The organism is Enterobacter sp. CC120223-11, from assembly GCF_900215375.1.
In the GTDB taxonomy this organism is placed as follows: domain Bacteria; phylum Pseudomonadota; class Gammaproteobacteria; order Enterobacterales; family Enterobacteriaceae; genus Scandinavium.
Genome location: NZ_OBEF01000017.1, coordinates 1 through 56,650, shown reverse-complemented (window position 1 = coordinate 56,650; position 56,650 = coordinate 1). Strand labels below are relative to the sequence as shown.

The window sequence follows — 56,650 nt, the reverse complement described above, 5'->3', positions numbered from 1 at the left end:
AGGCCGCTTTTTTCTGCGTGGCATCCGGTTCGCTGCTGGCTGGCTGAGAAGTTGCGGCGGAGGAGGTCACGCCAGGAATCGTTACCGCCTGAAGCGGGGAGCAAAACAGCGTTGCAATCAGCAACAGGATCCACGGCACAGGCGCCTCCCTTTCAAATCATCAACAAAATGATAAGTATAGCGGGTGGGGCGGGGGTGCTGGATTTTGGGAGGATTCTCTCCCCCGGAGCGGGGGAGAGTGAAGGGCATTACGACACGTGTTGCAGGAACTCGCGCAGGCGCTGGCTTGGCGGGTTGGCAATCAGCGTTTGCGGGTTACCGTCTTCTGCAATGCGGCCTTTGTCGATGAAGATCATACGCGAGGCCACTTTCTCAGCGAAGCCGATTTCGTGGGTCACGATGACCATGGTCATGCCTTCCTCGGCCAGATCCTGCATCACCTTCAGCACTTCATGACGCAGCTCCGGGTCCAGCGCGGAGGTTGGCTCATCGAACAGCATCATTTTTGGCTTCACCGCGAGCGCTCGGGCAATGGCCACGCGCTGCTGCTGGCCGCCTGAAAGTTCAGACGGATAGTGGTGAGCGCGCTCTGCGAGGCCCACTTTTGCCAGCAGGCTTTTTGCCAGCGTTTCAGCTTCTTCTTTTGAGGCACCGCGCACGCGCTGCGGACCAAACATCACGTTCTCCAGCGCCGTCAGGTGCGGGAACAGATAAAACTGCTGGAAGACCATGCCCGCTTCCTGACGAATCAGGCGCTCATCGACTTTCGGATCGTTGACCTTCAGACCATCGACGATCAGATCGCCGCTGGTGATCTCTTCTAGCTTGTTGATGCAGCGCAGCAGGGTGGATTTACCGGAGCCGGATGGCCCGATGATGACCACCACCTCGCCCTGTTTGACGTGCAAATCAATGTTGTGCAGCACCTGGGTCTGACCGAAGTGCTTGGAAACGTTTTTAAATTCAATCACAGGATTTTCATCCTTCTTTCAAGAATGCGAAGCACGATGTTCAGTACCTGGGTGATGATCAGGTAGATGATACCGACGGCGGTCCAGATTTCCAGCGCGCGGAAGTTACCGGCAATGATTTCCTGACCACTGCGGGTCAGCTCAGCGGCACCTATGACGATAAACAGCGAGGTGTCCTTGATGCTGATAATCAGCTGGTTGCCGAGTGCCGGGAGCATACGGCGTATCGCCAGCGGCATAATCACGTGGCGAATGGTTTCGCGACGGGAGAGGCCGAGCGCCAGGCCCGCTTCGCTGAACCCTTTATGAATCGACAGCACGGAGCCGCGGGTGATTTCTGCGATGTAGGCACCGGAGTTAATCATGATGGTGATCACCGCCGCCGTGAAGGTGTCGATGCGAATGTCCGGGAAGGCCATCGGCAGGGCGAAGTAGATGTACATCACCTGCACAACGATTGGCGTGCCGCGGATCACTTCGATAAACACGAGGGCGATATGATTAGAAATCCAGCCGCCATAGGTGCGAGCCAGGCCCGCCAGCAGGCCGATGATGATCCCGCCTGCGAGTCCGAGAACCGAAATCCACAGAGTCATTTTGGCGCCGTCCAGCAGGATTGGAATGGCAGGCCAGATGACGCTCCAGTCAAACTGCATAATATGTTCCTGTTCGTTACCGTGGTTCAAAAACAACAGGGGCGAAAGGTCGCCCCTGAACGTATTACTGACTGCTTAGCATTATTATTTTGGTTCAGTGCCGAACCATTTTTTATAAATTTCGTTGTACTGGCCGTTTTCACGCAGGGTTTTCAGCGCGCCGTTCACTTTCTCACGCAGGTCGTCGCTGCCTTTCGGGAAGGCGATGCCGTACTGCTGCGCTTCCAGCGATTCGCCTACCGCTTTGAACTGACCGTTACCGGCGGTTTTGATGAAGTACAGAATGTTTGGCGTGTCGTGCAGGACCGCGTCAGCACGGTTGGTGCCGAGTTCCATATAGGCGTTGTCGATGTTCGGGAACTGGCGCAGGTCTTTGGTTTTGACGTTAGCTTTAGCGTAGTCAACGGAACCGGTACCGCTCTTCACCGCCAGCACTTTGCCGTCGAGATCCTTCACGGATTTGATGTCATTGTTGTTCGCTTTCACCATCACCAGCAGGCCGCTTTTGTAGTAGCCATCGGAGAAGTCGATCGCTTTTTTACGTTCGTCGGTGATGGTGATCCCGGCCAGCGCCAGGTCGATGTTTTTGGTCTGCAGTGCAGGAATGATGCCGCTGAAATCCATTGGTTTCAGGGTGTAGTTCAGCTTCAGCTCTTTGGCGATGGCCGCCCACAGATCCACGTCGAAACCGACGTACTTGTCACCCTGCTTGAATTCAAACGGAACGAATGCCGTGTCGGTGGCCACAATCAGCTGCTTTTCCGCAGCCTGGGAAGAAACGGCGAAGGCCAGCGTCAGTGCAGCCAGTGAGACTTTAAATACAGACTTCATAGCATTTCCTTTTATAACCACGGGGCAATCCCCTGCGAGAATGGTTGGCATATGAAAAAATCGTGCCAACTTTACAAGCTGTTGTTTTTCAACGAAGCGGTCGCCGTCGATTGCACAATAAAGGTGTCAGCGTGCGCGATTTGCACCGCGATGAGGCACCAAAATAGTGCATAAAAACGAGAGAGGCGGACGTGCTGATATTAAGCGCAATTTAAGGCGATAAAACAATCTTTCATTAAAGATTGTGTGACGTGATAGTTACAAATGATTTACTTTTTTGGCGGGAAGTGGGGAGTGATGCACCATAAATGTGCAAAACCCCTCGGAGAGGGGTTTTGAAATTAGGACTTATCCCGGGCTTATTCGATGTTGGATTCGATAAACCACAGGAATTTATCGAGATCGCGTGAGGCGGCGGTCAGGATATCGGCGGTGTCTTCGTCTTTAGCTTCACCAACGGCCTTACGCACGTCGTTCGCCACAATGGCATAACGGTCGGCCAGTTCTTTCAGGTGTTCCTGAACGGTGTGAATGTCCAGCGGGTAGCTTTTCAGCGGCGTTTTGTTGTTAATCACCTGAGTGGTACCCAGCGCCACGCCACCCAGCTGCACGGCACGTTCGGCCATGGTATCGAGGTGATCGGTCAGCGCCGTACGGAAGCCATCCAGCATTTCATGAACGGCAATAAAGTTGGCACCGCGCATATTCCAGTGGGCCTGTTTGGTGATAAGCGACAGGTCAATGAACTGGATCACCTGGCGATTAAGCAGCTCAATGGTCGCTTTTTTCTCGCTGTCTGATACATCGTTGCGGGTATAGAGCAGATTAGATGTTTTGGTTTTGACCAGTTTAGCGGTACTCATAATCTCATATCCTCTTGATGTCGTAGTCCAATGAATCAACGGAAACAAGTATAGCACCGGCTATTTCTGCTGGCGGAAAGTTACTGCCTATGGATTTAATAGCGTGCGTGAAGTTGAAGGTAGTTAAATATTTTTAAAACAAAGGGATAGGGTACTCATTTGTCACGTGCGGAATGGTCAGTAGGAAAGGTCTGTTTCTGTTCGGGATATTTTCACCTGTAAATCACCGAGGCGGATAATAGCAGGGGAGTAGCGCCCCGCTATTCAGGTTCACTTGTTGATATCAACGGATTCTATTTTACTGTCGCCCTTGAGGGTGAGGGTGGAACCCATGGAAGCGGCCATGATCGCCAGCAGGGCAAGCATCTGCGTGCCGCTCAGGGTTTCGCCAAGGAAGATCATCCCCGAAACCGCCGCCAGCGCCGGTTCCATGCTCATCAGCGTGCCGAAGGTGCGCGTCGGCATCCGCGTCAGGGCAATCATTTCAAGTGAATAGGGCAGCGCAGTGGACAGCACGGCAATCCCGATACCCAGCGGCAGAATCGACCACTGCCAGAGCACCTCCCCGGCCTGAAATGCGCCAATGGGCACAAACACGATGGCGGCAATCAGCGAGCCCATCGCCACCGTCGCCGGCCCGTGTTCTTCGCCTGCCCGTTGCCCCGTGATGATATACACCGCCCAACAGGCTCCTGCTCCCAGCGCCAGCGCCGCCCCGGTCATATCGACGTGGGCAATGTTCTGTCCGAGCGGCAGCAGGAACCACAGTCCGACCACCGCCAGCAGCACCCAGACGAAATCAATGGGGCGACGGGAGCCGAACAGCGCCACGGCCAGCGGGCCGGTGAATTCAAGTGCCACCGCCACGCCCAGCGGAATACGCTGAATTGATAAATAGAAGAGAAAATTCATGGCCCCGAGCGACAGGCCATAAAACAGCAGCGGCAGACGCTGCTCCCGCGTGAAACGCAGACGCCAGGGTTTGAAAACGCACACTAGGATCAGGGTGCCCAGTGCCAGACGCAGGGCGGTGACGCCGGGGGCACCCACAACAGGAAAGAGCGACTTGGCCAGCGCAGCGCCGCTCTGAATCGAACACATGGCAATCAAAATTACGAGGATCGGCAGCCATACCGGAACCTTACGTGACAACCCTGGCATCCTTTCTCCTGTCAGCTTTTGTCAAAAGAAGTAAAACAGGCAGTGTAAATGAATAACGTCTTTCTGGTTTAGACAATGTTGAAAAAAAAACCGGCCAAAGCGCCTTACAATAAAGTTCAGTCGGCGGAGAAAAATTCTGCCTGTTTAGGATTAATCTGGATGAATGCGTTAGTTAATGAGCGCAATAATGGCAAAATCTGCGAAGAAACTGTTGATATTCAACAGGGATGTTTATCAGTGGAAACGTTTAGTTACACGATTAGCCCCCTTAGACAACGTGAATCTCAAAGAGTTTCTTAACAAATTTTGGTATATTTAAAACTTACGGACTTACTTGAAGCACATTTGAGGTGGTTATGAATAAAATTGCACGTCTTTCCGCACTGGCCATTGTTCTGGCTGCGACCGCAGGTACCGCTGTAGCTGCAACTTCTACCGTTACTGGCGGCTACGCTCAGAGCGACATGCAGGGCGAAGCGAACAAAGCAGGTGGTTTCAACCTGAAATACCGTTACGAGCAGGATAACAACCCACTCGGCGTGATCGGTTCCTTCACCTACACCGAGAAAAACCGTAGCGAAGATGGCATTTATAACAAAGGTCAGTACTACGGTATCACCGCTGGTCCTGCTTACCGCATCAATGACTGGGCAAGCATCTACGGCGTAGTGGGTGTTGGCTACGGTAAATTCCAGGCTAACGACCTCCCAGGCAACAAATCCGACATGAGCGACTACGGTTTCTCTTACGGTGCAGGTCTGCAGTTCAACCCAATCGAAAACGTAGCGCTGGACTTCTCCTACGAGCAGTCTCGTATTCGTAACGTTGACGTTGGCACCTGGATCGCAGGCGTCGGTTACCGTTTCTAATCACTTCGGTGATAATAAAAATCCGCCCACGTGGCGGATTTTTTTTGTCTGAAGAAAGGGTATCGCCCGGTGGTATTTCGTTTGCGCGGGCCTGCAGGCATTGTAGGCCGGATGAGCGCAGCGCCATCCGGCAAATCAGTTAGCGGGTGCCGGTATCAAAGATGTCGGTACCCAGATGGGTGTAATCCACCTTCTGCAGCTGGAAGTTGGTGACGTAAACCGGGCCTGCTTTCTGAGTGGAAACAAAGCGGTAGCGAGGCTTAATCTCTTCAGCCTGGATCCCTGTCCACTGCGAGAAGAAGCTCAGGAAGTCGTTTGCCGACCGGCGAGCCTTAATCACCCGATGCGCTTTGTCATCACTGGAGAGCACCATAAACGGCACCTGGAAGTTCTGCTGGAACTTGTCATCATGCGCCAGATACTGCACGGACTTGCCGCGTTCCTTAAAAGCCAGTCCATGATCGGAGAAATAGACCAGTGAGAAGCTGTCCCCGGCGTTACGCAGCTGATCGTAGAGCTTGCTGAGCAGCTGGTCGGTCTGGGTCATGGTGTAGAGATAGCATGACGTCTCTTTCGAGGTCACAAAATCGGTGTATTTGCCCTGGGTGCGATCGCAGGCCTGGGGATGCGAGCCCATCAGATGCAGAACGATCAGCTGTGGCTGGGTACGCTCGGTGGAGAGCACCTGCGCGGTCATCTTCAGCAGATCGGTATCCTGGGTGTTTTTATCGGCCTCAAAGTCGCCGCTTTTCAGGAAATGCGCTTCGTCTGCGCGTTTGGCGATGCTGGCGATGGCCGTGTCGTACTCACCAATCTGCCCCTGATTGGAGAACCACCAGGTCTGGAACCCTGCGCGGTTGGCCAGGGTCACAAAGTTATTCTGATACTGTGGTTTGCCGTCTTCCACGTGGTTGAGCGTCAGACCCAGTGATTTCTGTGTAGAACCGCTGGCGGAAATATAGTCGGTAAACAATGTGCCGTTCACGCTGTTTGCAAAAGGCGTGTTAGCCCAGTGGCCGCCAAATGCACCCAGCGCATCCCGGCGCGCGCTCTCGCCAATCACCACGACATAGGTGTGATACTTCGGCTTCACCGCCACCACGTTCCAGGTATCTTTTTGGTTGGCAAACTGCGCCAGACGCGCCTGCTCATCCAGGACCTGCTGATTGCTGACGGCCACGTCATGCACGAAGCGCACGGCCGGGTAGCCAATTTTGCTCAGTCGAAATACGCCATCCCAGGCAATTTCCTGAATCGGACGCACGAACGCGACGCCAACGCAAAAAATCAGGCACAGAATATCGATTTTGCTCCACGCGCGCTTTCCTTCCGGCTTGCGGCGCACCGCTATCACGCCGAGGGCGAAAATAAAGAGGGAAATAAAATAGTTGTACCACGGGAAGATGGTCAGAATTTCCGTGGATTCTTCAGGGTTCGTCGAATGGAGCGCCAGCAGGGTATTAAAGTTAGGTGAGCCGTAGGCCTGACCAAACGGATAATAAAAGGCCGCCACCAGAGAATAGAGGCCCAGCAGGACTTTCTGCGTGCGCGGCAGCGCGCGCCACAGTACGTGCAGGACACAGGTAAAAGCGACGGTATACAGGAGGCTGAAAGGATATCCCAGCGCCAGATTCATCAGCAGCGATTGTAAAAAGTAAAATCCGGTCCATGGGTTGAGCGCCAGGCCACGCGCGGCCAGCGTTTCTTTCAGCGTTACATTCATAGGTCACAATCAAAAAGCCGCCATGTGCGTCCCCTGGCGTCAAAGGGTAAAACCTGCCTGGCAGTGCGTGAGGAATGGGGTTCATCGAGGCGCTAAAGCTGCAGGGATGCAAGAAGATAAATTTGATGAATAACGGCGTCAACACCCCATAACAAATTGTTTTGCGAGGGCGATTACAAATCCGGAAAAAAGAAGGGGGTTATTGGGCAAAACGATCAGACTAACTGTGTTGTATGACAGAAAAATGAAGCGGCGTACCGCGACGCCGCATTAGTGTGAAGGCTTGTCCTGCCGGGGTTTGCCGTTGATGATGTCGCAAAGCATGGCGATCAGCATCAGGCGGACTTTAAAGGGAGAATGGCTAAACACGCTTAAGCACCTCTTGAATTCGTTCATCAGACCCTCCTGAACTTTCTGCACCTTCACTCCCTGAAGGATGTTCGTATTACATACAGATATAGCACAGGCTATATTACTTAGCTATGGCTAAAACGTTAATTTTTTGTGCTCAGGTCACTATCCTATACAATAGAGCTCCTTAACTTGATGCATTAACGCGTCACCGCGAAGAGGAAGCACAATGAGCCGTCGCCCGGGCACCCCAGGAGTAAAAAAAGTGACGCAGTTAGTGAATGTCGAAGAGCACGTGGAAGGCTTTCGGCAGGTGCGTGAGGCGCACCGCCGCGAGCTGATTGATGATTACGTGGAGCTTATCTCCGATCTGATCCGCGAAGTGGGCGAAGCACGTCAGGTCGATATGGCGGCACGGCTGGGCGTGTCTCAGCCGACGGTAGCGAAAATGTTAAAACGACTGGCGGGCGTTGGGCTCATTCAGCAGATTCCCTGGCGCGGCGTGTTTCTGACGCCGGAAGGGGAGAAGCTGGCGCAGGAAACTCGCGAGCGCCATCAGATCGTGGAAAATTTCCTGCTGGCCATTGGCGTCAGTCAGGACACCGCCCGCCGTGATGCGGAAGGTATGGAGCACCACGTCAGCGAAGAGACGCTCGAACGCTTCCGCCAGTTTACCCTTCAGGCAGGACAGCACGCTGAATGAACCTCCCTTTTCTGCGGTCGCTCCTGCGCGACCGCTTTTTGCACCTGTTGATCCTCACCGGTATCGCGCTTTCTCTATTTGTTCCTTTTAAGCCATCAGCCTGGCCTTCAGCTATCGACTGGCACACCATCGTCACCCTGAGCGGCCTGATGCTGCTGACCAAAGGTGTGGAGCAGAGCGGCTATTTTGACGTACTGGGACGTAAAATGTCGCGCCGCTTTGCTACCGAGCGTCAGTTGGCACTGTTTATGGTGCTGGCGGCGGCGCTGCTTTCAACATTTCTGACCAACGACGTGGCGCTGTTTATCGTGGTGCCGCTGACCCTGACGCTGAAAAAATGGAGCGCCATTCCGGTTAACCGGCTGATTATTTTTGAAGCCCTGGCGGTGAATGCGGGCTCGCTGCTGACGCCAATCGGCAATCCGCAAAACATTTTGCTATGGGGGCGCTCCGGGCTCTCTTTCCTCTCATTCAGTGCCCAAATGGCGCCGCTGGCGCTGGCGATGATGCTGTCGTTGCTGCTGCTGTGCTGGGTGTGCTTCCCGGCCAAAAAGCTGCACTTCCAGAGCGGTGACCGCACGCCTGGCTGGAGCCCGAAGCTGGTCTGGTGCTGCCTCGCGTTTTATCTCATCTTTATCGTCAGCCTTGAGCTGCGCCTTGAATTGTGGGGGCTGCTGCTGCTTGCCGTCGGTTTCCTGCTGCTGGAGCGTCGGGTGGTGTTCAGCGTGGACTGGACGCTGCTGCTGGTCTTTATGGCGATGTTCGTCGACGTTCATCTCATGACGCAGCTGCCTGCGCTGCACCACGCATTAAGCGGCGTCAGTGGGCTGTCGGACGGCGGGCTCTGGCTGACGGCAATCGGGCTTTCGCAGGTGATAAGCAACGTGCCTTCGACCATTTTGCTCATTAATTACGTGCCGCCTTCCATACTGCTTGCCTGGGCGGTCAACGTGGGTGGCTTTGGCCTGCTGCCGGGCTCCCTTGCGAATCTTATTGCCCTGCGGATGGCGAACGATCGCCGCATTTGGTGGCGCTTTCACCTCTATTCTGTGCCGATGCTGCTGTGGGCGGCGCTGGTCGGATTTGGTCTGCTGATGCTTGTCAGATAATGCTCAATTGCCAGGATTTCCTGGCGAATGGCATTGTACTACCGATTTCAGCCTTCCTGAGCCGCCTGCTCGGGCCCAAGCTGTTCTTCATCATTTGCATCGTGATGTTCACCATTTGCTCCTTTCTCTGCGGCGCCCGTGATGGGCCCGACCCTCGGCGACGGTGAATTTCAGAGAATTGGGCAAGAAATGCACAGAATCGCCCCATTCGCAAACGCAGGTGTGTGGTTATAACTAATGAACACTCACCACGACATCCCTTTGAGGAGAGAGTTATGCGTTATCAGAAATTAGGCAATACCGGTTTGTTTGTCTCTGAACTTTGCCTTGGCACCATGACGTTTGGCGGCGAAGGTGGCATGTGGGGAAAAATCGGCCAGCTGCAGCAGGCCGACGCCGAGCGGCTGGTGGGCAGCGCGCTGGATGCGGGCATTAATTTTATCGACACCGCCAACGTCTATTCGGAAGGGCGCTCGGAGGAGATCACCGGCCAGGCGCTGAAAAATCTGAAGGTGCCGCGTGAAAACGTGGTCGTGGCGACGAAAGTGTTTGGCGAAACCGGCACGGCAGGCGTGAATTCACGCGGCAGTTCGCGCTATCACATCATCAACAGCGTGAAGGAGAGCCTGCGCCGCATGCAGCTCGATCATATCGATCTCTATCAGCTGCACGGTTTTGACCCTGCCACGCCAATAGAAGAAACGCTCTATGCGCTGGATAACCTTGTTCAACATGGTCACGTGCGCTACATCGGCGTATCAAACTGGTCGGCGTGGCAAATCATGAAGGCGCTGGGGATTTCCGACAGGCTTGGGCTGTCGCGCTTTGCTTCTTTGCAGGCCTACTACACCATTGCCGGGCGCGATCTCGAACGTGAACTGGTGCCGATGATGCAGAGCGAAGGCGTCGGGCTGATGGTCTGGAGTCCGCTGGCGGGCGGCTTCCTTAGCGGTAAATACGGCCGCGACGGGCAGAATGAGGCGGGCGGACGTCGGCTGGAGTTTGACTTCCCGCCGGTGGACAAAGAGCGCGGCTTCGACTGCATCGACGTGATGCGCAACATCGCCGAGAGCAAGGGTGTGTCGGTGGCGCAAATCGCCCTGGCGTGGCTGCTGCATCAGCCGGTCGTCAGCAGTGTCATCATCGGGGCGAAACGCCCGGACCAGCTGGCCGATAACATCGCGGCCACGGAGATTCGTCTGACGGAAAGTGAGCTGAAGCAGCTGGATGCCGTCAGTGCGCTGCCGCGCGAGTATCCGGGCTGGATGCTGGAGCGGCAGGGCGAATACCGTCGTAATCAGCTGAAAGGCTGAGTTGGGTTATATCAAACGGGGTGGACTAAGGTCCGCCCTTTTTTTTGCCTGGTTTTCGAAACCGCTCACAAAAACAGCACAACCTTTTTGCCTGAATTGTCATTTCGTTCTATATGACTAGTCATGAATTTTAAATGACTAGTCATATTAGCGGAGAGCAACAATGAAGAAACTGGCAAAGGATTTTTTGTGGGGTAACTCGGTATCCAGCATGCAGACCGAAGGGGCCTGGAACGAGGGCGGAAAGGGCAAGTCGGTGTATGACATCCGCGAGCCGTCCGAGTTTGCCTCTGACTGGAAGGTGGCAACCGATTCCTATCACCGCTTTGAAGAAGACTTTGACCTGATGCAGGATCTGGGCATGAACTGCTACCGCTTCCAGATAGCCTGGAGCCGCGTCTGCCCGATGGGCGACGGCGAATTCAATCAGGAAGGCATTGATTTTTATCACCGCTTTATCGACGGCTTGATTGCCCGCGGCATCGAGCCGATGATCTGCCTCTATCACTTCGATATGCCTCTGGCACTGGCCGAAGAGTACAACGGCTTCAACGACCGCCGCGTGATGGACGCCTTCGTCCGCTACGGCCAAAAGATGATCGACTGCTACGGCGACAAGGTGAAGTACTGGCTCACCTTCAACGAGCAGAACATCTTCCACATGCCGATCGCGTTCCGCATTTCAGGTTATATGCGCGGCGATGAAACCCTGCGTGAGCTGTATGAAATTCAGCATCACACCATGGTCGCTCATGTGAAACTCACCCAATACCTGCACGAAACCAAACCTGGCAAGCTGATGGGCGGGATGCTGGCTCACCAACTGATCTACCCGGCGACCTGCAAACCGCGCGATATCTTCTGCGCCCAGCAGCATGATGAATTCCTTAATCAGAACCTGCTGCGTGTATATGCAGGGCAGGGCTACAGCCCGGAAGTGATGGCGGTGGTGAAGCGTGAAGGCTTTGAAGATATTTATCGTGAAGAAGACCTGAAGCTTATCAACAGCAACAAAAATGATTATATGGCGTTCAGCTATTACGCCAGCCGCACGCTCGATACCGACCCGATCCCTGAAGGCACCGAGGTGAACTATTACCTGAAATACGGCGATAAAAATAACCCGTATCTGAAGGCCACCGAATGGAACTGGCAGATTGACCCGCTCGGTTTCCGCACCATCATCACCCAGTACTACAACAACTGGCGCATGCCGGTGTTCCCGATTGAAAACGGCATCGGCGTGATTGAAGAGTGGGACGGCAAAAACATGATTGCCGATGACTACCGCATCGCCTATCACCGCGACCATATCAACGCGATGAAAGAGGCCATTTTCGAGGATGGCGCAGAGGTGATTGGCTATCTCGGCTGGGGGCTTATCGACATTCTGAGCTCGCAGGGCGATATGCGTAAGCGCTATGGCGTGGTGTACGTCAACCGCGAAAACCACGATCTGAAAGATCTGAAACGCGTGCCGAAGAAAAGCTACGCGTGGTTAAAACAGGCGATCCGTTCGAACGGCGAAGAGATGTAAGCGCTGAGCAAACCGGGTTATCCCTGTGCGTATTCGGGCTGCTGCCCGGATACGTAACGGGAGTACGAGTGAGTCTACAAAAGGTCTGTGCAAATGTCTGATAACGTATCAACCAGTATGCAGTCTTTTACCGATCGCTTCGTGGAGTTTTCGGCGCGCATCGCCAACCAGGTTCACCTGCGTTCGCTGCGCGACGCGTTCGCCGGAGTCATGCCGATATTTATCCTGGCAGGGCTCGCGGTTCTGGTGAACAACGTGGTATTTCCGTGGGTTTTTGAAGGAGATACGCTGGCGGGATTCAAGGTGTGGGGCGATGCGATCATCAACGGAACGTTGAATATTGCCGCATTGCTGATTGCTCCGATGATCGCGTGGTCGCTGGCGCGTAACAAAAACTTTAGTAACCCGGTTTCGGCGGTGATAATCGCCCTGTGCAGCTTCATTATTATGATGCCAATGCAGGTCGAGATGGTGCCGGTAGGCGGAAAAGTGGCGGTCAGCCTGACCTCCGTCCTGACCTTCGCCAACATTGGCACAACGGGCATTTTTGCGGGCGTGATTATCGGCCTGCTGGCGACGGAGATCTTTATCCGCATCGCCCAGTTCAAACGTCTGGAGATTAACCTCGGGCCTAACGTGCCGCCCGCAGTCAGCCAGTCGTTCTCCTCGCTGCTGCCGACTATCCTCACGCTGTCGCTGTTTGCAATTTTTGCCGCGCTGCTTAAAAACCTGCTGCATACTGACCTGATCCATCTGATCATCACTCTGATCCAGCAGCCGCTGCGGTTGATCAACACCAGCCTGCCGGGCACGCTGTTTATCTACAGCTTCGGTAACTTCCTGTTTACGCTCGGCATTCACCAGGCGGTGGTGAACAGCGTGATTCTGGAACCCTTCCTGCTGATTAACACCAACGAGAACATGCTGGCCTATGCGGCCGGGCAGCCGATTCCGCATATCATCAACAACATCTTTGTACCGACGTTCGGCATGATTGGCGGTACCGGCAGTACATTTTCATTACTGATTGCCATTTTCCTGTTTTCGCGCCAGAAAGCGTCGAAGCAGGTTTCCCGTCTGGCGATCACCCCGGGTCTGTTCAACATCAACGAACCGGTGATTTTTGGCCTGCCGATTGTGTTCAACATTCCGCTGATGATCCCGTTTGTGCTGTTGCCTGCCATCGGTATTTTCTTCGCCTGGCTGTGTACGACGCTCGGGTTGATGTCGCGCTGCGTGGTGATGATCCCCTGGACGACACCGCCGGTATTAAGCGCCTGGCTGGCCACTGCAGGCGACTGGCGGGCGGTGGTGGTTCAGTTGATAATCATCGTCTTTGGTGTATTCTTCTACCTGCCTTTCCTCAAGATTGCAGAGCGAGTGGCCTTAAGAAACAATGGGATAACAGACTAATTAAGGACTGGGGCAATGGCGGCAAAATACCTTACTATCGCGCGGGAAATTAAGAAGCGCATCATTAGCCAGCGGTATCCCGCCAGTTCGCCGTTGCCCGATCAGTTTGCGCTGGCGGCGGAGTTTCAGACCAGCCGCATGACCATTCAGCAGGCAATGCGTCAGCTGATTGTCGAAGGGCTGATCTACACGCGCCAGGGACAGGGCACCTTCGTGCGTAAGAATTTTCTTCAGCTTTCGCAGTGGGACTTGCCGGGCAGTGACTATTTCGGCGCAACCAAAACCTGGGAGCACCTGGGCACGGTCAGCAGCCAGGTGGTGCGTTTCGAACTGCGCTTCCCGACGGAAAAAGAGCAGGCTTCCCTACTGATTAACGCCGATGCGCCGGTGTATGACTTTGTCCGCCTGCGTTTACTGAACGGCGAGCCGATGTCGCTGGACGCAACCGTGATGCCGGTAAACCTGGTACCAGGGCTGAATAAAGGCCATCTCGAAAGTTCGGTCTTTCAGTATGTGGAAACGCTGGGGCTGAAGATTATGGGCTCATACCGCGTGGTGCGCGCCATCAAACCCGGCGAGCTGGAGCAGCAGCATTTAGTCTGCGAGGCGGGTGACCCGGTGCTGGAAGTGGAGCAGGTGATTTACCTGGAAGATGGCACGCCTCTGGAGTATGCCCACTGTCACTATCGCTACGATCATGGCGGAATAGTGATTGTGAATAACGGTTAATGAATTTTTGCCAATAAAAAAGGCGGGTGTCGAAACCCGCCTTTTTTTGTGCTCTGGAATCAGTTCAGACGAACTGGCATCCCTGAGCGATCCTGAATGGCCTGATCAACCACGGTGGTCTGCACATCAGCCTGGCCGGTGATGGCCTGAACGGATTTGGTCAGCTTGACCGGCACGACTTCACCGTCGTTGAACTGCGCATCGGTGGTAGACAGCGGGTTGTGAACTTCGATGTAGCGGCTGCCGTCTGGTTCGGTGGTGGCTTTTACTGGCTCATCGATGAACTGGACGCGAGTACCGACCGGCACGTTCTGGAACAGGAATTTGATATCGTCGTTACGCAGACGCACACAGCCGTGGCTCACGCGCAGGCCGATACCGAAGTTCGCATTGGTACCGTGGATGGCGTAAAGACGACCGATATACAGCGCGTACAGGCCCATCGGGTTGTCCGGACCGGCTGGCACAACGGCTGGCAGTGGTTCGCCTGCAGCGATGTATTCAGCGTGCATTTTCGCGGTTGGGGTCCAGGTCGGGCCTGCTTTCTTACGCTCAACCTTGGTGGTCCAGTTGATTGGGGTATCTTTACCCAACTGGCCGATACCGATAGGCAGCACGATCACGGTGTTGGTGCCCTTCGGATAGTAATACAGACGCATTTCGGCGCTGTTAATCACGATACCTTCATGAACCGTATCAGGCAGGATCAGCTGCTGAGGAATGTTCAGCACCGTGCCGCCTTTTGGCAGATACACGTCAACACCCGGGTTGGCTTCGGTCATGTTGGACAGGCCCATCTGATACTGCGCAGCGAAATACTCGAGCGGCTGCTTGTTGTCATCAGGGATGGTGATCACCTGGTTCTGACCAATCAGACGGCTACCGTCGGTTGGCAGAGGATAGGTCACAGCAGATGCAGTTTTGCAAAAGCCCATAACGGCAAAAGCTGCCGCGAAAAGCGTAGATATTTTCATTTTCATGTTGTGCGAAGTATCGGTGCCGAGCAGGCTGTTGTTAGAGAAATGGAACCCTTAATGGGAGCGCATTATATGTGCATTCCTCGCCGCAGGGAAATCAGATGTGGACGAAATCACATTTTTTTCACCGTCTGGCCCATGCTGCCAGTGTAGTCCCTGCACGAGCAAGGCGATTTTTATTCAGAATTGTGGCAAAATAGGCCGTTTGTCACATCTTTCAGGATACTCCCGTGTTAGTAACCAGCAACGTCACCATGCAGTTCGGCAGTAAGCCGCTGTTCGAAAACATCTCCGTCAAATTTGGCGGCGGCAACCGTTACGGCCTGATTGGCGCCAACGGAAGCGGTAAATCCACCTTTATGAAAATTCTGGGGGGCGACTTAGAGCCGACCCTCGGCAACGTTTCGCTCGATCCGAACGAGCGCATCGGTAAGCTGCGTCAGGATCAGTTCGCCTTCGAAGAGTTCTCCGTGCTCGATACGGTGATCATGGGCCACGCTGAGCTGTGGGAAGTGAAGCAGGAGCGCGATCGTATTTACGCGCTGCCGGAAATGAGCGAAGAAGAGGGCTACAAAGTTGCAGACCTCGAAGTCGCTTACGGCGAAATGGATGGCTATTCAGCTGAGTCCCGCGCCGGTGAACTTCTGCTTGGCGTAGGTATTCCGCTGGAGCAGCATTACGGCCCGATGAGCGAAGTGGCTCCTGGCTGGAAGCTGCGTGTCCTGCTGGCACAGGCGCTGTTCTCTAACCCGGACATCCTGCTGCTCGATGAACCGACGAACAACCTGGACATCGACACCATTCGCTGGCTGGAGCAGACGCTCAACGAACGTAACAGCACCATGGTTATTATTTCGCACGACCGTCACTTCCTGAACATGGTTTGTACCCACATGGCGGATATGGACTACGGCGAGCTGCGCGTTTATCCAGGCAACTACGATGAGTACATGACGGCGGCCACTCAGGCCCGTGAACGCCTGCTGGCGGATAACGCCAAGAAAAAAGCGCAGATTGCTGACCTGCAGTCCTTCGTCAGCCGCTTCAGCGCTAACGCCTCTAAGTCCCGCCAGGCCACTTCTCGTGCTCGTCAGATCGATAAGATCAAGCTGGACGAAGTGAAAGCCTCCAGCCGTCAGAACCCGTTCATTCGCTTTGAGCAGGACAAGAAGCTGTTCCGTAACGCGCTGGCAGTGGAAGACCTCACCAAAGGCTTTGAAGAGGGTCCGCTGTTCAAAAACTTCAATCTGCTGCTGGAAGTCGGTGAGAAAATTGCCATCATCGGTGCCAACGGCGTGGGTAAATCCACCATGCTGAAAACTCTGGTGGGTGAAGCACAGCCGGACAGCGGTACGGTGAAATGGTCTGAAAACGCCAAAATTGGCTACTACGCTCAGGATCACGAGTATGAGTTCGAAAACGATCTCACCGTCTTTGAGTGGATGAGCCAGTGGAAGCAGGAAGGCGATGACGAGCAGGTGGTGCGCAGCTTCCTCGGCCGTCTGCTGTTCAGCCAGGACGACATCAAGAAGCCTGCCAAAGTGCTGTCCGGTGGTGAAAAAGGCCGCATGCTGTTCGGCAAGCTGATGATGGAAAAACCCAATATCCTGGTGATGGATGAACCAACCAACCACCTGGACATGGAATCCATCGAATCACTGAACATGGCGCTGGAGATGTATCAGGGCACCCTGATTTTCGTCTCTCACGACCGTGAATTTGTTTCTTCACTGGCAACCCGCGTGATTGAAATTACGCCAGAGCGCGTGATCGACTTCAGCGGTAACTACGAAGATTACCTGCGCAGCAAAGGTATTGATAACTAAATACCGCTCACCCCGGCACGCGACTGCGCGGCCGGGGTTTCCTTCCCGACGTTCGCCTTATTTTTAAACACTTCTGCAACACCTTCGTAATCCCACGATCTCCCCATTATTCCTGCACAATTCTGTGAAGAAATAGCGACTGAATTTTCAGTTGAGGAGGGGTTATGCGCGAGTTTTCGTTTTATTCCGGCGTAACAGAATCTGCTTACTATTGTTATCACGTCCGCGAGGCGGGACAGATTTATTACGTGACCATAAGCGTCATACAGGACGATAAACCTGAGCAGGTGATTGGCAGCAAAGTGCTACGCAATATTCCTCGCCAGGAGGTTATCCGCGAATGTTTCTCGCATTCCCGCCGCCGCAACGCACAGGAGAGAACCCGCCAGCGAAAAGCATGGCTGACTGCTCTGCGCAACTGGGCGATATGCAGCCTCGCGGTGCTGGCGTTTATCCGTCTGATGATGATTCAGTCCTGACAGGAGTGGGCGATGCTGATTGTACTGACGGTGCTGAACCTGGTGCTGTACTGCGTGCTGATTGGCTTTCTGATTGCGGCAGTATAAAAAATGAAACCCTGCCGTAGCAGGGTCAGAGTGGATGTCACTCACGGCGGTGGCGCGGAACAGGGACCGGGTACCCGTTGCTTGTGGTCTGGGTACTGCTGAAGGTTCCGGGCGCATAAACCTGACTAATGGTGCCGTCGTTTTCATCTGCCGCAAAACGGCTCAGCGCGGTTGTTTTGGCGGTGGTGGCTGACGGAGCGGCGACATTGGGGGAAGGCTTTTCCTGAAAGGCCAGCGCGCTGGTGGAGATTAGGGCAAGCACAACGGCAAGGGTGGTGGATCTTTTCATCGTGAGTTGTCCGCAGGTTAGGGGGCGCTTTGACATTACCCTGCGGCGAAAAAAAACGCCATGCGCGATTACACGCATGACGTATTTAGTTACAGTCCGACATTAATTTGTTTTGCCCTCCCGCACGGAAAGGGCAGAAGGCTTATTTCAGTAACCACTCACTGGCGGCTTCGCCATTGATCAGCAACTGGCGCTTCTCGCCCGCAGGCAGCGTCACCTGCAACGCTTTCCACGCCGGGCGGAAATCACCGCGCGGATTCAGCTTCAGGTTGATGGTGTTGCCAGTGCACTCCATTTCCCACTCCAGCCACAGCGCTTTGCCGTCCTTGTAGCCCCAGGTTTCACCGTCGTCTTCAAACAGCATGCCGGAGTCGATGCCCACGCCCTTCAGCGGGAACAGCTTCAGCTCGCGGTGGGTGTCGTCCTGCGGCTTCACGTGCTTAATGCGATCGCTCAGCGGCAGAGCGGCCCCGGCGCGGACCAGCATCGGCAGTTTTTCCAGCGGCGCGTCGACGGTAATCCACTGACCGCCGGAGAACCACTCGCCGGTGTAGAAATCGTACCAGCCTGTTTCATTGGCAGGCAGCCAGACAGGGCGCTGACGCTGGCCCTGTTCCACCACGCTTGCCACGAGCAGGTCGCGGCCCAGCAGGAAGTCATCGCACTCGGCGAAGGTCTGCTCGTCGTGTTCGTGGTCGAGGAAGGTCGGGCGCAGCATCGGTTCATCGTCGGCATGCGCCTGCCACAGCAGAGTGTACAGATACGGCATCAGGCGGTAGCGCAGCTCAATAGCCTCGCGAATGCATGGGGTGATCGCCGGGTACATCCACGGCTCGTTGACGGTATGGTCATCGTTCCACGAGTGGATGGTGAAACGCGGATGCATCACGCCGTTCTGCACCCAGCGCACGAACAGCTCTGCGTCCGGCTTGTCGCCTGAGAAGCCGCCGACGTCGTGACCGACGTTAAACAGGCCGGAGAGGCTCATGCCGACGCCCATACGGGTGTTGTAGCGCAGGGTGTCCCAGTTGGTGCGGTTGTCGCCGCTCCAGGTCTGCACGTAGCGCTGCATCCCGGCGCAGCCGGAGCGGGAGATCAGGTATGGGCGTTTTTCCGGGGCGAAACGCTGCTGCGCTTCCATAGAGGCGCGCATCATCAACAGCGGCATGACCGGGCGCACGTGCTTGATAGCAATCTCTTTGCCGAAGCCGAAGCAGCGCGCTTCGCCGTCCCACACTTCGTATTCGTTGTTGTCATTCCAGGTGGAATCGATACCCATTTCCAGCAGCTGCGTGGTCACACCTTCCTGCCACCAGGCGACGGTTGCCGGGTTGGTGAAATCAAGGTGAGAACCTTCGTCATCCCAGAACACCGAGCGTTCCGGCGCGTTAGTTTCGGAATCGCGCACGAACAGGCCTTTATCCGCCACTTCGTTATAGCGCGGGTGATCCTGCAACAGACACGGCTTGATGTTGGCGGCAAGCTTCAGGCCCGCGTCGTGGAACGCTTTGCTCATTACCTTCGGCTGCGGCACTTTGTCATAGTTCCAGTTGAACACGTAGCGTTTGCCGTTGATGGAGGTGTAACCAGAGGATAGCTGGAACGAATCGCAAGGGATCGCGTGCTCATCGCACAGACGGATGAAGTTCATCAGCTGATTTTGCGCGTCCGGAGCATCGGTGTAATGCATGGTCGAACCGCTGTAGCCGAGGCTCCACTTTGGCCCGAACAGCGTTTTGCCCGTCAGGTGTACGAAGGATTTGGTGATATCCAGCACGCGCTTGCCGGTGAACAGGTAGTAGTCGATGTCACCCGCCTCGGCCTGCCAGCGGCGATAGGCGGTGTGATAGTTGTCGAGTTCGTTACCCAGATCCAGCCAGCAGCTGCTGAGGTTGTCGTAGAACAGGCCGACGCTCACGTCGTCCCGGCGGGTGATGGTGAACGGAATATGCTTGTAGAGCGGGTCGGTGCTGACCGCGTTGTAGCCCATTGCATCGAGGTTGCGCATTTCATAGCGTTTGCCGGTGCGCTGCAGATCGCCTGCTTTTTCGCCGAGGCCATAGAAACGCTCGTTCTTCTGACGCTTCAGGTAGTGCGCCACGCCGTCGCCGTGTGCGTTCACCAGATAGGCGCTGGTCGGACGGTCGCCGGTCAGATACTGCCATTCGCCCGCATCATTCTTGTAGTGCCACTCCAGCCACAGCGGCTGGTGGACGGTGACTCGCAGCTGTGAGGTGCTGATGGTCAGGCTGTCCTCTTTCTTCTCCAGCGTCCATGAAGGTAAGCTAAATCCGCTCAGATCTTCGCGTGAGCGGCCTTCCCACGGCACGTCCTGGCCAGGCGCGATGCTCCAGGTTTTGTCGAGTGCCAGTTGTCCCTGGCGTTTAAGCAGCACGCGGAACAGATTCTCTTCCAGCATGTACAGGCACAGCTGGTGCTGGCCGTCGACGGTCAGCTCGACGTGGTGGGCGGATTGTTTTTCGAAGGTCCAGTGTTTAAGCGTTTTCATATCAAAACCTACTCTCAGGCGCGTTTGGCGCGACGTTCAGCAATAAATGCAATCAGGAATACGGCGCCAATCAGGTCAAAGAAGCCCATGGCGATAAACAGCGGGTTGAAGCCAATTTTGTCGGCAGTCACCCCGATAATCAGAGAGAACAGGAAGCTTGCGATCCACGCCGCAGAGCCGCGCATGCCGTTGACGGTGGCCATCTGGCCTTTGTCGAAGGATTCCACCACCAGGGCGCTCAGCATGCAGGAGATGATCTGGTGGCCGAAGCCGCCGATGGAGATCAGCGCAATCGCCACATACGGATTGTTGGTGAAGGCCATCGCCGCCAGGGCGATCATCAGGAATGCACCGCTCACGGACGAGGCCACGATGGAGTTGACGCGGGTGCAGCCGAACACGCGAACGTACAGTTTGGTCAGATAGCCGCTCGCGACGCTCCCGAGGTCTGCCGCGAGGAACGGCAGCCAGGCGAAGAGGACAATTTGCTTCAGGTCCATGCCGTACTCTTTGGCCAGGTACAGCGGCACCCAGAAGCTCATCACCGCCCAGGCAGGCTCTGCCATAAAGGCCGGAATGGCAATGCCGTAGAAGCGTTTGTTTTTGCCAATCGTACGCAGCGCGGTGAAGAACGGTAATTTCACCGGGGCCGCTTCGTTGTCCTGCTGAATAAAGGCGAGTTCTTCTTTACTCAGGTTCGGGTGCTTATCGGGGTTGTGATAGAAAATCCACCACAGCAGGACCCACAGCAGGGCGAGGACGCCGGTAAACATAAATGCACCCTGCCAGCCGAAAGAGGCGTGAGCAAAGTAGATAATCGGCGGGGCTAACATCGCACCAATGGAGAAGCCGACGCCTGCCCAACCGGCAGCAATCGGGCGTTCAGATTTCGGGAACCACTCACCGATGGTTTTGGCGTTAGCAGGGGTGGCCGCCGCTTCGGAGGCCCCCATACCGAAACGCAGCAGCGCCATAGAGAGCCAGCCGCCCGCGCCAGCATGGGCGATACAGGCCACCGCCCAGACGCAGGCGCAAATCATAAAGCCGAGCTTTAGGCCAATGACGTCAATCAGCCAGCCGCACAGAGGCTGAAAAATGGTGTAGGCCAGCTGGAAAGCGCCGACTATCCAGGAATACTGTTCGGTGGTAATGCCGAGTTCGGTTTTAAGCTCCGGGGCAAGAATGCCCAGCGAGTTACGCGTGATGTAGTTAACGGTTACGCCCAGAAGGAAAAGTACCAGCACCCACCAGCGCAGATTTTTGACCACGCGGCGCGATTTGCTGACCGTCATATCGTTGTTAATACCTTGGCTCATAGAATTCTCCACAAGACGGTTTGTAGGGGGAAAGATGACTCACTCAATTCGTGAGTTGTCACACCAGTTTTTGTATTTTCTTGAAACCTAATGGTTTTCTTTTTTAATCTTCCGGATAACTAGTATGGAAGTTGTCAGGCCAATTCAGGGTAAGGCAGAAAAATGCGTGTCGATAGTGCGATTTATGCAAGTTCTTTCATATGAAGGGGAAAATGCGCGGAGGGGTCACAGTTACCCCTTTGTGGATAGGGTAAATTAGCCATGAAAATTCTTTCATTTCCAAAATGGAGCCAGATCACAAATTGGATAAAAAGCTCAAAATCGCCGAAATTGCCGCCCGGACAGGGCTTTCCGGCAGCACCGTCTCCCGGGTGCTGGCGGGCAAAGCCAACACCAGTGAGAAGGCACGTGAGCGGGTGCTGGCCTGCGCACGCGAGCTGGGCGTAATGGAGGGCATGGCCGCCGGAAGAATGCTGCTCAACAGCCTGATCGTGTTCGCACCGCAGCGGGCGTTTGATGAGCGGTCCGACATTTTTTACTACCGCGTGGTCCAGAGCATCAACAAGGCCTTGTCGCCGCACGAGGTTCGCCTTCGCTACTGCGCGCTGGAGGAGAACGACAGCGATGCCAACCTGTTTCTGTCCCGCATGAATGAGGCCGAAACCCAGGCGGCGATCCTGCTCGGTATCGACGATCCGCACATTCACGATCTGGCGGCGGATTTCGCCAGGCCCTGCGTGCTGATCAACTGCCGTGATGAGCGGATGCGCTTACCGTCGATCGCCCCCGATCACCGCCTGATTGGTCAGGTTGCCGCGCGTTACCTGTTCGACATGGGTCATCGCGCGGTGGTGAACGTGATGTGCCTGCGTCGCTATACGATGGAGCTGCGGCTGGTGGGCATCCGCGAGGCGTGGAAGAACGGCAATCTGCGTTTTCAGGATGCCCGGGATCTGATCACCGTGCCGAGTTTCAGTGCGAAGGAAACGGAAGAGAGGGTGGGCGCGTGGCTGGATGCCCAGGGCGGGAAACCGCTGCCGACGGCGTTTCTGGTGGGCGGAGATTTTATGGCTGCGGGGACGATAAATGCGCTTCAGCAGCGTGGGCTGCGCGTGCCGCAGGACGTGTCGGTGATGAGCATTGACGGTTTCAACCTGGCCGCCATTCAGGATGTGCCGCTGACGGCTATCCACGTGCCGCGTGATGAACTGGGAACAGAAGCCGTGCAGATGCTGCAACAGCGGCTGATCCGTCCGCAAGCGCCGTGCGGCTCACTTTTGCTGCACGGTCAGCTTGCTGTCCGGGAGTCAGTCCGGCGGATACGTCCAGGCTCGAGACGCACCGCCGTTGAGCGGGAAGGACTGTACGACGATTAAACCGGCATACCCAGCGCGCGTTTACCGTGCTCGTTCAAATCGTCCAGCGTGAAGCGATCTTCCCAGGTCGCTTCATAATCTTCACGCGGGAAGTCGCCCGGTGAAGCGCCTTTCTCCAGCGCCACTTTCACTTTCTGCGCATAGGCGAGGTTTTTCTCACACATCGGCGCGGCCGGAATATACATCACGTTCCCCCAGCCCTGCTGATCGGTCACCGGTGCGACGGAGTGGATCACATCACAGTGCCACCACACGGAATCACCCGGTTCCAGCGCCGGAATTGAAGACAGCGCTTTGATCAGCAGCGGATGCCACTTTTCAGAAACCGGCAGCACGCGGCCTGGCGCCACGCCGCAAAGCTCATCTTCCGGCACGTCGTCAAGCAACGGCCGCAGCAGCACGTACGCCATCGCTTCCGGGATCGGCACCACGTGCAGCAGACCCTGGTGCGGGATCATTTCCGACAGCGCAGTCCAGCCCTGGAAGGTGCGGAACACGGAGCATTTGGTGGTGTTATCCACCGTATACTCTTCCACTTCGGTGCGGTGTGCCGCATCCCACGGATCGTACTGTGTGAAATCGCCCTTGAAGACGTTGGCGAAAACCTGCTGGTAAGCGGGTAGCAGCCAGCGCTCCAGCGCACCTGAGTCCGTATGCGCGCCAAGTCCTTTTGAGGTGGTTCCTGGTGGACGGCGGCGAATGCGGTCCGGGTAAATCACGCTGACGTCCGGGTCGAACCACTGCTTGCCTTCACTTTCGAAGCGCCACAGGCGATTGAGGAACGACTGCACGTTCGCCATCTCATGGCTCTGACGCGCCTGCATCTGCGCCTGCGACCAGTAGATAGGGTAAATTTCCGGGCGGGACGCGGTCAGCGTGCCGAAGAAGTTATCGCCCGGGCCTTTGTACACTTCATCAAAGCGGTTGCGATCGAGGTAGTCGAGCATTGAGCGATCCCAGCCCAGTGCCTGCTCACGCGAAAAATGCCCTTTGATAACCGCACAGCCCCGGCGTTTGATCGCTTCCCGCTCGGCTTCAGCGATCTTACCCTTGGCCAAATCGTCATAAGCAATCACCGGCCAGACCGGTTTTCCGGCGGCTTTCAGGGTATCGATCTCCGCCACGCGGGCTTCAATGTGGGCGGTGAGTTTGTCGAACACGCCCTGAACATCGCCAATCTGCGCACGCAGCGCTTTTTTTAACTCACGGATAGCCGCTTTATGATCGGCAGGCAGGGTTTCACTGGAACAGGTAAGCGCCATGATGGACCTCTCAATCTTTCATTCGAAAGTAATTTAACTTGCAGGTGATACTTTAAGTTAAAATTAAGTTAATGCAAGTTGAAAAACTTGATGCATTGCACAAGTCGAAAAAGAAGAGAGTGAAGACCGGAGCGTACTGCTCCGGCAGCGTTGTCAGGCGTCGAACGGCGAGGCGTTGTCCAGCACGGCCTGAATCACGTTCAATGCACCGGCATGGTTGTTGTTGTCGGTCTGGTAGCGTGCGATGGCTTTGATGCTGTCGGCCGCGTTTTCCATGGCGAAGGAGTACTTCACCAGCTTCAGCATTTCCGCGTCGTTGCCGCTGTCGCCGATGCCGACGCACTCCTGCGGCGAAAGCTGCCAGTTTTTCAGCAGGCGGCTGATGCCGTTGGCTTTGTGCAGGCCGGGGATAATCAGGTCCACAAAACCAAAGCCGCTGGTAACGGGCTTCATAATGCCGTCGAGGGAAACGTGCAGGGTATCCACCAGCTGTGGGATATCGCTGTCCGGCAGGTTCAGGGAGAACTTGAAGATCTTGTCGTTGATATTCTGGAATTCCGAAACCGGCTTCAGGCGGTGATAGTGCTTAGACATCAGCTTCACAAAGGCTTCCGGCGCTTTGTCACTGACGTAGGCGCTTTCCAGGCCGCACATCACAAAGTTGAGCTGCGGGTCTTTCAGCAGTTCGCCGATGACTACCTGAGACTCATGGCGGGTCAGCTCGCCGTGAAACAGCTCCTGACCGTGCTGATAAACCAGCGCGCCGTTTTCGGCGACGAATGAGATCTGGTCACGGATTTCAGGAAAGAAGGAGATGAGCTGCCAGTACTGGTTGCCGCTGGCGACAACAAATTCGATACCACGTTGTTTAAGTTGCTGAAACTGCGCCAAAAAGCGTTCACGGTCGTACTGCTTGGCATCATTAAGAAAAGTTCCGTCCATGTCTGTGACGATAACTTTAACGGTCATACGAAGGCTCCTGGCGTTAACTGCGTTCAGGAGCATTCTAGTGATAATGTGACGGAAACCTCAAATTTATTTCATTTGAAAGTGAAGTGAGGCTTAAATGCCGGGTGGCAACTTCGCCTTACCCGGCCTACTCTCGACCAACGTAGGCCCGGCAAGCGTAGCGCCGCCGGGCATCAGCCCCCACAAAACCTGGTTTATGAGCCTTAAAGCGTATGTTCAGTACGGGCGATAATATCGTCCTGCGCATCCGGCGACAGCGCGGTGAAGAACGCCGAATAGCCCGCCACGCGCACGACTAAATCGCGATACTGGTCCGGGTGCTTCTTCGCTTCCAGCAGCGTTTCGCGCGACACGATGTTGTACTGAATGTGCCAGCCTTTGTGCACCTCGAAGAAGGTGCGCAGCAGCACCATCAGCTTCTGGCGATCGGAGTCGTTATCCAGCGTCGCCGGGTTCAGCTTCTGGTTCAGCAGCACGCCGCCGAGAATCGCCGCCGTCGGCAGTTTGCCGACGGAACCGATCACCGCCGTTGGGCCAAGGTGGTCTGTGCCGGAAGCCGGGCTTGCACCTTCCGCCAGCGGCGTGTGTGCTTTGCGTCCGTCCGGTGTTGCCATCGTCGCAGCGCCAAACGGCACGTTCGCGGAAATGGAGGAAGTCCCTGCGTAGTAATCGCCGCCAATCGGGCCACGGCCGTGGCGCGGGTTGTGGTACTGCTTCAGTTCGTCGATGTAGGTCTGATAGGCGCGAACAAGTAGGGCATCCACGGTGTCATCATCGTTGCCGTATTTCGGCGCGCCGTTGATAAGACGCTGGCGCAGCTGTTCGTGGGTCAGCCCTTCGAAGTCGTCGGCGAGTGCGGCGGCGAGCTGCTGCTGCCCGATAGCGCCCTGTTCAAAGACCAGTTTTTTGACTGCCGCCAGGCTGTTGCCGAGGTTGGCGATGCCGACCTGCAAACCGGAAACCCAGTCGTACTTCGCGCCGCCTTGCTTGATGCTTTTCGCCCGTTCGATGCAGTCATCCACCAGTGCAGAACAGAGAATATCGTGCACGTTTTCTTCAAGCATCGTGTCGACAACGTATTCAATCTCAATGGATTTACGGGTGTAGTAGCGAATCTGCGTATCCCAGGAGGCCATCACTTCGTCGAAGTTGCCGAAGTTGCCTTCAGACAGCGCTTTGCTCTGCGGCAGGAAGATTTCCCCGCTGGTGGCATCGCGACCGCCCTCCATCGCCGCCAGCATCACACGGGCGAAGTTGATGAAGCTCATGCCGGTGCAGCGGTAGCCCCACTTGCCGCCGATGGCGGTTTCGATGCAGCCGATAGCGGCATAGTCGTATGCGTCCTGTTTTTCCACGCCGAGCTTGATGAATTCCGGGATCACAATTTCATCGTTGTTAAACGCAGGCATCCCGAAGCCGCAGCGGATCACTTGCACGCAGGCGTCGAGGAAATCGCTGCTCATGCCAGCGTGGTAGCGCACGCTCAGGTTTGGCTGGGTGGATCGCAGGCGACCGCAGGATTCGAGGATGGCGTAAGAGAGCGGGTTGACCGCGTCCATCGCTTCGTCGTTGACCAGTTTCTGACCGCCAATGGTGACGTTCTGGTACAGCGGGCTGCCGGCGGAGGCTTTGGAGTGTGAACCGGAACGGATTTTGTTCACTTCCAGTAATTTCAGCCAGCAGGAGTGCAAAAGTTCAATCGCCTGCTCGCGTTGTAGCGTGGCGTTCAGCTCCACATCGCGGCGGTAGAACGGGTAGAGATACTGGTCCATGCGGCCAAAGGAGACCGAGTGACCGTTAGACTCGATTTGCAGGATTAGCTGAATGAAGTAGCTGAGCTGCAGCGCCTGCCAGAAGGTTTTTGGCGGCTCGTGAGCGATAACGTCACAGTTTTCCGCCATCGCCAGCAGCTCGTCTCTGCGTGATTCACGGGACTCAGCGGAAGCCATTTTACGCGCCAGATCGGCAAAGCGTTTGATGTGCAGACTGACCGCTTCCAGAACGATATCAATGCCTTTCAGGAACTGTTCGCCGTGCAAATCTTCCAGTACGGTCAGGTTGATGCGCGAGCGACGTTCCGCCACTTTTTCGCGCAGGCCGTCGAGGCCTTTTTCCAGCAGCAGCGGGAAGTTCACCGCCAGGTGCGCATCGCCGGAGGTCATATTACCCTCGGCTTTGATGATGCCCGTTGCCAGCAGCGCTTTCTGCTCGTCGGTGAACATGCCGTAACAGCGATCCTGCACCGTCTGGCCGTTCCACCACGGGCAGATTTCATGCAGCACACGTTTGTTTTCTTCGCTCACTGCAAAACCCGCGCCCGGACGGTCGGCGAGATCGTCGATCTCTTTCTCAATCCAGCTGACGGTGTATTCCGGAAAAATCGGCGCGGCGCGTACTTCGCTTGCCTGGTTACCTATAATCAGCTCGTCGTGCTTAATCCAGATGGTGCGCTCCGCCAGGTGATGCGCCAGGGCCAGCGCGCGACGCACCGGAATCGGCTTGTCCATATTCTGCTGATACATTGTTGTGTAGTGACGGGCGCGCTCGGTGCAGACCGGCGGCTTGACGATGTGGATCAGCGCGTCTTTGTGCGCCTTGATGCGGTCGGTCAGTTTATCAAGAATCAGGGTAGTCATCGTATTATCCTCGTAGGGTCGCAGTCAGCCCTTTTTCCCGGGCGATTTGCTGGGCAAAATCCAGCAGTTCCGGGGCATCGAGCGGCTTGTCGGGAGCAGAGTAGGGCACGCCGAGCAGGCTGTACTTGTTCATGCCGAGCGTGTGGTACGGTAAAAAGTGGATGTCGCTGACGTGAAGTTCTTCAGCGGCGAAGTCGGTAATGGCTTTGATGGAGGCTTCATCAGCGTTGAAGCCCTGAATCAGCGGCACGCGAATGGTCATTTTCTTGCCCGCGGCGGCCAGGCGTTTCAGGTTGTCCAGCACGCGTTTTGCGGAGCCGTCGGTCCACTGCATAAACTTGTCCGGGTCGACGTGTTTCAGGTCGGCGAGGAACAGATCAATATACGGCAGCGCGGGTTCCAGATATTTCCACGGCACGTGCAGGCAGGTTTCCACCGCCGTGTGAATGCCCTGATCGTGGCTGGTTTTCAGCAGAGCGAGCGCCAGTTCCGGGTTCATAAAGGGTTCGCCGCCGGAGAGCGTCAGGCCGCCGCCGCTGCGATCGTAGAAAGGTTTGTCGCGCAGCACGGTCGTCATAATGTCGTCGACGCTTTTCACTTCGCCGCAGATGGTAAGCGCCTGAGTCGGGCAGCAGTCATTCAGAGCATTGAGGTGCGGCTGTTCGAGCTTTTCGCGGTGGATGACAAGGCCATTCAGCGTGCGTTCGATAACGTCCGGCGCGGCCTGCTGGCAGAGGTCACAGCCGTCGAGGCACAGGCGTGAATCAAACAGCAGATCCTGCGTGCGGGCACGGCTTTCCGGGTTCTGGCACCAGCGGCAGCCAAGCGAGCAGCCTTTCATAAAGACAACGGTGCGGATGCCGGGGCCATCGTGGGTGGAGTAGCGCTGAATGTTGAAGATCATAAGTCGCCTCTTTGCTTTCGTATAAAGATTAAATAACTTTCGAATGAAAGTGATTTTGACGTGAGTCAACAAAAAGCGCAGTTATGGCGTGGTAGTCTTAAAGCATGCAGAATCTCACATTTTAAGGAACCGGTATGGAACTCTATCTCGACACATCTGACGTTGCTGCGGTCAAAAAACTGGCACGTGTCTTCCCGTTGGCGGGCGTAACGACTAACCCAAGCATTGTGGCGGCAGGCAAAAAGCCACTCGAAACCCTACTGCCTGAATTGCAGGATGCGCTCGGCGGTCAGGGGCGTTTATTCGCTCAGGTTATGGCGAACACGGCTGAGGGCATGGTTCAGGACGCGCGCAAGCTGCGCAACATCATCTCCGACCTGGTGGTTAAAGTGCCTGTCACCGCGGAAGGGCTGGCGGCAATTAAAATGCTGAAGGCAGAAGGGATCCCAACGCTCGGCACCGCCGTTTACGGTGCGGCACAGGGCATGCTGGCGGCGCTGGCTGGCGCTGAGTATGTGGCACCGTATGTGAACCGCATTGATGCGCAGGGCGGCAGCGGCATTCGCAGTGTAGAAGAGCTACAGCAGCTGCTGGAGCTGCACGCGCCGGAGTCTAAAGTGCTGGCGGCGAGCTTCAAAACCCCGCGTCAGGCGCTGGATTGCCTGCTGGTGGGCTGCCAGTCCATTACGCTGCCGCTGGATGTGGCTCAGCAATTTATCGCTTCACCGGCGGTGGATGCGGCCATCGATAAGTTCGAGCAGGACTGGATGGGCGCTTTCGGGCGGACCACTCTGTAGCAGGTGCGGCCTGATACCCTCTCCCCCGGCCCCTCTCCCCGTGGGAGAGGGTTGGGGAGAGGGCATCAGGCATTCGCTGAACCGAAAACCTTACGCTCCGCAAACCTCACACCCGGCAAACTGCATCAGTTTCATCTCACGGAACTGGCAGGTCATCGCGTCATACATCACGATTTTCCCCGCCGCAGGCGTGCCGTAAGCCGTCAGCAGTTTGATGGCTTCCATTGCCTGAAGGGAGCCGAGCACGCCGACCAGAGGGGCCATCACTCCTGCTTCCACGCAGGTCAGGGCGTTTTCGCCAAACAGGCGGCTCAGGCAACGATAGCAGGGCTCGCCGGGCTGATAAGTAAAGACGCTGATTTGCCCTTCCATCCGAATGGCGGCGCCGGACACCAGCGGCGTTTTATGCGCAAAACAGCCCGCGTTGAGCTGATTGCGGATAGTCACGTTATCGGTGCAGTCGAGCACCAGATCGTGCCCGGCAATCTGCTCATGCAAAGCGGTTTCATCGAGCTGCGCGTCGATGCAGCTGAACTGCACGTATGGATTGATGCGTTCCAGCGCCTCGCGGGCTGATGCCACTTTCGGCTGGCCGATGGTTGCATCACTGTGCAGCGTCTGGCGTTGCAGGTTGGAGAGCGAGACGGTGTCGAAATCGAGCAGCGTCATCTGCCCGACGCCCGCCGCCGCCAGATATTGCGAAGCCGCGCAGCCCAGGCCGCCCAGCCCGACGACCAGCACCCGCGCCGCTTTCAGCTTCTCCTGACCGTCAAAATCGAAACCGCGCAGCACAATTTGTCGGTTGTAGCGCAGCATCTCCGCGTCGCTCAGCTCCACGCTCATTACAGCCCTCCGAACAGCGCGTTAAACGGCTCCACTTCCACCCATTCGCCCACTTCAACGTGGCCGCGGTCGCGTTCGAGCACGATGAAGCAGTTGCCCTGGCTGAAGGAGCTGAAAACGTGCGAGCCCTGATGACCGGTGGTTGCCACGGTCAAATCACCGTTCGCGTCACGCGTCAGCACGCCGCGCTGGAAGTCGAGGCGGCCAGGCGATTTTTTCAGGCGAGTGGTTGTGCGAACGCGCAGGCGAGGCGGCAGGCCTGAGTCCGGGTTGCCGCTCAGCTTAGCCAGCAGCGGATGCACCAGCTGATAGAACGTCAGCGCCGCAGAAACCGGGTTGCCTGGCAGGCCGCAGAACCAGCTGTGGCTCAGCTTGCCGAAGGCAAAAGGCTTGCCGGGTTTGATGGCGAGCTTCCAGAAGGCGATTTCGCCGAGCTCATCGAGAATGGTTTTGGTGTAGTCCGCCTCGCCGACGGAAACGCCGCCGGAGCTTATCACCACGTCGGCTTTGCTGTCGGCTTCGATAAACGCCGCACGTAGCTTGTCCTGGTCATCCGGAATAATGCCGAGATTGATCACCTCGCAGCCCAGCTGTTCCAGCATCAGGTGAACGGCCAGGCGGTTGGTGTCATAGATTTGCCCGGCAGCCAGCGGCTCACCGGGAAGCTTCAGCTCATCGCCGGTGGAGAACACCGCCACGCGCACTTTGCGCACCACCTCGACACTGGCGATGCCGAGCGAGGCCAGCACAGGCAGTTCTGCTACCGTCAGCCGTGTGCCGCGCGGGAACACGGCATGACCCGCACGAATATCTTCCCCACGCAGGCGGACGTTCTGGCCTGCTTTGACGCTGGCGGTAAAGCGCACGCCGTCGGCGGCTTGTTCGGTTTCTTCCTGCATCACCACGGCGTCACAGCCCGGTGGAACCGGCGCACCGGTCATGATGCGTACGCAGCTGCCGGCAGGCCATTCGCCTTCAAACGGCTGGCCCGCAAACGCTTTACCCGCAACAGGCAGCGCTTTGCCGTCGGCCAGGTCGGCGAGGCGCACGGCGTAACCGTCCATTGCTGAATTATCAAAGCCCGGCACGTCGAGGGGCGACACCACGTCCTGGGACGTAATGCGACCAAAGGCCTGCACCAGCGGCAACGTTTCTGTGGCATTAAGCGGGGAAATTCGGTTCAGCATCTCGGTGAGCGCCACGTCGAGCGGCATCAGTCCGGCGTTAAAATCCATTACTACACTCCTGCGACAATTCGTCTGTTGCGCCCATTATGGCAGAAAAGTGCGCCAGACTGTACGCCAGGCGCACGTGGGCCTTTACAGCACGGACGGCGCTTTCTATATTCAAAAATCATATAAATTAATCGTCAATATGATGATATTTATACTCTTAATCGAAAAAGCATTCCGTCAGCCGAAGGGAAGGGCGCAATGAGTAACGCAGTAATCGCCATTCATGGCGGGGCCGGAGCCATTTCCCGCGCCAGCCTGTCGCCAGAGCGTGAGAAGGACTATGTGGAAGCCCTCGCCGCTATCGTTGAAGTGGGCAAACAGCTTCTGGAGCAAGGGGCGAGTGCGCTTGACGTGGTCACCGAAGCCGTGCGGCTGCTGGAAGAGTGCCCTTTATTCAATGCCGGAACCGGGGCCGTTTTCACCGCCGATGAAACCCACGAACTCGATGCCTGCGTGATGGACGGTTATTCACTGCACGCCGGGTCAGTTGCTGGCGTCAAACACCTGCGCAACCCCATTCTTGCGGCCCGCCTGGTGCTGGAACAGAGCCCGCACGTTTTGCTGATTGGCGAAGGGGCTGAACGTTTTGCCGTAGATCACGGCATGGAAAGCGTCAGCAATGATTTTTTCTCCACGCCCGAGCGGCTGGCGCAACTGCGTCAGGTGCAGGCGGCAGGCAACATGCAGCTCGATCACGGCGGCGCGCCGCTCGATGAAAACACCAAAATGGGCACAGTGGGTGCGGTTGCGCTCGATCTTGCAGGGAACCTCGCCGCAGCCACTTCGACCGGCGGTATGACCAACAAACTGCCGGGGCGAGTGGGCGACAGCCCGCTGCCGGGAGCAGGCTGCTATGCCAATAACGCCAGCGTTGCGGTGTCCTGCACCGGGACGGGCGAAGTCTTTATCCGCGCGCTCGCAGCCTACGACATTTCTGCGTTGATGGAATACAGCGATTTAAGCCTGCATGACGCCTGCGAACGCGTGGTGATGGAAAAACTGCCCGCGCTCGGTGGCAGCGGCGGTTTGATTGCCGTCGATCGTGAGGGCAACGTGGCGATGCCGTTTAACAGCGAAGGCATGTATCGGGCCTGGGCCTCCGCCAGCGATACGCCAAGCGTGGGGATTTATCGCTGATGCCGCAGCCTCATCAAATCGATGCCAGCGACGTGCTGGTTGTGCGCGACCTCAACATCGCTTTTCAGCAAGAGCAGCACGTTGTTCAGGCGGTGAAACACCTCTCTTTCAGCCTCAAGCGGGGCGAAACGTTAGCGATTGTCGGCGAATCAGGCTCGGGGAAATCGGTCACTGCGCTGGCGCTGATGCGCTTGCTGGAACAGGCCGGCGGCGACGTTAAGAGTGATGCGATGCTGCTCCGGCGGCGCAATCATGACGTGATTGAGGTGACCCAACAAAGCGCCTCGCAGATGCGCCACGTGCGCGGCGCGGATATGGCGATGATTTTCCAGGAGCCGATGACGTCGCTGAACCCGGTATTTTCCGTCGGGGAGCAGATTGCCGAATCCATTCGCTTGCATCAGCGCAGCGGGCGCGAGGAGGCGCTGAAAGCCGCCAAAAAGATGCTCGATCAGGTGCGCATTCCTGACGCGGAAACCATCCTAAAACGCTACCCGCATCAGCTTTCCGGCGGCATGCGCCAGCGTGTAATGATTGCGATGGCGTTGTCCTGCCGCCCGGCGGTACTGATTGCTGATGAGCCCACCACGGCGCTGGACGTTACCATCCAGGCACAAATTCTTCAGCTGATTGACGTCCTGCAAAAAGAGATGGAAATGGGGGTGATTTTCATCACCCACGATATGGGCGTGGTGGCGGACATTGCCGATCGCGTGCTGGTGATGTATCAGGGGGAAGCGGTCGAAACCGGCAGCGTGGAGCAAATTTTCAGCGCGCCTCAGCATCCTTACACTCAGGCGCTGCTGGCGGCGGTGCCGACGCTGGGCGCGATGAGCGGCACAGATTTGCCGCGGCGTTTCCCTTTGCACAATGCGCCCGTGGTGAAAGGAGAGCAGGACACGGTCGTCCCCGGCGAGCCGATTTTACAGGTGCGCGACCTGGTCACCCGCTTCCCGCTGCGCAGCGGGCTGCTCAATCGCGTGACCCGAGAAGTGCACGCGGTAGAAAAGGTCAGTTTCGATCTCTGGCCTGGCGAAACGCTGGCGCTGGTGGGCGAATCCGGGTCGGGTAAATCCACCACCGGGCGGGCGCTGCTGCGGCTGGTCGAATCGCAAAGCGGCAGCATCATCTTTAACGGCCAGCGGATCGATACCCTGACCGACAGTCAACTCCAGCCGCTGCGGCGTGATATTCAGTTTATCTTTCAGGATCCGTTTGCCTCCCTCGATCCGCGTCAGACCGTCGGCTATTCCATCCTTGAGCCTTTGCGGGTGCACAACACTCTGTCGGACGAGGATGCCCGCCGCCGGGTGGCATGGCTGCTTGAGCGAGTGGGCCTGTTGCCGGAACACGCCTGGCGCTATCCGCATGAGTTTTCAGGTGGTCAGCGCCAGCGTATCTGCATCGCGCGGGCGCTGGCGCTGAATCCGAAAGTGGTGATTGCCGATGAGGCCGTTTCTGCGCTCGATGTTTCTATTCGGGCGCAGATCATCAATCTGCTGCTCGATTTGCAGCGTGAAATGGGCATCTCGTACCTGTTCATCTCTCATGATATGGCGGTGGTGGAACGCATCAGCCACCGCGTGGCGGTGATGTACCGCGGGCGCATTGTCGAAATGGGCCCGAGGCGCGCCCTATTTGAAAACCCGCAGCATCCCTATACCCGTAAATTGATGGCGGCCGTACCGGTTGCTGACCCGGCGCACCGCCGACCGCAGCGCGTGCTGCTGTCCGACGAGCTGCCTGGGAATATTTATCCGCGTGGCGCAGTGCAGGCCAGCGCGCAGATGGTTCAGGTGAGTCCGGGCCATTTTGTTGTCAGGGACGATACGCCCAGCGCGCTTGCGCATCCATAAACTTCAGGAGAACAACATGTCACAACAGAATTCAGGTAAATGGCTGCTGGCGCTGGGTGTTGTTTCCGCCCTGGCCGCGACGCCCGCGTGGGCGGCAAAAGACGTGGTGGTTGCGGTAGGATCGAACTTCACCACCCTTGACCCGTACGATGCCAACGACACGCTCTCTCAGGCCGTCGCTAAGTCCTTCTATCAGGGGTTGTTTGGCCTCGATAAAGACATGAAGCTGCACAACGTACTGGCGGAGGAGTACAAGGTTTCAGACGACGGGCTGGTTTATACCATTAAGCTGCGTAGCGGTGTGAAGTTCCAGGACGGAACGGATTTCAACGCTGAGGCGGTAAAAGCCAACTTCGACCGCGCCAGCAACCCGGATAACCACCTCAAGCGCTATAACCTCTATAAAAACATCGCCAGCACCGAAGCCGTCGATCCGCAGACGGTGAAAATTACCCTGAAGCAGCCGTTCTCGGCATTTATCAACATTCTTGCCCACCCGGCGACGGCGATGATCTCCCCGGCGGCACTGAAAAAATACGGCAAAGAGATTGGCTTCCACCCGGTTGGTACCGGGCCGTATCAGCTGGAAACCTGGAATCAGACCGATTTTGTGAAGGTGAAGAAATTCGCCGGATACTGGCAGCCGGGCCTGCCGAAGCTTGATACCATCACCTGGCGTCCTGTGGTGGATAACAACACCCGCGCCGCAATGCTGCAAACGGGTGAAGCGCAGTTTGCCTTCCCAATCCCCTACGAGCAGGCTCCCTTGCTTGAGAAAAACAGCAAGCTGGAACTGGTGGCAAGCCCCTCCATCATGCAGCGCTATATCAGCATGAACGTCACTCAGAAGCCGTTTGATAACCCGAAAGTGCGCGAGGCAATAAACTACGCCATCAACCGCCAGGCGCTGGTGAAAGTGGCCTTTGCGGGTTATGCCACCCCGGCAACCGGCGTGCTCCCGCCTGCGATTGCATATTCAGAATCCTACAAACCCTGGCCATACGATCCGGCCAAAGCGCGTGAACTGCTGAAAGAGGCCGGGTTCCCGAACGGCTTCAGCACCACGCTGTGGTCCTCGCATAACCACAGCACTGCGCAGAAAGTGCTTCAGTTCACTCAGCAGCAGCTGGCGCAGGTGGGCATCAAGGCGAAGGTCACCGCAATGGATGCGGGTCAGCGCGCTGCCGAAGTCGAGGCGAAAGGGCAGAAAGAGAGCGGCGTGAGGATGTTCTACACCGGCTGGTCGGCCTCGACCGGGGAAGCGGACTGGGCGCTCTCGCCGCTGTTCGCCTCACAAAACTGGCCGCCAACGCAGTTCAATACCGCCTTCTACAGCAATCCGCAGGTGGATAAAGATCTGACTGACGCGCTGAAAACCAGCGATGCGAAAGAGAAAGCGCGCCTGTATAAAGACGCCCAGGACACCATCTGGAAAGAGTCGCCGTGGGTGCCGCTGGTGGTGGAAAAACTGGTGTCGGCCCACAGCAAAAACCTGACCGGTTTTTACATTATGCCGGACACAGGTTTCAGCTTTGACGAGGCGGATCTGAAGCAGTGATTACGTTGATCTACAGCAGTCTGGCCGATCTTGTTTTTCTCCCTCGCCCCTCTGGGGAGAGGGCCGGGGTGAGGGGAACGGATGCTTAACTACGTTCTTAAACGGTTGCTCGGCCTTATCCCGACGCTGCTTATCGTTGCGGTGCTGGTGTTCCTGTTTGTTCATTTGCTGCCGGGTGACCCGGCGCGACTGATTGCCGGACCGGAAGCCGACGCCCAGGTAGTGGAGATGGTGCGCCAGCAGTTAGGGCTCGATCGGCCGCTGTACATCCAGTTCGGGCACTATATCGCCAACGTGTTGCACGGGGATTTCGGCATCTCGATGGTGTCGCGCCGTCCGGTGTCGGAGGAGATCGCCAGCCGCTTTATGCCGACGCTGTGGCTGACGCTCAGCAGCATGATCTGGGCCGTCATTTTCGGTATGGCGATGGGCGTGGCTGCCGCCGTGTGGCGAAACCGCTGGCCGGACAGGCTCGGCATGGCGCTGGCCGTCACCGGGATCTCTTTCCCGGCCTTTGCGTTGGGAATGCTGCTGATGCAAATTTTCTCTGTGCAGCTCGGCTGGCTGCCTACCGTCGGGGCCGACAGCTGGCGGCACTACATTCTGCCTTCGATAACCCTGGGGGCCGCCGTGGCAGCGGTCATGGCGCGCTTCACCCGTGCTTCTTTCGTGGACGTGCTCAACGAAGATTATATGCGTACCGCGCGGGCCAAGGGCGTCAGCGAAACTCTGGTCGTACTCAAACACGGCCTGCGCAACGCGATGATCCCGGTGGTGACGATGATGGGGCTGCAGTTTGGCTTTCTGCTCGGCGGCTCTATCGTGGTCGAAAAGGTCTTCAACTGGCCGGGGCTCGGACGCCTGCTGGTGGACTCGGTGGAAATGCGTGATTACCCGGTGATTCAGGCAGAAGTGCTGCTCTTTTCGCTGGAGTTTATTTTAATCAATCTGCTGGTGGACGTGCTGTATGCCGTCATCAACCCGGCAATCCGGTACAAGTAAATGCGATTGGTAAACTGGCGACGTCAGGCGTTGATGAACGCACTCCCCGGCATAGCGCCCGGCAAGGTGCGCACGCCGTGGCATGAGTTCTGGCGTAAGTTCCGTAAACAGCCGGTAGCGATGGCTGCGGGTGTGTTTGTGTTGTTCCTGATTGTGGTGGCGATAGTCGCGCCGTGGATAGCGCCATTCGATGCGGAAAACTATTTCGACTACGACAGGCTGAACGAAGGCCCGTCGATGCTGCACTGGTTTGGCGTCGATTCGCTCGGGCGCGACATTTTCAGTCGCGTGTTGGTCGGTGCGCAGATTTCGCTGGCGGCGGGCGTCTTTGCCGTCCTGATTGGTGCTGCGATTGGTACGGTGCTTGGCCTGCTGGCGGGCTATTACGAAGGCTGGTGGGACAGGGTCATTATGCGCATCTGCGATGTGCTTTTCGCCTTCCCAGGCATTCTGCTGGCGATTGCCGTGGTGGCGGTGATGGGCAGCGGCATGGCCAACGTGATTATCGCGGTGGCGATTTTCTCCGTTCCCGCCTTCGCCCGCCTGGTGCGCGGCAACACGCTGGTCCTGAAGCAGCAGACGTTTATCGAATCTGCACGCAGCATTGGTGCCAGCGATGCCACCATCTTGTTCCGCCATATTCTACCGGGCACGGTGTCGTCGATCGTGGTCTATTTCACCATGCGTATTGGCGTGTCGATTATCTCCGCCGCCAGCCTGTCGTTCCTCGGGCTCGGCGCACAGCCGCCGACGCCGGAGTGGGGCGCGATGCTTAACGAAGCGCGGGCGGATATGGTGATGTCGCCGCACGTCGCGTTGTTCCCGGCGCTGGCAATTTTTCTGACGGTGCTGGCGTTTAACCTGCTGGGCGACGGCCTGCGCGATGCGCTGGATCCGAAGATAAAGGGGTAGGAGAGATTTTGTAGGCCGGATAAGCGAAGCGCCATCCGGCAATATCGATAGCGCCCGGTGACGGCTAACGCCTTACCGGGCCTACAAAGGGAAGCTTAAACCCGCGTACCCCACAGGTCGTACTCATCGGCGTGCTCGACTTTCACACGCAGCACGTCGCCTGGCTTCACGCGGGTTTCTCCGTTGAGATACACCGCGCCGTCGATTTCCGGGGCGTCGGCCATGCTGCGGCCAATGGCGCCTTCTTCATCCACTTCGTCGATAATGACCATGATTTCACGGCCAATCTTCTCTTGCAGACGTTCGGCCGAAATCTGCTGCTGCAGCTGCATGAAGCGGTTCCAGCGCTCTTCCTTCACTTCTTCCGGCACCTGGCCTTCGAGTTCGTTGGCGGTGGCACCTTCAACCGGGCTGTATTTGAAGCAGCCGACGCGGTCCAGACGCGCTTCTTTCAGGAAGTCGAGAAGCATCTGGAAATCTTCTTCGGTTTCACCCGGGAAGCCGACGATAAAGGTCGAGCGCAGGGTCAGCTCCGGACAGATTTCACGCCACTGCTTAATACGTGCCAGCTGGCGGTCAACGGAGCCAGGGCGCTTCATCAGCTTGAGAATGCGTGGGCTGGCGTGCTGCAGCGGGATATCGAGGTACGGCAGGATTTTGCCTTCCGCCATCAGCGGAATAACGTCATCCACGTGCGGATACGGGTAAACGTAGTGCAGACGAACCCAGATATCGAGCTTCGCCAGCTGCTCACACAGGCCAACCATGCTGGTTTTAACCGGCTCGCCGTTGTGGAAGCCCATGCGGTGTTTGACGTCAACGCCGTAGGCGGAGGTGTCCTGGGAGATAACCAGCAGCTCTTTTACGCCCGCATCTTTCAGACGTTTTGCTTCAGAGAGCACATCGCCAATCGGACGGCTGTCGAGATCGCCACGCATAGAAGGAATAATGCAGAAGGTGCAGCGGTGGTTGCAGCCTTCGGAAATTTTTAAGTAGGCGTAGTGGCGCGGCGTCAGCTTCACGCCCTGTTCCGGCACCAGGCTCAGGAACGGGTTGTGCTGCGGTTTCGGCACATAGTGGTGCACGTGTTCCAGCACTTGTTCATAGCTGTGCGGGCCGGTGATTTCCAGCACCTTTGGGTGCACTTCGCGGATCTGATCGACCTTCGCACCCAGGCAGCCGGTGACAATCACCTTGCCGTTCTCTTTCAGGGCTTCGCCGATGGCTTCCAGAGACTCCTGCACCGCGCTGTCGATAAAACCGCAGGTGTTGACGATAACCATGTCAGCGTTGTCATAGCTTGGCACCACGTCGTAGCCTTCGGTGCGCAGTTCGGTGAGGATACGTTCAGAGTCCACCAGGTTTTTCGGGCAACCCAGAGAGACGAAGCCGATTTTCGGCTGCTGTGTCACATTGCTCATAGCTTAAAAATTGTTCGATTTTTGGAGTGGTCAGGGCGTGGATTCTACAGAGGTCGGCGGGAAATTTGTACTGAAGATTTGCAGTGAGCCAGGGTTTTCGGCTTAATGGCGCGGGTTGATCGTTAAGATTCGTTTATCAGGAGGAAAAATGAAGACGAACACCTGCACATCTTTACTTCATCGTCCGCGTTTTGCGGCGCTGCTCCTTGCCACTTCACTGGCCGCTGTGCCGCTCATTGCCAGCGCATCGGAACCCGTTTCTGCGCAAAAATTACAGCAAATTGTCGATGATACCGTTAAGCCGCTGCTCAAAGAGCAGCAGATCCCTGGCATGGCGGTGGCGGTGATTTATCGCGGCAAACCTTACTATTTCCACTACGGCCTCGCGGATGTTGACGCGAAACGTCCGGTGACCGGCAACACCGTATTTGAACTCGGGTCGGTCAGTAAAACCTTTACCGGCACCGCAGGCGCTTATGCGCTGGAAAGCGGCATCATGAAGCTCAGCGACCCGGCTGCAGAGTACAACAAAGCGCTGACCGCGCCGCAGTGGCAGAAAATCACTATGCTGGATTTGGCCACCTACACCGCGGGCGGTTTACCGCTTCAGGTGCCGGATGAGGTGACGAATCAGAGCGAACTCTGGCGCTACTATAACGGCTGGCAGCCACAGTGGACGCCTGGCACCATGCGCAATTATTCCAACGCCAGCATCGGTCTGTTTGGCGCGCTGGCGGTGAGCAAAAGCGGGCTGAGCTTTGAACAGTTCATGCAAAAGAACGTGTTTGCTCCGCTCAAGCTGAAGCACACGTATATCAGCGTGCCAGAAACGAAACGGGCGAACTACGCCTGGGGTTATCGGGACGGGAAACCTGTGCGTGTGACACCTGGCATGCTGGATGCGGAAGCCTACGGTGTGAAAACCACCATCAAAGATATGGCGAAATTTATGCAGGCAAATATCGCGCCGCAGAAGCTGCCTGCTGACGATGCCGTGCTGAAAAAGGCCATCAGTACTGCGCAAAGTGGTTACTACAAAGTGGGCGATATGTATCAGGGGCTGGGCTGGGAAATGTACCCGTGGCCGATCAACCCGCAGCAGGTAATTACCGCCAGCGGCAACGATGTGGCGCTGAAGGCAAGCCCGGCTGCGTTGCAGACTCCGGCACGCCCGGCAACCCCTGCCAGCTGGCTGCATAAAACGGGCAGCACCAACGGGTTTGGCGCCTATATTGCCTATGTGCCGCAGCAGCAGATGGGCATTGTGATGCTGGCGAACAAGAACTACCCGAACCCGGTTCGCGTCACCGCGGCCTGGCAAATTCTGAACGCGTTACAGTAAGTTCATGCGCCTCCCTTCGGGGAGGCACGTTAAAGATGGATCGTTTCAGGTTTGCGATCCTTGATGGTGTGGTGATCCTCACGTAATTCATCAGCTGCATCCTTTGTTCTTGCCCGAATTTCATCGCTGTCTGCATTGTGCCGCATCCAGTGGTCGGCGCTCTGTTCCTGATAAAACTCATGTCCGTGGACGTTCGCTAAAAGCTGTCCTGAAAAAAGCGAGCACAGCAGCAAAAAGACAGATAACCCTTTTTTGAACATTATTGCACCGGCTGGTTGTGAAGACCGGCGCACTATAGCAATGGTTTCGTTCCGTGACTATTCAGTTTTCCAAACAAAACCTCAACAGGTGTTGCATTTTTGTGCCGACATTTGGCGGGTGATAGTTAAGCTTTTGTAAAAGTTGAGGACGGGCCCGGCAGGCTGGCTAACCTTAAACGCAGTGACCGTATAAGGAGCCCGCCATGTCCCGTTTTGCGTTGAACGTTCTGCTCGCCAGCCTGCTGATCTCTCCGGCTCTGTATGCTGCGGACGTCCGTGTGGAGGTGCTGCAGCGCAAGCTGGATCACCCCTGGTCGATGGCCTTTTTGCCGGATAACAAAGGTCTGCTGATTACCCTGCGCGGTGGGCAGCTGCGACTCTGGCAGGAGGGGAAAGGGCTTTCAGACCCGCTGGTGGGGATTCCGCGGGTGTGGGCGAACGGGCAGGGTGGTTTGCTGGATGTCGTGCTGGCGCCCGATTTCGCGCAGTCCAGAAGGGTCTGGCTGAGCTATGCCGAAGTGGGCGATGACGGTAAAGCGGGCACGGCGGTGGGCTATGGTCGGCTGAGCGATGACTTAACGCGGCTTGAAGCTTTCCAGGTTGTGTTCCGACAGATGCCGAAACTTTCTACCGGCAACCACTTTGGCGGCCGTTTGGTGTTCGACGGCAAGGGCTATCTCTACATTGCCCTTGGTGAAAACAACCAGCGCTCTACGGCGCAGGATCTCGATAAACTGCAGGGCAAAGTGGTGCGCCTGACCGAAGAGGGCAAAGTGCCATCGGATAACCCGTTTGTGAACCAGCCCGGCGCGCGGGCGGAAATCTGGTCATACGGCATCCGTAATCCACAGGGCATGGCGATGAATCCCTGGAGCCATACGCTGTGGCTGAACGAGCACGGGCCACGCGGGGGGGATGAAATTAACATTCCGCAGCGCGGAAAAAATTACGGCTGGCCGCTGGCAACCCACGGCATCAACTACAGCGGTTTGCCGATCCCGGAGGCCAAAGGTGAAAAAGTGGCGGGCACTGAACCGCCGCTTTTCTTCTGGAAGCACTCTCCGGCGGTGAGCGGTATGGCGTTCTATAACGCCGATAAGTTCCCGCAGTGGCAGCACAAGCTGTTTATCGGAGCGTTAAAGGATCAGGAAGTGATCGTGCTGAACGTCGACGGTAATAAGGTGACGGAGTCGGAGCGCATTCTGGGCGACAGAAAACAGCGCATTCGCGATGTGCGAATCGGACCCGACGGTTATCTGTACGTGCTGACCGACGAGTCCGATGGGGAACTGCTGAAGGTGAGTCCGGCTGCCTGAGATCAGGTTACCGGGATCATCACTATGTTCTGATACGCCGGGCGGCGGGCGAGCTGCTGATACCAGCGCTGTAAGTTCGGATGGGGCTGCCAGGTTTTCACCGTTTCCAGCAGGTTGTAAACGAACGGGGCGACGGCAATGTCGCCGGTACCAAACTCGTCGCCCGAAAGCCAGGTGGAGTTCGCCAGCGCATCATCCAGGATGGTGAACAGCTTTTCGCACTGCGCGATAGCGGCCTCAATGGCGGCGTGGTCGCGTTTTTCCTCTGGCGTGCGCACCAGCCCCATCAGAATCACCCGATGCGCCGGAGAGAGCGTGCCGTTGGCCCAGTCCATCCACTTTTCACCCTGCGCGCGCTTCGCCGGGTTGCTTTGCCACAGGCTACCTTCGCCGTACTGCGCGGCGAGATAGCGCACGATGGTATTGGATTCCCACAGGGTGATATCCGTCTCGTCGTCATGCAGTAGCGGCACCAGCCCGTTGGGGTTTTTGGCGAGATAGTCAGCGTCGTGATTCAGGCCAAACTCCAGCCCGGCCAGGATCTGATTGTAGGAAAGACCGAGTTCTTCCAGCGTCCAGCGAACCTTTTTAACATTGGTAGAGTTGTTTCTGCCCCAAAGCGTAATCATCGTTACCCCGTTTTTCAGCGCATAAGTGAAGGCTCATGGTCGAATAAATTCAACCTTCATACAACCACGATCAAAAAAATTGTCCGGTTTTCAGCACAACGCGCCGTTCTTGCGTAAACTTTAAAAACTTTACCAACGCATTGTTTCTTTAAGATCATTTCTACGTTATTACTCACCGCCTGTTGTTACACGGCGTCGGTGACGTAACGTGTGTTTTGGAATGGATACTTGGGTGGCTTTTATGACGCGTACAGTTGTTTCTCCCCGCGGCCTGGCGGCAGGCTCTCTGCTTTTACTCCTCGTGGCACCTGCCTTACAGGCTGCCGATGCTGTTCAACAACCGGAAGCTCCGCCGGTCGATGCCAAAGCCTGGATCCTGATGGATTACAACAGCGGCAAAGTGCTGAGCGAAGGCAATGCCGACGATAAACTCGATCCGGCGAGCCTGACCAAAATCATGACCAGCTACGTGGTCGGGCAAGCAATTAAAGCCAATAAAATCAAACTGACCGACATGGTGACCATCGGCAAAGATGCATGGGCGACGGGCAACCCCGCGCTGCGCGGCTCGTCGGTGATGTTCCTGAAGCCTGGCGATCAGGTTTCCGTGGAGAACCTCAACAAAGGGGTGATTATCCAGTCAGGGAACGACGCCTGTATTGCACTGGCGGACTTTGTCGCCGGTAGCCAGGACTCCTTCATCAGCCTGATGAACAGCTATTCGCAGAAGCTCGGCCTGACCAACACCGTGTTCAAAACCGTGCACGGCCTGGACGCACCGGGTCAGTTCAGTACCGCCCGCGACATGGCATTGCTGACCAAAGCCATGATCCACGACGTGCCGGACGAATACGCCATTCATCAGGAAAAAGAGTTCACCTTCAATAACATTAAGCAGCCGAACCGCAACCGTCTGCTGTGGAATACCAGCCTCGGGGCGGACGGCGTAAAAACGGGGACCACTGCGGGTGCGGGCTACAACCTGGTATCCTCCGCTAAGCAGGGCGATATGCGCCTGATTGCGGTAGTGCTTGGCACCAAAACCGACCGCATACGCTTTAATGAGTCTGAAAAACTGCTGACCTGGGGTTTCCGCTTCTACGAAACCGTCACGCCAATCAAGCCTGACGCCACCTTCATTGAGCAGCGAGTGTGGTACGGCGACAATAGCCAGGCCAAGCTTGGCGCGGGGGAAGCGGGTTCTATCACGCTGCCGCGTGGTCAGCTGAAAAACCTGAAAGCGAGCTACACCCTGAATCAGCCGCAGCTGACTGCGCCGCTGGCGAAAGGGCAGATTGTTGGCACCATCGACTTTAAGCTCAATGATAAAACCATCGAGCAGCGGCCGCTTATCGTGATGGAAGCGGTCAATGAGGGCGGGTTCTTTAACCGGATAGTGGACTTCGTGATGATGAAATTCCACGAGTGGTTCGGGGGCTGGTTCTCTTAACCACATTACCGGGCGGCGGCTCCGCCTTACCCGGCCTACAGGCTACACGGCCTGTGAATGCAATTACTTATCAAACAGCAGCGTGATGCCGCGCTGCTTTGCCAGCGCCGTCAGCTCGTCATCCGGGCGGCGGTCGCTGGCGATAACGTCAAAGCGAGCTAATTCGCCCATCCTCGCCGGTCTTACCTTGCCAAATTTACTGTGATCAACCACCAACACGTGCTTTTGTGCGCTGGCTAACGCCCAGTGTTTTACCGGCAGCTCATCAAGATTAAAGCAGGTTACGCCGAGTGTGGCGTGAACGCCTGCGGCGGAATAAAAGGCGACATCGGGACAGAGATGGCTCAGGGTGTCTTGCGGGCTGAGCGGCTTGAAAATGGCGTTGCTGGCGTGAAACTCACCGCCGCAGAGGATGGCGCGGCACAGCGGTTTTTCCTGCAAAGCCAGGAAGATGTTCAGGGAGTAACAAACGCCGGTAAACGGCAGGTCGTCGTCGATGGCGTCAATAATCCACGGCGTGGTGGTGCCGCAGTCGAAAAACGCCATCTGATGGGCTTTGAGCAGCTTCACCGCCTGTCGGGCGGCCTGGCGCTTTTCATCCACCAGGCGGGTTTTCTGATCGCTCAGTAAATAGTGGCTGGCGCTGCGGGGTTCCAGCACGACGTAGCCGCCGAGGAGGACGACAGGCCCGCTGTGGCAGTTGAGGTCACGGCGAACGGTCATCTCAGAAACGCCGAGCAGCGCGGCGGCTTCCTTTAGGTGGAGCTTATCGCTGCGTTTAAGAGCCTGAATAAGCTGACTGATTCGCTCATCGCGCCGTGTTTCCATAGAACCCCTGTAAACCTTCATGCCCTCCGCATCAGGCGGAGAGTCCGGCGGCGATTTTACCTGTGCCGCCGGGCTTAGTCACGTATCCAGCCCTTACGGATAGGCAGAGCAAAGCAAAAACGATACGCGGCCTGCAAATGACGGTAGATGGCCTGGCCAAACATCCGCCACATGATCTGGGCAGCGAGACAGCCGCTGAGACCTGCGAGGAAGCCGCCGACCATATCCAGCGGCCAGTGGACGCCAAGATACACGCGGGACCAGGCAATGGCGCAGCCGATAGCCAGCAGGAAAACGCCGGACCACAGGCGATGCCAGAACAGGAAGGCGAGGGCAAACGTGAAAATCACCGTGCCGTGATCGCTTGGGAAGGAGTCATCGGCGGAGTGATGCAGGAAATTATAGCCGATACCGTCGACAAAGGGCCTGTCATGCGGATAAATGTGCCCAATAGTCCAGGAGAGCAGCAGGCTGACGCCAATGGCCATCGCCACCTTAATCACCAGCTGGCGCTGGGCGCAGACCTGCGTGCGTGGCCCCCACAGCCAGAGTACGACCGCCAACAGGGGAACGAGGCTTATCAGATCTTTGGCGATGAAAATCGCGAGTGAAATCATCCACTGCGGCGACGCAGGCGTGGCGTTAATCCAGTAAAACAGCGAAGTGTTCAAATTTTCCAGCATAGCGTGCGGACTCTTACAGTTTGATGACCATGCTCACCTTAAAAATCACAGCCGGTACGGTAAAGAGGGATTATCTTAATTGTCCGGGGGTTGCGATTTGTGTTCAGCCAGCGTTTATCTTTCTGCTTACAAGGCTGGCAAGTATAGGGTCCGCAACTTAAGCGAACCTTAAACGAGTAAAATTGTGCTGTAACAGGGTGTTTCACGCACTTTTCGCTACCGCCATCCGCTATCATTCATTACACTTCACGCGATTTTTTACCGTTAAGAGATTGCATGCAAAACCCTTCACTTTCAGGTAAACGCCTCGGTCGTCAGGCGTTACTTTTCCCGCTCTGTCTGGTGCTTTACGAATTCTCAACCTATATCGGCAATGACATGATCCAGCCAGGCATGTTAACAGTGGTTGAGCAGTTTAACGCCGGGATGGAGTGGGTGCCGACCTCGATGACCGCCTATCTGGCAGGAGGCATGTTCCTGCAGTGGCTGCTCGGGCCGCTGTCGGACCGTATTGGCCGTCGTCCGGTGATGCTCACCGGCGTGGTGTGGTTCATCATTACCTGTCTGGCAACGCTGCTGGCGCAGAACATCGAACAGTTCACCTTCCTGCGCTTCCTGCAGGGCATCAGCCTGTGCTTTATTGGCGCGGTGGGCTATGCGGCGATTCAGGAGTCGTTTGAGGAGGCGGTGTGTATCAAAATCACCGCGCTGATGGCGAACGTGGCGCTGATTGCCCCCCTGCTCGGGCCGCTGGTGGGTGCCGCCTGGGTGCATCTCGCGCCCTGGGAAACGATGTTCGTGCTGTTTGCGGGGCTGGCGCTGATCTCCTTCTTTGGTCTGCAAAGAGCGATGCCGGAAACCGCGACGCGACTGGGCGAAAAGCTCTCAATCAAAGAGCTCGGTAAAGACTATGGCCTGGTACTGAAAAACCTGCGCTTTGTGGCGGGTGCGCTGGCGACCGGGTTTGTCAGCCTGCCGCTGCTGGCGTGGATTGCACAATCGCCGGTGATCATCATCAGCGGCGAACAGGCCAGCACCTATGAATATGGCATGCTGCAGGTACCGATTTTTGGCGCGCTGATTGTCGGCAACCTCGTGCTGGCGAAGCTGACTTCACGCAAATCCGTGCGCTGGCTGATTATTGCCGGCGGCTGGCCGATTATGGCGGGGCTGGTTATCGCCGCGGCGGCAACCGTTGTCTCCACCCACGCCTACTTGTGGATGACTGCAGGTCTGAGCGTTTATGCCTTCGGGATTGGGATTGCTAACGCGGGCCTGGTTCGTCTGACGCTGTTTGCCAGCGACATGAGTAAAGGCACGGTGTCGGCGGCGATGGGCATGTTGCAGATGCTGATTTTCACCGTGGGTATTGAGGTGAGCAAACACGCGTACCAGTTCGGTGGAAACGGCCTGTTCAGCGGGTTTAACCTTGCCAACGGGATTCTGTGGCTGGGGCTGATTGTCTACTTCCTGAAAGATAAAACGGTCGGCAGTTCGCAGCAGTAACCTGTTTTTTTACCTGGCCTACGGGACCTGTAGGCCAGGTAAAGCGAAGCGCCACCTGGCATTCAAACGGTTAATGAAAAGGCGCTTCCCGCCTCAAAACTTTATCAATCACCTGCAAAACGCCTTCATCATTGTTATGCGGTGCGCGGTGATTCGCGGCCTCAACCGCTGCCTCGCACGCGTTCTGCATTGCAAACCCAAACCCTGCCTGGCGTAGCATCTCCAGATCGTTGCCGCTGTCGCCGAACGTCACCACTTCACTGTCCTCAATGCCCCAGCGCTGTTGCAGAATGCGCAGGCCGTTGGCCTTATGCACGCCCGGGATGATCAGGTCGATGTTGCCATGCCCGGTGGTGACGGCGGTCATCAGGTCGCCGACGCCTTCGTGCAGGGCTTTCTGCACCTCCGGCACCAGCCTGTCCGGCAGGTTCAGGCCAAATTTCAGGAAGGTATCGTCCAGATTATCGAAGCTGTCGACCAATTCGAGGCGGTGATAGTAGAGCGCCGCCATCGCTTTCAGTTCGTCGTTATAGCGCTTCAGCGTATAGGCGCTGCGTTTGCCGCAGGCGATGATTTCCACGTCCGGCAGGGTGTGGAGAAAGTCCACCACCTGACGGAAGTGCGCTAAAGGCAGCTCGCAGTTGAAGATGTCCTGGCCTGCATCCCTTACCCAACCGCCGTTTTCCGCCACGAAGGCAATCTCATCGGCAATCTCCGGAAAGAAGGAGATCAGTTGCCAGTACTGGTTGCCGCTGGCGACCACAAAGCGAATGCCCTGTTCCTTCAGCTGCTGATACTGGGCGAGAAAGCGCGTCCGGTTGTAGCGCTTTTCATCGTTGAGAAAGGTTCCATCCATATCGACGGCAATCAGTTTGATACTCATCATGCACTCTCCGTAACGGGTTCAGATTCAGGTTTGGCGACCGCGCGGGCCACCAGGGCGGCGACAATGACCAGCGACAGCACCGCCAGCATGGCGCTGCGCAGGCCGTAATGTTCGCCGAGGAAACCGAGCAGCGGCGGGCCAACGAGGAACGCCAGATAGCCAGTGGTGGCGACAACGCTGACGCGGGTGGGTGCGTCCGGGCCGGTGTCGCTGGCGGCGGAAATGGTCAGCGGGAAGCCGAGCGACGCGCCGAGTCCCCAGAGGATAACCGAGACGCCAGCGACCCAGTCGACGTCGACAAAAATAATGAGTGCGATGCCGAGTGCGCCCATAATCGCACTGGCGCGGACCACGGCCACGCGGCTGTAGCGGTCGATAAACCAGCCGCCGGTGAAACGCCCGACGGTCATGCCGAGGGTGAAGCCTGCATAAATCAGCGAGCCCGAGGTCGGGCTGAAGCCGTGACCGTCCACCATCAGCAATGGCAGCCAGTCGTTAGCGGAGCCTTCGGCAAATGCCATCGCCAGCACCACCACACCAATCAGCATCAGCTGCCCGTCGCGCCAGAACGGAACGCCTTTTTCGTGATGCTCACTGTTTTCAGCCGTGTTTTTGCCTGTGCCGTCCGGAATGGCTTTGATGGCAATGGCGATAGGCGCGATGCCGCAGAGCGCGGCCAGCAGAATATGGATGGTGGCCGACAGACCAAAGGCCGTGAGTGCCATGCCGATACCTGCGCCAACGAGCGTGCCGAAGCTGTAAAAGCCATGCATCATCGGCAGCACGGTCTTATTCATTTCACGTTCGACGGCGGCGCCTTCAACGTTAATCGCCACTTCGGCGGCACCAAAGCTTGCGCCAAACACCATCAAACCAAAGGCGAAGCAGTAAGGCGAGGCGAGCCACAGTGCGATGCTAAGCATCATCATCCCGACCAGCGCACAGGACATGGTGGTGCGGATAACCTTGCGGGTGCCAAAGCGCTTCACCAGCCAAGCCGAGCAGAGAATGCCGCTCATCGAACCAATCGACAGGCCAAACAGCACAATGCCCATTCCGGCGGTGTTCACTGACAGAATGTCACGGATGGCGGGCGTTCGCGTGGCCCAGGAGGCCATCAACAGGCCCGGTAAAAAGAAGAACATAAACAGCGCCCACATGCGCAACTGCAGGGCCCGGCGGGAAGAAAGCGACGTCATCCGTATACTGCCTGTACAAAAAGAGGGAGAGACAACACTAGCAAGGTTGTGTACATTTGTACATAAATCACATAAGGAAAAATGATGGCCCGTAGACCCAACGATCCGCAACGACGCGAAAGGATCCTGCAGGCGACGCTGGACACCATCGCGCAGCATGGTATTCAGGCCGTCACGCACCGCAAAATCGCCAGCTGCGCCGATGTGCCGCTGGGGTCAATGACGTATTACTTCAGCGGTATCGACGCGCTTCTGGAGGAAGCGTTCAGCGGCTTCACCGATGACATGCTGGTGCAGTACAAAGCATTTTTTGCCGAAGTGAACTCCCCACAGCAGGCCTGTGACGCCATCACGCAGCTGATTTTCAGCGCCCAGGTCACGACGACGCGCAACATGGAGCTGATGTATCAGCTGTATGCGTTTATCGGCTGCAAACCGGCGCTCAAAAACGTAATGCAAAACTGGATGCAGGGCAGCCAGCAGGTGCTGGAGCAGTGGTTTGATTCGGCCACGGCTCGCGCGCTGGATGCGTTTATCGAGGGGATGACGCTGCATTTTGTGACGGACCGCGCGCCGCTGGGCAAGGAGGAGATTCGAGAAATGGTCGGGAGAATTGCCCGCCTGTGAAAGCGGGTTATTTGATATAGGAATCGAGTACTTTCAGCACCACATCCAGATCGGCCTCGCGCTGAACTTCATCTTCCTGATGGACGATATGCTCCGTCAGATGGCCTTTGATCACTTCCCGCATTAACCCGTTCACCGCCCCGCGAATGGCGGCAATTTGCTGCAGCACTGCTGCGCACTCGTGCGGCTCATCGAGCATATTTTTCAGGGCGTTAACCTGACCCTGAATTTTGTTCGCGCGGGTTTTCAGCTTGTGTTTATCACGGACAGTATGGGACATGCTTGGTTCTCCACGGCGGTAAAAGTGGGGCCATAATACCATTGGCGATCTACTGGGGGGGAGTAGAATGCGTCGCATCAATGCCTGACGAGATAACACCCTATGACCGATTTCACCACCCTGTTTCAGCAGGGCAATGCCTGGTTTTTTATTCCGAGTGCAATATTGTTAGGGGCTTTACACGGCCTCGAGCCCGGCCACTCCAAGACCATGATGGCAGCATTTATCGTGGCAATTAAGGGCACGGTCCGGCAGGCCGTGATGCTGGGGCTGGCGGCGACGGTGAGCCATACGGCGATTGTCTGGATAATCGCGTTTGGGGGAATGTACATCAGTCAGCAATTTACCGCGCAGTCGGCGGAGCCCTGGCTCCAGCTGGTTTCTGCGGTCATTATTCTGGGCACCGCGTTCTGGATGTTCCAGCGTACCTGGCGCCATGAAAAAAACTGGTTGCAGGAAATGCAGTCGCAGCATCATCACGACCACGACCACGACCACGACCACGACCACGACCACGACCATCATCACGATCATACGCATGCTGAACTGGCGGGGCTGGAGCAGGGTTCACGTGAATATCAGGACGCGCATGAGCGCCATCACGCCAATGAAATCCAGCGCAAGTTTACCGATCGTGACGTTACCAACGGGCAGATCCTGCTGTTTGGGTTGACGGGGGGTCTGATCCCATGCCCTGCAGCGGTGACGGTCATGCTTATCTGTATTCAGCTGAAAGCACTGGCCCTGGGGGCGACCATGGTTATCAGTTTCAGCATTGGACTGGCATTAACGCTGGTAACTGTAGGGGCAGGGGCCGCGATAGGCGTTCGCCATGCGGCAAAACGCTGGAGCGGGTTTAACAAAATTGCCCGGCGTGCACCTTACTTTTCCAGCGTGCTGATTGCCGTGGTTGGTGTTTATATGGCTGTACATGGCCTCAGCGCCATTCTGAAATAATCTAGCCGCTGGTGGTTGCACCTGCCGTGAGGTTAACGACGGTGGCGGTCATGGAATTTGCCCGTTCTGATGCCAGGAAAGTCATCAGCCCAGCCACTTCTGCAAGCGTAGGCAGGCGTTTAAGCATTGTGCTTTGCGCCGCGCCACCTAACCACTGCTCTACGGTTATGCCCATCGCCTGCGCCTTTGGTGCAAAGATTTCGGCGGTATAAGACCCGGCTGCGACCGCATCAACAATGGCGTGAGAACGCACGCCAACCACCCGAATGTTTTTTGGTCCAAGCTCACTGGCGAGCGATTTAACAAATGCTTCAGTGCCCGCGCAGCCGACAATATGACCCAGATGATTTGGCATCACCATTGCGCCTGCGGGTGCGACGACCGTCAGAATGACACCCGCCCGCTCACCACCCATATGTGGTGTCACCGCTTTTGAAATATTGAACATCGCTGATAAGAACGGATCGAATCCTTGCCTGAATTCGGACAGGCTGAGCGCCAGAATCCCTTTACCCTGATCGTGCATAAAACCCGTGGCATTCACGACGATGTCAATTCCGCCGGTTTGTTGGGCGAGTTTTGCTGCCTGGTCGAGCGTGGATTGCTCATCAAGAGCATCAACGATGAGGGTATTTGCATTGAATCCTGCCGCGCGTACTTCGGCCACAGCATTATCGAGTCGAGCCTGTTCGCGCGCGAGAAGCCAGACCCGAGCACCTTCCCGCGCCATCGCCAGCGCGACCGAACGGCCTATTGCGCCGCTGCCTCCGAAGATTACGGCCACTTTGCCCTGAAGCATCATCACTATTCCTCACGCATTTCGCCTTTGAAAAGTATGGGTGAGAACTTGTGCGGTGCAAGCCAGGCGCAAAGCGTAATGCTGCGACATACTGAACCATTGTGATTGTTTTTTAATCAGAGGCCTGGTTATGAAGACAGAGATTAAAGGTGGGATTGATATCGCGTTGAAAGTGCCGCCGCACCAGTATCAGCAGACGATAGCGTTCTATCGCAATACGCTGGGGCTGGAAGAAATCACCGATAAGCCGCCCGCGACAGGGTTTGTTCTCGGACCCAACCGGCTGTGGATTGATGAAGCCCCGGCGCTGAGCCAGGCCGAAATCTGGCTGGAACTTTTCACTCCCAATTTTGCACAGGCAGAAAAACAGCTGGAAGAGAAGGGCGTGGTCCGGTGCGATGCCGTAGAACCCTTGCCCGAAGGCTTTAAAGGAGGCTGGATCATGAGCCCGTGCGGAATTGTGCATATGGTCAGGGAGGAGGGGGCGTGGTGAGTAATTTGTTGATCGGAATGGAGTTCGGGATTTCAGGCTACAAAAAAAACATTTGTGTAAACGGGTTAGTAAAAACAGCGACTTGTAAGATAATCAATAAGTTAGTTTAGTGGTGAGAAGTGACGATTACGGGGTATTGCCAACCGCTGTCGCCACTTTGTCGGCACTTTCGCGATTAATGGACGCCTCTATTTTTAGCTTCCATATCCATCATGAAATCTGTCATGTAGTTAGGATTGAAATCCAACCCTTTAGTTTTCCAGTAAGCCGCTCTCTGAATATCTTTAACTTTCTGATCCATCATAAAATCAGTCATATAATTAGCATCAAAGTTGTAACCTTTAGCATTCCAGTATTTAGCTCTTTGTATGTCTTTGACTTTTTGGTCCATCATAAAACTTGTAGTATAGTTTGCATCAAATTCATATCCTTGCAACTTCCAGTACTTTGCTCTTTCTATATCTTTGACTTTTTGATCCATCATAAAACTTGTTGTGTAATTTGGATCGAAGTTATACCCTTTCAACTTCCAATATTTTGCTCGTTCTATGTCTTTTTTCTTTTGTATTTCCATGAAATTTTCTCCAGAGTAATAATTGTTACTTTTAGGAGGAGAGGAATTTATAGGGTTAGAGCTATAGGAATTAGGTGTGACAGAATTTGAGTGATAAGATGGGTTGCCAAGATTTGGGTATGAATTAGAAGGATATTCTTTTGTGCCTGCTCTACCCGTATAAGGGTTTACATTGCCTCTTGTGCTCCAATTGTTATAAAAGTTATGGTCTGGTGCTGTACGGTAGTGCGGTTGTACATAAGTACCATTACTTCTAAAGTATCCATTAACGTGAACATTACCTCCTTTTGAAAAGGTACAAAAGGAGAGTAGAGCTATTGATGTAAATAAAAATAGGCTAATGATTTTTTCTTTTAACATTTTAATATGAAGCGCTGTTTTAGAAAAATATGAGGAATGTGTGATGATAGTATCATCTTTTATTCCTCATAAAACAGAGATGTAAAGAATATTTCAGTTTTAACTAGCATGCATAGTAGCTAACGGGTTGAAACGTAAGGCGGTTTCAAGGTGATCTGGGGTTAAATGAGCATAGCGCATTGTCATTTTTATATCGTGGTGTCCAAGGGTTTTTTGTAAGGCAAGGATGTTCCCACCGGACATCATAAAGTGTGCTGCGAAGGTATGCCGCAGAACGTGAGTAAGCTGCCCACGAGGAAGGATAATGGAAGTCCTGTCCATCACAGCTGAAAACTGGGAGTAGCAGTCAGTAAAGAAATTGAAGCCATCCAGGGCAATAATTTCCTCATACAGCTCTTCGCTTATCGGAATGCTGCGGTTTTTTTTGCCCTTAGTTCTGACAAACGTGATTCAGTATTTCGTGACTTGAGATCGCGTGAGGTTCACTGCTTCGCGCCAGCGTGCTCCGGTGCTCAGACAGATTTTCACAACCAGAGCGAGTGGGGGCTTTGACGCTCGCAGTCGTAGAGAAGTTCTGTGATTTGTTCATGTGTAAGCCAGGCCATTTCCTTTTCGGCAATCGTGAACTTGCGCATGCTTTCCAGTGGGTTTGGTGCTGTCCATTCTCCGAGCCGTTCCAACTCACTAAAAACGCTACTCAGATAGCTTTGCTCCAGATTGATAGTTACCGGGCTGGCACCTTTCTTCCACTTCTCACTAAAGTAGATTTCACCTGTCAGCCGCTTGTCACGTTAATGCGCGAATAATTTCGATCTGAGATCAGTAGCGAGAGGGTTTCCGAGAGCATCGATCATCAAGACCAGCTTGTCGTAAACATGTTTGCCAGCGGTCAGGGATTTGCCGTGCAGCTTGAACCAGAGTTCTACGACGTCTTTCAGAGTCCGGGGGTCTACCGATTCACCCAGCCAGGGCTTAGCCTTCGTTTCATCTATAGTGTGGCGCTCAAAAGCTAATGCTTCGCTTTTAGTGGCAAACAGCTTACGCACACGCCGTCCACTGTGCCCGGCGGGGTTGCATTCACAAATCCATTTTCCTGTGTCGAGTTTTCGTACTGCCATAAAAAAGCCCTCATGTCTGAAGGCTAAATTTAACTGTATATATATCCAGTTTTAATGTTTGTAAATCAGAAATCAAACATCACTTTTATTTGGGGATTGAATCACTCAGATGTCGTGTTTGAAAGCCTAAGCTATAAAAGTCATTGTAATAATCGGAAAGGTTGTAGATTCTCAATATTATACGATTGCATAATATCCTCAAAATTTTCACTTCACGAACCAACGGGATTATTCCGACCTCATCAGATTTGTTTCCGTGAGCGGAGTTATTGCGTTGTTTGAAGCTTATCAATTCTAAATCTCCTAAAGAAAGGTTTAGTAGTTCATAAAATCTACTTGTTAAAATTGAGTGTGGAGTTTGATTCAAACTTGATAGTTTATTTGAAAGTAATCTTCTTTCATCCTCAGATAAGCCGGTGGAATCCTCTAAGATTGTACTTAACGATTTATAAAGGGGCTTCCATAAAGCTTTGCTGATAAGTTTTTGGTTGAAGTCAGTGGCATTGTTTTCTATATATTTACGTTGGATGAATTCTAAGCTGGCTCCAAACCCAACACCCTTGAGGTGTAAAGGAGAAGCTACGGCATGCCAATATAGCCATGAAAAATGCGAAAAATCATAATCATCATAAGAAGTTACAATCTTCTGAACCATTAATCCAATTTCGTTTTCTCCAAGGAATAAATAATTTGTATCTGCAGGATGTAGCGGTGAAGGAGGAAGGCTATAAGATGAATGATAAAGATCATTTATTGCCGATTGTGTATGGATTTCGCATTCAACAGAATTATAATTCTCATCTTTTAAAACACTTGAAATATGGATTAATTTGCAACCCAATATAAATGATAATGCGTTTCTTATTTTCTTTCTCAGATCGCTGTTACACTTTTCACTATAAAGAATGAATCCAGGGTTGTATTTTTTATCAATGTTTGGACAATCCGTTCTTCCAAAAAAAACATCCAAATTATTAATCCGAATGTTACAGCAATTTGAGTTGCTCGAAAAATTATCTCGATTCTCAGTGAATGAAATGGTGTTGTTTACTGACTTAAAATCTCTAGTTGTTTTTTTCTCACTTTTTTCGTTAACACTTGAACTCCAATGATAATTCCCAATATCCAGATTTGTAATCCAGTCAATTGTGAATTTATCCTTTCCTAAATTATTTTCTGAATCATTTGATTTTTTTAGGTTATTTATTGCACACGTAATTGTAGCAACGATTTCATGCTCATTGTGTACGATATTTTTATTAATTAATGTTATGCCAGTGATTTCTAACCTGACATTTTCATCGAAAATATTTTCTAAGGTAAGAAAACCATCAGTTACGTATACCTCACCAGCTCTTCTTTCTGGTTCTTTATAAAAGTAATCATTTGAAAAATGTTGATTAACAAGTTTGTATGTTATTTTTAATTTTAAACTAAGCTTGTCGTCTCGAAATATTTCGAAAGAGTGAAAGTTGTTTGAAATACGATCACTTTCTTTTAATTGCCAATGGTTTGATTGGATATTTTCTAAGTCTTCCCATCCAAGATTCATGCGGATGATCCTTCTATTAAATTTGAGGTTCAGTGTTGATATGACTCGACCTTTCATTGATATATCATTTAAATTACTTATAAAGCTTATAAAGCTTATAAAGCTTATAAAGCTTATAAAGCTTATAAAGCTTATAAAGCTTATAAAGCTTATAAAGCTTATAAAGCTTAT

General features: G+C 55.3%; 53 protein-coding genes and 1 pseudogene (1 of these 54 cut by a window edge). 24 read left to right on the top strand and 30 right to left on the bottom strand.

Annotated features, from left to right (window positions below):
* The 6 genes from ybiO to rhtA all read right to left on the bottom strand — a co-directional run.
* Positions 1-139, bottom strand: partial view of a mechanosensitive channel protein gene (gene ybiO / locus CRO87_RS17925; RefSeq protein ID WP_097164288.1) — the start only. The gene continues 2,090 nt to the left of window position 1, outside the view; only the first 139 of its 2,229 coding nucleotides appear in the window; the start codon lies at positions 137-139; the stop codon falls past the left edge of the window.
* A 109-nt stretch (positions 140-248) separates the two neighbouring features.
* Positions 249-971 (bottom strand): glutamine ABC transporter ATP-binding protein GlnQ, encoded by a 723-nt coding sequence (gene glnQ / locus CRO87_RS17920; protein ID WP_097164287.1) that lies wholly within the window; start codon positions 969-971, stop codon positions 249-251.
* Entirely contained in the window at positions 968-1,627 is a 660-nt protein-coding gene (gene glnP / locus CRO87_RS17915; protein WP_097164286.1) for a glutamine ABC transporter permease GlnP, read from the bottom strand. Before glnP ends, glnQ begins: the two co-directional genes overlap by 4 nt.
* Before the next feature lie 84 nt (positions 1,628-1,711).
* Positions 1,712-2,458, bottom strand: coding sequence for a glutamine ABC transporter substrate-binding protein GlnH (glnH, locus tag CRO87_RS17910; protein WP_097164285.1), 747 nt, complete (start codon positions 2,456-2,458; stop codon positions 1,712-1,714).
* Positions 2,459-2,817: 359 nt separating this feature from the next.
* Positions 2,818-3,321 carry a DNA starvation/stationary phase protection protein Dps gene (gene dps, locus CRO87_RS17905; RefSeq protein WP_097164284.1) on the bottom strand — a complete coding sequence of 168 codons (504 nt, stop codon included), beginning with the start codon at positions 3,319-3,321 and terminating at the stop codon, positions 2,818-2,820.
* A 270-nt stretch (positions 3,322-3,591) separates the two neighbouring features.
* Positions 3,592-4,482, bottom strand: coding sequence for a threonine/homoserine exporter RhtA (gene rhtA, locus CRO87_RS17900; protein WP_097164283.1), 891 nt, complete (start codon positions 4,480-4,482; stop codon positions 3,592-3,594).
* Between the two features lie 75 nt (positions 4,483-4,557).
* On the opposite strand from rhtA, the gene CRO87_RS22610 reads away from it, so the two are divergent.
* Together CRO87_RS22610 and ompX are read left to right on the top strand one after the other, a co-directional pair.
* Positions 4,558-4,782, top strand: coding sequence for a hypothetical protein (locus CRO87_RS22610; protein ID WP_141398714.1), 225 nt, complete (start codon positions 4,558-4,560; stop codon positions 4,780-4,782).
* Between the two features lie 56 nt (positions 4,783-4,838).
* Complete coding sequence (gene ompX, locus CRO87_RS17895) at positions 4,839-5,351, top strand: outer membrane protein OmpX (RefSeq protein WP_097164282.1); 513 nt, start codon at positions 4,839-4,841, stop codon at positions 5,349-5,351.
* A gap of 139 nt (positions 5,352-5,490) precedes the next feature.
* Here the strand turns inward: ompX and CRO87_RS17890 are convergent, their stop codons facing one another.
* Both CRO87_RS17890 and mntS read right to left on the bottom strand, forming a co-directional pair.
* Complete coding sequence (locus tag CRO87_RS17890) at positions 5,491-7,074, bottom strand: phosphoethanolamine transferase (RefSeq protein WP_097164281.1); 1,584 nt, start codon at positions 7,072-7,074, stop codon at positions 5,491-5,493.
* Between the two features lie 270 nt (positions 7,075-7,344).
* Positions 7,345-7,470, bottom strand: a complete 126-nt coding sequence (gene mntS, locus CRO87_RS17885) for a manganase accumulation protein MntS (RefSeq protein WP_097164280.1) — start codon at positions 7,468-7,470, stop codon at positions 7,345-7,347.
* A gap of 184 nt (positions 7,471-7,654) precedes the next feature.
* Between mntS and mntR the strand changes: the two genes are divergently transcribed.
* From mntR to CRO87_RS17855, 6 genes are all read left to right on the top strand, one after another.
* Positions 7,655-8,128, top strand: a complete 474-nt coding sequence (gene mntR, locus CRO87_RS17880) for a manganese-binding transcriptional regulator MntR (protein ID WP_097164279.1) — start codon at positions 7,655-7,657, stop codon at positions 8,126-8,128.
* Positions 8,125-9,237 (top strand): anion transporter, encoded by a 1,113-nt coding sequence (locus tag CRO87_RS17875; protein WP_097164278.1) that lies wholly within the window; start codon positions 8,125-8,127, stop codon positions 9,235-9,237. The genes mntR and CRO87_RS17875 overlap by 4 nt, the downstream gene beginning before the upstream one ends.
* 275 nt (positions 9,238-9,512) lie before the next feature.
* Positions 9,513-10,550: an aldo/keto reductase gene (locus CRO87_RS17870; RefSeq protein ID WP_097164277.1), complete on the top strand. Its 1,038-nt coding sequence runs from the start codon at positions 9,513-9,515 to the stop codon at positions 10,548-10,550.
* A 163-nt stretch (positions 10,551-10,713) separates the two neighbouring features.
* Complete coding sequence (locus CRO87_RS17865; RefSeq protein WP_097164276.1) at positions 10,714-12,087, top strand: glycoside hydrolase family 1 protein; 1,374 nt, start codon at positions 10,714-10,716, stop codon at positions 12,085-12,087.
* A gap of 93 nt (positions 12,088-12,180) precedes the next feature.
* A complete protein-coding gene (locus CRO87_RS17860) occupies positions 12,181-13,500 on the top strand; it encodes a PTS sugar transporter subunit IIC (protein ID WP_097164275.1) in 1,320 nt (439 codons plus the stop codon).
* 15 nt (positions 13,501-13,515) lie between these two features.
* The gene (locus CRO87_RS17855; protein WP_097164274.1) at positions 13,516-14,229 is read left to right on the top strand and encodes a GntR family transcriptional regulator; all 714 of its coding nucleotides are present in this window, start codon (positions 13,516-13,518) and stop codon (positions 14,227-14,229) included.
* A 59-nt stretch (positions 14,230-14,288) separates the two neighbouring features.
* On the opposite strand, the gene ldtB is transcribed toward CRO87_RS17855, so the two are convergent.
* Positions 14,289-15,209 (bottom strand): L,D-transpeptidase, encoded by a 921-nt coding sequence (gene ldtB / locus CRO87_RS17850; protein ID WP_141398713.1) that lies wholly within the window; start codon positions 15,207-15,209, stop codon positions 14,289-14,291.
* 227 nt (positions 15,210-15,436) lie between these two features.
* Here ldtB and CRO87_RS17845 point away from each other — a divergent pair, with 227 nt between their 5' ends.
* Complete coding sequence (locus CRO87_RS17845) at positions 15,437-17,032, top strand: ABC-F family ATPase (protein WP_097164272.1); 1,596 nt, start codon at positions 15,437-15,439, stop codon at positions 17,030-17,032.
* A 164-nt stretch (positions 17,033-17,196) separates the two neighbouring features.
* On the top strand, positions 17,197-17,511 hold the full coding sequence (locus CRO87_RS17840) for a hypothetical protein (RefSeq protein WP_097164271.1): 315 nt from the start codon (positions 17,197-17,199) through the stop codon (positions 17,509-17,511).
* Positions 17,512-17,635: 124 nt separating this feature from the next.
* Here CRO87_RS17840 and CRO87_RS17835 read toward each other — a convergent pair whose 3' ends face one another.
* The 3 genes from CRO87_RS17835 to CRO87_RS17825 all read right to left on the bottom strand — a co-directional run bounded on the left by CRO87_RS17835 (position 17,636) and on the right by CRO87_RS17825 (position 21,712).
* Positions 17,636-17,887 carry a hypothetical protein gene (locus CRO87_RS17835; protein ID WP_097164270.1) on the bottom strand — a complete coding sequence of 84 codons (252 nt, stop codon included), beginning with the start codon at positions 17,885-17,887 and terminating at the stop codon, positions 17,636-17,638.
* Positions 17,888-18,029: 142 nt separating this feature from the next.
* Positions 18,030-20,396, bottom strand: coding sequence for a TIM-barrel domain-containing protein (locus CRO87_RS17830; RefSeq protein WP_097164269.1), 2,367 nt, complete (start codon positions 20,394-20,396; stop codon positions 18,030-18,032).
* Between the two features lie 14 nt (positions 20,397-20,410).
* Positions 20,411-21,712, bottom strand: coding sequence for an MFS transporter (locus tag CRO87_RS17825; RefSeq protein ID WP_097164268.1), 1,302 nt, complete (start codon positions 21,710-21,712; stop codon positions 20,411-20,413).
* Between the two features lie 284 nt (positions 21,713-21,996).
* Here CRO87_RS17825 and CRO87_RS17820 point away from each other — a divergent pair, with 284 nt between their 5' ends.
* Positions 21,997-23,088 carry a LacI family DNA-binding transcriptional regulator gene (locus CRO87_RS17820; protein WP_097164267.1) on the top strand — a complete coding sequence of 364 codons (1,092 nt, stop codon included), beginning with the start codon at positions 21,997-21,999 and terminating at the stop codon, positions 23,086-23,088.
* Here CRO87_RS17820 and CRO87_RS17815 read toward each other — a convergent pair.
* The 4 genes from CRO87_RS17815 to CRO87_RS17800 all read right to left on the bottom strand — a co-directional run bounded on the left by CRO87_RS17815 (position 23,085) and on the right by CRO87_RS17800 (position 28,859).
* On the bottom strand, positions 23,085-24,350 hold the full coding sequence (locus CRO87_RS17815; RefSeq protein ID WP_097164266.1) for a DUF1479 domain-containing protein: 1,266 nt from the start codon (positions 24,348-24,350) through the stop codon (positions 23,085-23,087). The two genes, CRO87_RS17820 and CRO87_RS17815, sit on opposite strands and share 4 nt — an antisense overlap.
* 153 nt (positions 24,351-24,503) lie before the next feature.
* The gene (locus CRO87_RS17810; protein WP_097164265.1) at positions 24,504-25,319 is read right to left on the bottom strand and encodes a Cof-type HAD-IIB family hydrolase; all 816 of its coding nucleotides are present in this window, start codon (positions 25,317-25,319) and stop codon (positions 24,504-24,506) included.
* A gap of 203 nt (positions 25,320-25,522) precedes the next feature.
* Complete coding sequence (locus CRO87_RS17805; protein WP_097164264.1) at positions 25,523-27,955, bottom strand: formate C-acetyltransferase/glycerol dehydratase family glycyl radical enzyme; 2,433 nt, start codon at positions 27,953-27,955, stop codon at positions 25,523-25,525.
* Positions 27,956-27,959: 4 nt separating this feature from the next.
* Positions 27,960-28,859 carry a glycyl-radical enzyme activating protein gene (locus CRO87_RS17800; protein WP_097164263.1) on the bottom strand — a complete coding sequence of 300 codons (900 nt, stop codon included), beginning with the start codon at positions 28,857-28,859 and terminating at the stop codon, positions 27,960-27,962.
* Between the two features lie 134 nt (positions 28,860-28,993).
* Between CRO87_RS17800 and fsa the strand changes: the two genes are divergently transcribed.
* Complete coding sequence (gene fsa / locus CRO87_RS17795; protein WP_097164262.1) at positions 28,994-29,656, top strand: fructose-6-phosphate aldolase; 663 nt, start codon at positions 28,994-28,996, stop codon at positions 29,654-29,656.
* A gap of 90 nt (positions 29,657-29,746) precedes the next feature.
* On the opposite strand, the gene moeB is transcribed toward fsa, so the two are convergent.
* Positions 29,747-30,499 (bottom strand): molybdopterin-synthase adenylyltransferase MoeB, encoded by a 753-nt coding sequence (gene moeB, locus CRO87_RS17790; protein ID WP_097164261.1) that lies wholly within the window; start codon positions 30,497-30,499, stop codon positions 29,747-29,749.
* Positions 30,499-31,734 (bottom strand): molybdopterin molybdotransferase MoeA, encoded by a 1,236-nt coding sequence (gene moeA, locus CRO87_RS17785; protein WP_097164260.1) that lies wholly within the window; start codon positions 31,732-31,734, stop codon positions 30,499-30,501. The genes moeB and moeA overlap by 1 nt, the downstream gene beginning before the upstream one ends.
* A 198-nt stretch (positions 31,735-31,932) precedes the next feature.
* On the opposite strand from moeA, the gene iaaA reads away from it, so the two are divergent.
* From iaaA to gsiD, 5 genes are all read left to right on the top strand, one after another.
* Positions 31,933-32,871 carry a beta-aspartyl-peptidase gene (iaaA, locus tag CRO87_RS17780; RefSeq protein ID WP_097164259.1) on the top strand — a complete coding sequence of 313 codons (939 nt, stop codon included), beginning with the start codon at positions 31,933-31,935 and terminating at the stop codon, positions 32,869-32,871.
* Positions 32,871-34,727, top strand: a complete 1,857-nt coding sequence (gene gsiA / locus CRO87_RS17775) for a glutathione ABC transporter ATP-binding protein GsiA (protein WP_097164258.1) — start codon at positions 32,871-32,873, stop codon at positions 34,725-34,727. The genes iaaA and gsiA overlap by 1 nt, the downstream gene beginning before the upstream one ends.
* Positions 34,728-34,743: 16 nt before the next feature.
* A complete protein-coding gene (gene gsiB, locus CRO87_RS17770) occupies positions 34,744-36,285 on the top strand; it encodes a glutathione ABC transporter substrate-binding protein GsiB (protein ID WP_097164257.1) in 1,542 nt (513 codons plus the stop codon).
* 81 nt (positions 36,286-36,366) lie between these two features.
* Positions 36,367-37,287, top strand: coding sequence for a glutathione ABC transporter permease GsiC (gsiC, locus tag CRO87_RS17765; protein WP_097164256.1), 921 nt, complete (start codon positions 36,367-36,369; stop codon positions 37,285-37,287).
* The gene (gene gsiD / locus CRO87_RS17760) at positions 37,288-38,199 is read left to right on the top strand and encodes a glutathione ABC transporter permease GsiD (protein WP_097164255.1); all 912 of its coding nucleotides are present in this window, start codon (positions 37,288-37,290) and stop codon (positions 38,197-38,199) included.
* Between the two features lie 95 nt (positions 38,200-38,294).
* Here gsiD and rimO read toward each other — a convergent pair whose 3' ends face one another.
* Positions 38,295-39,620, bottom strand: coding sequence for a 30S ribosomal protein S12 methylthiotransferase RimO (gene rimO, locus CRO87_RS17755; RefSeq protein ID WP_097164254.1), 1,326 nt, complete (start codon positions 39,618-39,620; stop codon positions 38,295-38,297).
* Positions 39,621-39,768: 148 nt separating this feature from the next.
* Here rimO and ampC point away from each other — a divergent pair, with 148 nt between their 5' ends.
* A complete protein-coding gene (ampC, locus tag CRO87_RS17750; RefSeq protein WP_097164253.1) occupies positions 39,769-40,962 on the top strand; it encodes a class C beta-lactamase in 1,194 nt (397 codons plus the stop codon).
* Positions 40,963-40,991: 29 nt separating this feature from the next.
* Here ampC and CRO87_RS17745 read toward each other — a convergent pair whose 3' ends face one another.
* Positions 40,992-41,222 carry a DUF2554 family protein gene (locus CRO87_RS17745; protein ID WP_097164252.1) on the bottom strand — a complete coding sequence of 77 codons (231 nt, stop codon included), beginning with the start codon at positions 41,220-41,222 and terminating at the stop codon, positions 40,992-40,994.
* A gap of 203 nt (positions 41,223-41,425) precedes the next feature.
* On the opposite strand from CRO87_RS17745, the gene CRO87_RS17740 reads away from it, so the two are divergent.
* On the top strand, positions 41,426-42,538 hold the full coding sequence (locus CRO87_RS17740) for a PQQ-dependent sugar dehydrogenase (RefSeq protein ID WP_097164251.1): 1,113 nt from the start codon (positions 41,426-41,428) through the stop codon (positions 42,536-42,538).
* 2 nt (positions 42,539-42,540) lie between these two features.
* Here the strand turns inward: CRO87_RS17740 and CRO87_RS17735 are convergent, their stop codons facing one another.
* Positions 42,541-43,167, bottom strand: coding sequence for a glutathione S-transferase family protein (locus CRO87_RS17735; RefSeq protein WP_097164250.1), 627 nt, complete (start codon positions 43,165-43,167; stop codon positions 42,541-42,543).
* A gap of 241 nt (positions 43,168-43,408) precedes the next feature.
* Between CRO87_RS17735 and dacC the strand changes: the two genes are divergently transcribed.
* On the top strand, positions 43,409-44,617 hold the full coding sequence (dacC, locus tag CRO87_RS17730) for a serine-type D-Ala-D-Ala carboxypeptidase (RefSeq protein WP_097164332.1): 1,209 nt from the start codon (positions 43,409-43,411) through the stop codon (positions 44,615-44,617).
* Between the two features lie 63 nt (positions 44,618-44,680).
* Here the strand turns inward: dacC and deoR are convergent, their stop codons facing one another.
* Together deoR and ybjG are read right to left on the bottom strand one after the other, a co-directional pair.
* Complete coding sequence (gene deoR, locus CRO87_RS17725) at positions 44,681-45,445, bottom strand: DNA-binding transcriptional repressor DeoR (protein WP_097164249.1); 765 nt, start codon at positions 45,443-45,445, stop codon at positions 44,681-44,683.
* 74 nt (positions 45,446-45,519) lie between these two features.
* On the bottom strand, positions 45,520-46,128 hold the full coding sequence (gene ybjG, locus CRO87_RS17720; RefSeq protein WP_097164248.1) for an undecaprenyl-diphosphate phosphatase: 609 nt from the start codon (positions 46,126-46,128) through the stop codon (positions 45,520-45,522).
* A 276-nt stretch (positions 46,129-46,404) separates the two neighbouring features.
* On the opposite strand from ybjG, the gene CRO87_RS17715 reads away from it, so the two are divergent.
* Positions 46,405-47,634, top strand: coding sequence for an MFS transporter (locus tag CRO87_RS17715; RefSeq protein WP_097164247.1), 1,230 nt, complete (start codon positions 46,405-46,407; stop codon positions 47,632-47,634).
* Positions 47,635-47,704: 70 nt separating this feature from the next.
* Here the strand turns inward: CRO87_RS17715 and CRO87_RS17710 are convergent, their stop codons facing one another.
* Both CRO87_RS17710 and CRO87_RS17705 read right to left on the bottom strand, forming a co-directional pair.
* Positions 47,705-48,517 carry a Cof-type HAD-IIB family hydrolase gene (locus CRO87_RS17710; RefSeq protein WP_097164331.1) on the bottom strand — a complete coding sequence of 271 codons (813 nt, stop codon included), beginning with the start codon at positions 48,515-48,517 and terminating at the stop codon, positions 47,705-47,707.
* Positions 48,517-49,719 carry an MFS transporter gene (locus CRO87_RS17705; RefSeq protein WP_097164246.1) on the bottom strand — a complete coding sequence of 401 codons (1,203 nt, stop codon included), beginning with the start codon at positions 49,717-49,719 and terminating at the stop codon, positions 48,517-48,519. Before CRO87_RS17705 ends, CRO87_RS17710 begins: the two co-directional genes overlap by 1 nt.
* An 84-nt stretch (positions 49,720-49,803) precedes the next feature.
* On the opposite strand from CRO87_RS17705, the gene CRO87_RS17700 reads away from it, so the two are divergent.
* Positions 49,804-50,346, top strand: a complete 543-nt coding sequence (locus CRO87_RS17700) for a TetR/AcrR family transcriptional regulator (RefSeq protein WP_097164245.1) — start codon at positions 49,804-49,806, stop codon at positions 50,344-50,346.
* Positions 50,347-50,353: 7 nt separating this feature from the next.
* Here CRO87_RS17700 and rcnR read toward each other — a convergent pair whose 3' ends face one another.
* Positions 50,354-50,626 (bottom strand): Ni(II)/Co(II)-binding transcriptional repressor RcnR, encoded by a 273-nt coding sequence (gene rcnR / locus CRO87_RS17695; RefSeq protein ID WP_097164244.1) that lies wholly within the window; start codon positions 50,624-50,626, stop codon positions 50,354-50,356.
* Positions 50,627-50,728: 102 nt separating this feature from the next.
* Here rcnR and CRO87_RS17690 point away from each other — a divergent pair, with 102 nt between their 5' ends.
* Positions 50,729-51,583, top strand: a complete 855-nt coding sequence (locus CRO87_RS17690; protein WP_097164243.1) for a nickel/cobalt efflux protein RcnA — start codon at positions 50,729-50,731, stop codon at positions 51,581-51,583.
* 1 nt (position 51,584) lies between these two features.
* On the opposite strand, the gene CRO87_RS17685 is transcribed toward CRO87_RS17690, so the two are convergent.
* A complete protein-coding gene (locus CRO87_RS17685; protein ID WP_097164242.1) occupies positions 51,585-52,385 on the bottom strand; it encodes an SDR family NAD(P)-dependent oxidoreductase in 801 nt (266 codons plus the stop codon).
* Positions 52,386-52,512: 127 nt separating this feature from the next.
* Between CRO87_RS17685 and CRO87_RS17680 the strand changes: the two genes are divergently transcribed.
* Complete coding sequence (locus tag CRO87_RS17680) at positions 52,513-52,875, top strand: VOC family protein (RefSeq protein WP_097164241.1); 363 nt, start codon at positions 52,513-52,515, stop codon at positions 52,873-52,875.
* A gap of 175 nt (positions 52,876-53,050) precedes the next feature.
* On the opposite strand, the gene CRO87_RS22790 is transcribed toward CRO87_RS17680, so the two are convergent.
* The 3 genes and pseudogenes from CRO87_RS22790 to CRO87_RS22600 all read right to left on the bottom strand — a co-directional run.
* Positions 53,051-53,809, bottom strand: coding sequence for a hypothetical protein (locus CRO87_RS22790; protein ID WP_217992676.1), 759 nt, complete (start codon positions 53,807-53,809; stop codon positions 53,051-53,053).
* A gap of 99 nt (positions 53,810-53,908) precedes the next feature.
* A pseudogene (locus CRO87_RS17670) lies at positions 53,909-54,927 on the bottom strand (tyrosine-type recombinase/integrase).
* 85 nt (positions 54,928-55,012) lie between these two features.
* Positions 55,013-56,650 (bottom strand): hypothetical protein (locus tag CRO87_RS22600; RefSeq protein ID WP_217992675.1); only part of this gene is annotated, 1,638 nt, incomplete at its 5' end.

Excerpts from the sequence above, each read along its gene's own strand:
- CRO87_RS17830 (WP_097164269.1), bottom strand. The coding sequence starts at position 20,396 with ATGAAAACGCTTAAACACTGGACCTTCGAAAAACAATCCGCCCACCAC.
- CRO87_RS17805 (WP_097164264.1), bottom strand. The coding sequence starts at position 27,955 with ATGACTACCCTGATTCTTGATAAACTGACCGACCGCATCAAGGCGCAC.
- CRO87_RS17740 (WP_097164251.1), top strand. The coding sequence starts at position 41,426 with ATGTCCCGTTTTGCGTTGAACGTTCTGCTCGCCAGCCTGCTGATCTCT.
- CRO87_RS17705 (WP_097164246.1), bottom strand. The coding sequence starts at position 49,719 with ATGACGTCGCTTTCTTCCCGCCGGGCCCTGCAGTTGCGCATGTGGGCG.
- CRO87_RS17815 (WP_097164266.1), bottom strand. The coding sequence starts at position 24,350 with ATGGCGCTTACCTGTTCCAGTGAAACCCTGCCTGCCGATCATAAAGCG.
- mntS (WP_097164280.1), bottom strand. The coding sequence starts at position 7,470 with ATGAACGAATTCAAGAGGTGCTTAAGCGTGTTTAGCCATTCTCCCTTT.
- CRO87_RS17890 (WP_097164281.1), bottom strand. The coding sequence starts at position 7,074 with ATGAATGTAACGCTGAAAGAAACGCTGGCCGCGCGTGGCCTGGCGCTC.
- CRO87_RS17685 (WP_097164242.1), bottom strand. The coding sequence starts at position 52,385 with ATGATGCTTCAGGGCAAAGTGGCCGTAATCTTCGGAGGCAGCGGCGCA.
- CRO87_RS17835 (WP_097164270.1), bottom strand. The coding sequence starts at position 17,887 with ATGAAAAGATCCACCACCCTTGCCGTTGTGCTTGCCCTAATCTCCACC.
- CRO87_RS17840 (WP_097164271.1), top strand. The coding sequence starts at position 17,197 with ATGCGCGAGTTTTCGTTTTATTCCGGCGTAACAGAATCTGCTTACTAT.
- rcnR (WP_097164244.1), bottom strand. The coding sequence starts at position 50,626 with ATGTCCCATACTGTCCGTGATAAACACAAGCTGAAAACCCGCGCGAAC.
- CRO87_RS17800 (WP_097164263.1), bottom strand. The coding sequence starts at position 28,859 with ATGATCTTCAACATTCAGCGCTACTCCACCCACGATGGCCCCGGCATC.
- rimO (WP_097164254.1), bottom strand. The coding sequence starts at position 39,620 with ATGAGCAATGTGACACAGCAGCCGAAAATCGGCTTCGTCTCTCTGGGT.
- iaaA (WP_097164259.1), top strand. The coding sequence starts at position 31,933 with ATGAGTAACGCAGTAATCGCCATTCATGGCGGGGCCGGAGCCATTTCC.
- CRO87_RS17715 (WP_097164247.1), top strand. The coding sequence starts at position 46,405 with ATGCAAAACCCTTCACTTTCAGGTAAACGCCTCGGTCGTCAGGCGTTA.
- glnP (WP_097164286.1), bottom strand. The coding sequence starts at position 1,627 with ATGCAGTTTGACTGGAGCGTCATCTGGCCTGCCATTCCAATCCTGCTG.
- CRO87_RS22790 (WP_217992676.1), bottom strand. The coding sequence starts at position 53,809 with ATGTTAAAAGAAAAAATCATTAGCCTATTTTTATTTACATCAATAGCT.
- CRO87_RS17865 (WP_097164276.1), top strand. The coding sequence starts at position 10,714 with ATGAAGAAACTGGCAAAGGATTTTTTGTGGGGTAACTCGGTATCCAGC.
- gsiC (WP_097164256.1), top strand. The coding sequence starts at position 36,367 with ATGCTTAACTACGTTCTTAAACGGTTGCTCGGCCTTATCCCGACGCTG.
- mntR (WP_097164279.1), top strand. The coding sequence starts at position 7,655 with ATGAGCCGTCGCCCGGGCACCCCAGGAGTAAAAAAAGTGACGCAGTTA.
- dps (WP_097164284.1), bottom strand. The coding sequence starts at position 3,321 with ATGAGTACCGCTAAACTGGTCAAAACCAAAACATCTAATCTGCTCTAT.
- CRO87_RS17875 (WP_097164278.1), top strand. The coding sequence starts at position 8,125 with ATGAACCTCCCTTTTCTGCGGTCGCTCCTGCGCGACCGCTTTTTGCAC.
- gsiA (WP_097164258.1), top strand. The coding sequence starts at position 32,871 with ATGCCGCAGCCTCATCAAATCGATGCCAGCGACGTGCTGGTTGTGCGC.
- moeB (WP_097164261.1), bottom strand. The coding sequence starts at position 30,499 with ATGAGCGTGGAGCTGAGCGACGCGGAGATGCTGCGCTACAACCGACAA.
- CRO87_RS17735 (WP_097164250.1), bottom strand. The coding sequence starts at position 43,167 with ATGATTACGCTTTGGGGCAGAAACAACTCTACCAATGTTAAAAAGGTT.
- CRO87_RS17710 (WP_097164331.1), bottom strand. The coding sequence starts at position 48,517 with ATGAGTATCAAACTGATTGCCGTCGATATGGATGGAACCTTTCTCAAC.
- CRO87_RS17680 (WP_097164241.1), top strand. The coding sequence starts at position 52,513 with ATGAAGACAGAGATTAAAGGTGGGATTGATATCGCGTTGAAAGTGCCG.
- glnH (WP_097164285.1), bottom strand. The coding sequence starts at position 2,458 with ATGAAGTCTGTATTTAAAGTCTCACTGGCTGCACTGACGCTGGCCTTC.
- fsa (WP_097164262.1), top strand. The coding sequence starts at position 28,994 with ATGGAACTCTATCTCGACACATCTGACGTTGCTGCGGTCAAAAAACTG.
- CRO87_RS17820 (WP_097164267.1), top strand. The coding sequence starts at position 21,997 with ATGGAGCCAGATCACAAATTGGATAAAAAGCTCAAAATCGCCGAAATT.
- CRO87_RS17745 (WP_097164252.1), bottom strand. The coding sequence starts at position 41,222 with ATGTTCAAAAAAGGGTTATCTGTCTTTTTGCTGCTGTGCTCGCTTTTT.
- CRO87_RS17860 (WP_097164275.1), top strand. The coding sequence starts at position 12,181 with ATGTCTGATAACGTATCAACCAGTATGCAGTCTTTTACCGATCGCTTC.
- deoR (WP_097164249.1), bottom strand. The coding sequence starts at position 45,445 with ATGGAAACACGGCGCGATGAGCGAATCAGTCAGCTTATTCAGGCTCTT.
- ompX (WP_097164282.1), top strand. The coding sequence starts at position 4,839 with ATGAATAAAATTGCACGTCTTTCCGCACTGGCCATTGTTCTGGCTGCG.
- gsiD (WP_097164255.1), top strand. The coding sequence starts at position 37,288 with ATGCGATTGGTAAACTGGCGACGTCAGGCGTTGATGAACGCACTCCCC.
- CRO87_RS17690 (WP_097164243.1), top strand. The coding sequence starts at position 50,729 with ATGACCGATTTCACCACCCTGTTTCAGCAGGGCAATGCCTGGTTTTTT.
- CRO87_RS17810 (WP_097164265.1), bottom strand. The coding sequence starts at position 25,319 with ATGACCGTTAAAGTTATCGTCACAGACATGGACGGAACTTTTCTTAAT.
- ldtB (WP_141398713.1), bottom strand. The coding sequence starts at position 15,209 with ATGAAAATGAAAATATCTACGCTTTTCGCGGCAGCTTTTGCCGTTATG.
- dacC (WP_097164332.1), top strand. The coding sequence starts at position 43,409 with ATGACGCGTACAGTTGTTTCTCCCCGCGGCCTGGCGGCAGGCTCTCTG.
- rhtA (WP_097164283.1), bottom strand. The coding sequence starts at position 4,482 with ATGCCAGGGTTGTCACGTAAGGTTCCGGTATGGCTGCCGATCCTCGTA.
- CRO87_RS17700 (WP_097164245.1), top strand. The coding sequence starts at position 49,804 with ATGGCCCGTAGACCCAACGATCCGCAACGACGCGAAAGGATCCTGCAG.
- CRO87_RS17825 (WP_097164268.1), bottom strand. The coding sequence starts at position 21,712 with ATGAGCCAAGGTATTAACAACGATATGACGGTCAGCAAATCGCGCCGC.
- CRO87_RS17855 (WP_097164274.1), top strand. The coding sequence starts at position 13,516 with ATGGCGGCAAAATACCTTACTATCGCGCGGGAAATTAAGAAGCGCATC.
- gsiB (WP_097164257.1), top strand. The coding sequence starts at position 34,744 with ATGTCACAACAGAATTCAGGTAAATGGCTGCTGGCGCTGGGTGTTGTT.
- ybjG (WP_097164248.1), bottom strand. The coding sequence starts at position 46,128 with ATGCTGGAAAATTTGAACACTTCGCTGTTTTACTGGATTAACGCCACG.
- CRO87_RS17870 (WP_097164277.1), top strand. The coding sequence starts at position 9,513 with ATGCGTTATCAGAAATTAGGCAATACCGGTTTGTTTGTCTCTGAACTT.
- moeA (WP_097164260.1), bottom strand. The coding sequence starts at position 31,734 with ATGGATTTTAACGCCGGACTGATGCCGCTCGACGTGGCGCTCACCGAG.
- CRO87_RS22610 (WP_141398714.1), top strand. The coding sequence starts at position 4,558 with ATGTTGAAAAAAAAACCGGCCAAAGCGCCTTACAATAAAGTTCAGTCG.
- ampC (WP_097164253.1), top strand. The coding sequence starts at position 39,769 with ATGAAGACGAACACCTGCACATCTTTACTTCATCGTCCGCGTTTTGCG.